Origin of the sequence: Actinoplanes sp. CA-015351 (assembly GCF_050955685.1) — a bacterium.
Lineage (GTDB): Bacteria > Actinomycetota > Actinomycetes > Mycobacteriales > Micromonosporaceae > Actinoplanes.
Window position 1 is genome coordinate 5,864,478 of sequence record NZ_CP192102.1, and the last position, 55,910, is coordinate 5,920,387.

Genomic DNA, 55,910 nt, shown 5'->3' on the forward strand with positions numbered 1-55,910 from the left:
CGACGCGCGTTACGCCACACACGGCGCCCGCGGCGAGAACCAGGCCGAGCTCGACGACATCATCGCGGCGTGGACCCGCACGGTCCCGTCGGCGAAGCTGCTGTCGATGCTGCACGACGCGGGTGTGCCGGCCGGCGGCATCTACACGGCCGAGGACATCATCGCCGACCCGCACGTCCAGGCCCGGGAGGCGGTCATCACTGTCGATCACCCCGAGCTGGGCCCGGTACCGATGCAGAACGTCGCCCCGCGCCTGTCGTCCACCCCCGGCCAGGTCAAGTGGGCCGGCCCCGCGCTCGGCTCGCACAACGAGGAGATCTACCAGGGCCTGCTCGGCCTCACCGAGCCTCAGCTCGCCGATCTCGCCGAGCGGGGCGTCATCTGATGAGCCTCGACGACGACTACGCCACCGCCGGTTTCGCCCGCCGTCTGGGCTGGGGCGAACGGCCCGCGATCCTGCTTGTCGACGCGGCTCTCGCGTACACCGCGCCGGACTCGCCGCTCTTCCTGGAAACCGGCCAGGCCGCCGCCGAGGCGATGGCTCTCCTCGCGGAGAATGCCCGCGCGTCCGACATTCCGGTCATCTGGACCACGGTCCGCTTCGCCGACGAGTCCTGCTCCGAGGCCCCCCTCTTCGCCGCCAAGGTCCCCGCCCTGAAGGTCTTCGCCGCAGGCAACAAACTGGGCGATTTCGCCCCGCCGCTGACACCGGCCCCGGGCGAATTCGTCGTGGTCAAGCACTACGCCAGCGCCTTCGCCGGCACCAGCCTCGCGGCCTGGCTCGCCTCCCACTCGATCGACACCCTGGTCATCGGCGGCTACTCGACAAGCGGCTGCATCCGCGCCTCAGCCCTCGACGCCCTCCAGCACGGCTTCCGCCCGATCGTCGTCCGCGACGCCTGCGCCGACCGCGCCCCGGCCCCCCACGAATCCAACCTCTTCGACCTCAACGCCAAATACGCCGACGTAATCACCCTCACCGAGGCGGTCCCGCTCCTCCTTTCCTACGCGTAACCGCCGAACGCCCGCAGTCCCGAGGCGACTGACGCCCCTCCCGCCGGCGCGACCCGCCGCCGGCCCCGGCGCCCCGCCGGGCCACCGAGCCGGGCCACCGAGCCGGGCCACCGAGCCGGGTCACCGAGCCGGGCCCGGCCACCGAGCCGGGCCGAGCCGCCGCAGCCGGGCCGAGCCGCCGAGCCGGGCCGGGCCGAGCCGCCGAGCCGGGCCGGGCCGCCGGGCCGGGCCGGGCCGCCGCAGCCCCGATGCGTGTTGATTTCGGGTGCAATTCGCACCTCACGTCCACACGCACGCCGCAGAACGGCTGTTCGTGGCGACTTCGGGTTCGTATCGCACCCCAAATCAACACACTGAGCCGAAAGTCGACACGCCTCATGCGGTTGCTCTGCGTATCGTGCTCGCGGGCGTTCCGGCAGATCTTGGTAACGGGCGGTGCCTGGGGGCCCCACCATGCTCCACACATCGACTACCGGCCGGCCCTGCCGTAGCAGCGAGTAACACTCAGCGGCCAGCGGCGGCGACCCGGGATTCAAGCAGCGGTGCGGGCCAGCCGGATGTGATCTAGGGGAGGGAACGGAGCAGGGTGCCGTACCAGGCGACGCCCTTGAGAAAGGCGGAGACGTGCAGGTGCTCGTCGTGGCTGTGGATCGCCTCGCGCTGGGCCTTGGTCATCTCGAACGGGGTGAAGCGGTACACCCGGCGGCTGATCGCGGTGAAATGCCGGGCGTCGGTGGCCGCCATCATCACGTACGGCGCTGTCACCGCCTCCGGGAAGTGCCTGGCCGTGGCTGCTGAGAGCAGGTCGAACGCCTCGTCCACCGGTGACGACGGGGACGGCTCGCCCGCGTCGATGATCCGGATCTGCACCTTGTCGTCGTTCACCGCGCGCCGCACGTGCTCGACCACGTCGGACACCGTGTCGCCGATCATCACGCGGATGTTGACGCCGGCCGTGGCGCTGGCCGCCACCACGTTCAGCGACGGCGAACCGCTCAGCGTGGTGACCGCGAACGTGCTGCGTACCATCGCGGCCGGTTCCGGGCCGGCGGCGAGCAGCAGCCTGGTCAGCAGCGCCGGGACCCGGGACGCCGCGGTCAGCACCGACCGCATCGGCTGCGCGGCCAGCGGGGCGGCCCGCCGGAACAGCGCGAGCGTGGCCTCCGGCATCGACGCCGGCATCGCGGACCGATCGAGCCGGGTGATCGCCCGCGCCAGCCGAGCCGTAGGCCCCAGTTTCGACGGGGTGGAAGCGTGCCCGCCGCGCCCCTCGACCCGCAGCTCCAGCGACGTGATGCCCTTCTCGGTCACCCCGACGACCGCGATCGGCTCGGTCACCCCGGGAAACGCGTCGTAGGCGACCGCGCCACCCTCGTCGAGCACGAACCACGGCTCCACGCCGCGCCGCCGCAGCTCCTCGACGGCCGCCGGCGCCGCCTGGCCGGCGACCTCCTCGTCACTGCCGAACGACAGCCAGACGTCCTGGGCCGGCACATGCCCCGCCGCCAGCAGATCTTCGACGGCCAGGCAGATCGCGACGAGGCTGGCCTTGTCGTCGAGGGTGCCGCGCCCCCAGATCACCCCGTCCTCGACGATCCCGGCGAACGGCGGGTGCGTCCACTGCCCGCCCTCGACCGGAACGACGTCCATGTGTGCCATCAGCACGACGGGACGGTCCGCGGAGGCGCCGGGCCAGCGGAAGAGCAGCCCGTACCGTCCAGCCCGGGTCAACTCCAGCTTCGTGTGCAGCAGCGGGAAGCGTTCGCTCAGCTCGGCGTGGAACGCTGCGAACGCCTCGTGGTCCCAGGCGTCGGCGTCCCGCGTGGAGACGGTGGGGATCCGCAGCAGGGCCTGCAGCGTCTCGACCTCGGAACTCATGCGCCGCCCCTCCCGCTGATGATCACTACAGCAGCCTAGGGGTGAGGGGCGTCCGGGGCCGGCGGCGGGTCGCGCCGGAGGAACGGACCGTCAGGGTCACTCCTCGTAACGGGGAACCGTCAGCGGGTGGCGTTCGTCGTCACGGGCGGCGAGACCCGCCATGGAGCGGACGTACTGCTGCTGGGTGATCTCGCCGTCGAGCAGCTGGACGCAGAGCACGCCCTCGAGACTCTGCGGGGCGAAGAACGCCTCCGGGAGGCTCAGCGGCTCCGCTTCCGCCTTGGCATCCGCGCGTACGCCTCGCACCGCCAGCACGCAGGCGCCGGCCAGAACGAGGATGAGCAGGGACAGGATCAGCATTGCCACCGCCTAAGTCAGGTCACCGCGGGGCCGTTCCGCCCCGCCCACGTCAGAGAGAACGGATCACAGCGCGTGATGGTTCGACGAAAACGACAGGTGCCACCGACGCATGCAAGAGGGTCCGGTATGTCCTAAGTTTACTATTTCTAGATATTGTTCCTATGTGACCGGTAGCCGTGCTAAATACCCTGCGCCGCATTTGATGCGTTATCCACCGGGGGCCTGATCCCCCGACAGGAGCTCGTCGATGCAGGGAGACCGATGACGTACGACTACGACGGCTTCAGCCGGCTCGCAGGCGACACCGACCCGGTGCCGGAGGCGGGGTATCGGGTCCGCCTCAAACCGCTCTCCCAGCGGCGGCCCGTCCGTACGCTGCTGATCGCCACCTTCGCCTTCGCTTTCGAGTCGACGTTCTTCGGCTGGCTGATCTCCTCGATGGAGCTACCGGAGAAGCAGAAGGCGATCACCGCCGTCATGATCGCGATGACCGCGCTGATCGAACTGTTCCGCCTGGTCAACGTCGTGACGTTGTGCCTCGCCACCCTTCGCGCGCGGGATCCGGTGCCGGTGCCGCCGGACGAGGACCTGCGCGTCGCGTTCCTCACCACCATCGTTCCCGGCAAGGAACCGCTGGAGATGGTGGCGCAGACGCTGCGGGCGGCGCGGGCGATCCGGCACCCGGGCCGGTACGACGTCTGGCTGCTGGACGAGGGCAACGACCCCGAGGTCAAGGCCATGTGCCGCGACGTCGGCGTCCGCCACTTCAGCCGCAAGGGCGTGGCCCGCTGGAACACCGAGGCCGGCGGTTTCAAGGCGAAGACCAAGCACGGCAACTACAACGCCTGGATCGACCAGCACGGCAGCCGGTACGACGCGTTCGTCTCGGTCGACCCGGACCACGTGCCGCTGCCGAACTTCTGCGAACGGCTGCTCGGGTACTTCCGCGACCCGGACGTCGCGTTCGTCATCGGCCCGCAGATCTACGGCAACTACGACAACGTGATCACCCGCTGGGCCGAGTCGCAGCAGTACCTGTTCCACTCGCTGCTGCAGCGCGCCGGCAACCGGCTGGGGATCCCGATGCTGGTCGGCACGAACAACGCGGTACGCATCGCCGCGCTGAATTCGATCGGCGGACTCCAGGACTCGATCACCGAGGACATGGCGACGAGCCTGGTGGTGCACAGCACTCGTAACGAAAAAACGGGGAATAGGTGGAAATCCATCTACACGCCGGACGTGCTCGCTGTCGGCGAGGGACCGTCCTCCTGGACCGACTATTTCAGCCAGCAGCACCGCTGGTCACGCGGCACCGACGAGGTCTGCGTGGCCCAGTTCGGCTCCATGATCCGCAAGCTCGGCCTGATGAGGTCGGTGCATTACGGCCTGCTGATGGCGTACTACCCGCTGACCGCTGTCGCCTGGTTGCTCGGCGCGGCCACCGCCGTGCTGCACATCGTGCTCGGCATCCAGGGTGTGCAGGTGCCGCAGCAGGTGTGGCTGATGCTCTATGTGGACGCCGCGATCTTCCAGGTCGGCCTCTACATCTGGAACCGGCGGCACAACATCAGCCCGCACGAGGAGGCCGGATCCTCAGGCCTGGCCGGGATGCTGCTCTCCACGCTGTGCGCGCCGATCTACGTCTCCTCGTTTCTGCAGGCGGTGCTGCGCCGGCGTGCCGGTTTCGTGGTGACGCCGAAGGGTGACTCGGCCAGCCCGGATCGGCTGCTCACGTTCCGTAGCCACCTGCAATGGGCCGCGTTCTATGCCGCGTTGCTGGTCATCGCCCTGGTCACTGGGCACGCGCACGGGTTCATGTGGCTGTGGCCGGCGCTCAACATGACGCTCTGCCTCACCCCGCCGGCAATCTGGCTGGCTCAGTCCCGGCGAGTCCCGCCCGCGACAGCTCCCGAACCAGAAGAAAAAGAAGAACACAAAGAACCCGTGGAGACGTACGCATGACCCCCCGAACCCGACCCACACCCGCCCGGCGATTACTGACCGCCCTGACCACGATCCTGGCCCTGGCCGCCGTGGCCGTGGTGAACCGCCCGATAGTGGTCCTCGCGACCGACCAGTACCACGAGTTCGCCATCAACCGGCAGTCCTACAAGGAGACCTTCGGCCACTGGTCGCTCCTGCCGGTACCGGCCGGATTCAAGATCAATGCGATTCACGGTGCCCTGCTGAAGACCGGCAAGGTGCTGATCATCGCGGGTTCCGGCAACAACCGGGAGAACTTCGAGGCCGGCACGTTCCGGACGATCCTCTGGGATCCGCGTACCGACAGGTTCTCCGACGTGCCGACGCCGACCGACCTGTTCTGCGCCGGGCACACGTTCCTGCCCGACGGCAAGCTGCTGGTCGCCGGCGGCACCAAGTCGTACGAGGTACTGGAAGCGAACATCAAGAACGCCGCCGGAGTCATGAAGATCAAGAACGAGTCGCCGGACTTCGGGGCGCGGACGTTCCCGAAGGGCACCCGTTTCGAGGCGGACAACGGCCGGATCTACGTGAGCCGCGCCGACGTGAGCGTGCCGGCCGCCACCAAGATGTGGCACGGCACGCAGACCATGGTGCACGCCGGCGAGGTCGAGGTCTGGGTGGACGCGGCCGAGCCCGGCGACGCCCCGGTGGTCGAGCAACCGGCGCAGTACAAGATCCTCGGGCTGGAGGGTGACGACACCCGCAACCTGTACGGCATCGCTGAGAAGATCACCCGTGAGAAGCAGGAGTACGGCGGCGACAAGACGACGTACGAGTTCGACCCGGAGACCGAACGCTACGTGCGCACCGGCGACCTGTCGAAGCCCCGCTGGTACCCGACCCTCGCGACCCTGGCCGGCGGTGACGTGCTGGCCGTGTCCGGCCTCGACCAGTTCGGCCGGATGATCCCCGGCACCAACGAGCGGTACCAGGTCAAGAAGAAGAAGTGGGTGCCCGCGCCGAGCCTGCGCCGGACCTTCCCGACGTACCCCGCGCTCTTCCTCACCCAGGACGAACGGCTCTTCTTCTCCGGATCCAACGCCGGGTACGGCTCGGCGACCGAGGGACGGACCCCCGGCCTCTGGGACGTCAAGAAGAACCGTTTCCAGCCGGTGCACGGCCTCGCCGACTCCACGATGACCGAGACCAGCGCGTCGGTGATGCTGCCGCCGGCACAGGACCAGAAGGTCATGATCCTCGGCGGCGGCGCGGTCGGTGACTCTCCCATCTCCACGGCACGGACCGCTATCGCCGACCTGGACGACCCGCGCCCGGCCTGGCGGGCCGGGCCACGGCTGCCGAACCCGACGCGGTACCTGAACACCGTGGTCCTGCCCGACGACACCGTCTTCACCAGCGGCGGCTCGTCCGGTTACCGGGGTGGTCCGTACCAGGGACGCAAGCGCAGCGACCTGCTCACCGCTCAGATCTATGACGTACGCAAGAACGCCTTCCGTAAAGCAGCGGAGCCGGCAGTCGGCCGCAACTACCACTCCGAGGCGCTGCTGCTGCCGGACGGCCGGGTCATCACGATGGGCAGCGACCCGATCTACGACAGGTCCGGCAAGAACCCGGGCGTGTTCGAGCAGCGGATCGAGATCTACAGCCCGCCGTACCTGTTCCAGGGCGCCCGCCCGGCCGCGCCCACCGGCCCGAGCCTGATCAAGCGTGGCGAGAAGGCGTCGTTCGCGACACCGGACGCGGCCCGGGTCCGCGAGGCCCGCCTGGTACGCCCCAGCGCGGTCACCCACGGCACCGATGTGGACCAGAGGTCGATCGCGCTCGGGGTGAAGCGGGCGCCGGGCGGTGTCACGCTGTCCGTCCCGGAGAAACGCGGCCTGGTGCCGGCCGGCTGGTACATGCTCTTCCTGGTCGACGGAGCGGGAACGCCATCACCCGCGAAATGGGTAAGAATCCGCTAATTGGTCGCCAGCTCAAGGGCGTATTCGGGCCACCACTGACCGGCCGGGGGAGCACCCGCGCGGCACTCGCCGTCGGACTCTCCCGGCCGTTTCACCCACAGGTACGCGTCCACGAGCGCCTCACCGGTCTGCGTGGTCGGCGACGGGCCGAGCGCCCGGCCCTCCGGGTTGCACCAGTGCCCCTCGGCGTCCCGGGCGTCGACAGCGGCCGGCCCGTTGCCGTTGCGGCTCGTGTCGATGACGAACCGGGCGCCGCCGAGCCGATCCGAGATCTGCGTGCCGTAGCTGACGTTCGCCTCGGTGGTCTCGAAGTTCGCCACGTTCAGGCTGAATCCGTCGGCCTTCTTCACCCCGGCCTTGACCAGGGCGGTCGCTACCCGGTCGACGTCGCGTACCCAACTGGGGTTGCCGCCGTCGAGGTAGACCCGCGCGCCCGGCGCGGCCTTGAGCGTGGTGATCGCCTCGCTGAGCAGGGTGTACCGCTCCTCGGCGGACGGGCCGCTCACGCAGCCCTGCAGGACGTGGGTCACGGCGTCCGGTTCCAGCACCACGATCGCGCGGGAGTCGCCCAGCGCCCCGGCCAGCCCGGCGATCCAGGTGCGGTAGGAGGCCGCATCCGGCGCTCCTCCCCCTGAGTACGCCCCGCAGTCCCGCTGCGGCACGTAATAGGCGACGAGCACCGGGGTACGTCCGGCCGCGGCGGCCGCGGTGACCAGGGCACGGGCGCGGTCGGCGTATCCGGGCTCGCCGTCGGCGAACCAGACGGCGGCCGGTGACTCGGCGATCCGGCGTACCGCGGCGGCGTCGGCGGCGCGCCCGGCGGCCGTCCAGGTCACGACCTGCCCGACGGCGGGAGCGTCCGGCTCCACATAGAACTCTTCGGCGGCCGAGGATGGTGCGGCCGAGGCGGTGGTGGTCGGCGACGGCTGCGGCGAAGGGTCGGCCGTGCAACCACCGAGAGCAACCAGAGCAGCGAGTCCACAGAGAGCAGGCAGAGTTCTCATCCGGACAAACGGTACCTTCTCCCTAAATGATCACTGCACCGAGCGCGCCAGCGCCGTCGCCTCGCCGAGTGTCCGGAGCCCCTCCAGCCGATAGGTGAGGTTGCGGGTCGACGACCAGATCAAAGACGGTCCGGCGAGACGCGCCGTCTCAGTGCGCGTCACGCCGTCACGACCGATATAGGTCAGTGGATGCGGTTCCGGGAGCCACGCCGCGAGGGGTGCGCCAGTACCAAGGTCTACCCATTCGGCGTCGGGTGTGGTCTTCAGGAACCCGCCGTCGAGGGTCCCGTCGAACTGATCGAACCGCACCGTCCCACCACGGAACGTCATGGTGATCACCCGCGGCTTGCCGTCCGGACCGGGATCGGCGAGCAGCACCTCCTCCGGCGGGCCCAGATCAACCGGCACCGTCACCGGGAACGCGGCCACCCGGCGAGCCTCGTCCAGATCGGACGAAACGGTCGACGGCAGAGGGCTCGGGTCCACCGGGAGATCGGTGGGCGGGTGCTCCGCGCGTACCGAAATCCCTGCCACACGCAGAAGATCACCGACCACCTGGACCACCGCGGCGCGTGCCGGAGCAACCAGAGCGAGCGTCGCGATCAAGGCCGCCACCAGGGAAATTGCCGCCAAGCGCACGCGACGCAGGCGCGGCGCCGGCGCAGTGAGGCGCGCACGCACCGCGTTCCTCTGATCAAGAGCCTGGGGTACGCGCAAAGCCCGCCCGATCTCACGCAACTCACCGATCAGCTCGTCGTCGTCACGCACCGGGCACCTCCCGCACGGGCATCCGATCGCGCAGCCGGGTCAGCGCCCGAGCGGTCCGCGACTTCACCGTTCCGCGGGGCAGGCCGAGCGTCGTCGCCGTCTCCGCCTCGGACAGGTCCAGCAGGTAACGGCAGGTGAGCACCTCACGATCCCGCATGTCGAGCGCCCGCAGCTGCTCGACGAGAAACCGCCGCCGCTCGGAAGCCTCGGCCGTCTCCGCCGGATCGATCTCCAGCGTCTCGGGTTCGGCGGCCCGTTTCAGCAGACCGGCCCGGCGTTGGCGGGATCTGATCAGGTTGCGGGTCTCGTTCGCGACGATCGCCAGCAGCCACGCCTTGAAGCCGTCACCGCGATAACGCCCCAGCCCTCGGTACGCCTTCACGAACGCCTCCTGCACCACGTCGTCCGCGTCGGCGCCCGCACCGAGCAGCACGGCGGCCCGATGAGCGGGCGCGGTGAAGCGAGCGACCAGAACCTCGTACGCGTCCAGATCGCCGCCGCGGGCCCTCGCCACGGCATCCGCCTCGTCGAAATCGATGGCCGCCCCCTTCACCACACCATAGAGACACCGCCGATCGGGAACCGGTTCCCGGCGAGCGGTGTCCTGCTTGCATGACGACTCGGCGGAACTTCCTTGTCCTGGCCGGAGCGGGGCTGGCTCTGACGGCGTGCCGTTCCCGCTCCTCGGCTGCGTTCTCCCTGCAAGACGTCCTGCTCGTGGAGACCGATCGCGGCCTGGTCCGGGCTTCCTCCTCCGGCCGGCAGGTGATCGGTCACGCCGCGACCCTCAGCCACGACGGCCGGTTCCTGTATTCCGCCCGCAGCGACGGCCTGGACCAGATCGACCCGGTTTCCGGGGCTGTCATCCGCAGTGACGGTTACGGGGGCGGGTGGCAGCCCCGGGCGATCTCGTCGGACGGCCGGTCGTGCGCGTTGACCCCTGCCCTGCCCGGAGCGATCCCGGCTGGTCGGGACTGGTCGCCGATCCTGATCGCCGCGCCCGGCGGCCCGCGCAAGTTCCGGCTGCCCGGTGTGATCGAACCGGATGCCTTCACCAGCGACGCATCCGGCCTGTTCGTCCTGGAATGGCTGCCCGCGACCGCACCCGACCACTACCGGGTCCGCCTGCTCGACTTGAACTCCGGCGAACTGCACCCGCTGAACACCCGCGACAAAACCCCGGTACCGCCCGGTGCCGAGGAGGAGATGCGCGGCGAAGGCCGCCAGGCGGTCCTCTCCGCGGACGGCGCGATGCTGTTCACGCTCTACACCCATCAGCCCGGCCACGCGCACACCCGCGACCTGCTCTCCGGCCGCCCCGGCAACGCCCACGCGTTCGTCCACGTCCTGCACCTGACCGACGGCTGGGCATATTGCCTGGACCTGCCTCACCCGTTCGGCACCAGCGCACCGCAGGCCCACGCCCTGGCCGCCGACGCCCGCCACATAGCGGTAGCCGACCTGGGCGCCGGCAAAATCGCCTACGCCGACCCGTCAACCCTGACGATCACCCGGGTGCTGGACGTCCCGCCCGCCGCGAGTGCGTTCTCGAAACCGCCCTCTGCCAGTGCGTTCTCGAGACCGCCCGCCGCGAGTGCGTTCTCGAAACCGCCCGCCGCGAGTGCGTTCCTGAAGCTCACCGCCACCCACGCGTTCGTCGGTGGCGGCGACACGGTCACGGCCCTCGACCGCTCGACCGACGCGGTAACGGCAAGCCGCTCGCTACCAGGCCCGCTGCGCGGCCTGGCCCTGACCCCGGACGGACTCAGGCTCCATGCCGCAACCGCCGACCAGGTGCATTGCCTGAAAACCCCATCGGGTACGCCCACCGGCACCACCCCGATCCCCAGCCTCCAAGCCCTGCACACGGCCCACTGACCAGAGCCCTGCCGCAGTGCCGTGCCGCAGTGCCGTGCCGCAGTGCCGTGCCGCAGTGCCGTGCCGCAGTGCCGTGCCGCAGTGCCGTGCCGCAGTGCCGTGCCGCAGTGCCGCGCCGCAGTGCCCTGCCGCAGTGCCGCGCCGCGCCGTGCGCAGTGGCGTGGCGTAGCGCCGACCTTTGCAGGTCCGGGCTGACATGTGGGCGCAGCTTGCCAAGATCAGCTAATGCCGGCTGCGACCGACCGCGCAGGGCGCCCTGACACGCCCGGGCGAGCACGATTCGCAGAGCAACCACATGAGGTAGCCGGCACTGTTTGCGGTGTGCGTGTCGACTTACGGCTCGGTGTGTTGATTTAGGGTGCGATACGAACCCGAAGTCACCACGAACAGCCGTTCTGCGGCGTGCGTGTGGACGTGAGGTGCGAATTGCACCCGAAATCAACACGCATCGGGGCTGCGGCGGAGCAACCCGGCGACCCCGCCGCCCGCGCGGAGCGGCGGCCCGGGCGGCCCAGCGGCCCGGGCGGCCCAGCGGCCCGGGCGGCCCAGCGGGGCGCCGGGGCCGGCGGCGGGTCGCGCCGGCGGGAGGGGCGTCAGTCGCCTCGGGGTGGCGGGCGTTCGGCGATTACGCGTAGGAAAGGAGAAGCGGGACCGCCTCGGTGAGGGTGAGCCCGGCTGCTGCGGCCGTCCTGCCGCAACCGGACCCCACGGCCCGGCGAACACCTGCTTCAAACCCGTCCGGCTCAGATCTTGTGAGCTTGCGGTTGCCGACCCGGCGAAACCTCACAAGGTCCGCGTCTGGATGGCGTGGGCCCGCGAGCTGTAGCTCGGACACGGAACGGCGGCGCCATGACATGCCGCAGCTACGGCTCGGCGCTCGGCGGTTCGGGCTGCCGGCTCGTAGGGCCTGGCATGGTTCGGGGGCTTTGGGGGCTTTGGTGCGTACCCTCAGGGGAGCCGGCGGAGGACGTCCAGGAGGAACCACTCGTCTTCGTGGTGGATGACGCGATCCAGGCCCGGCAGGGCCGCCAAGGTCTCGTGGACGTGGTGGCCGTCGTAATCGCCGTCGCCGTCGCGGTTGCGGAAGTGCAGGGAGACCAGGTCGCCGTCCGGTTCGAGCCGGTTGAGCATGCCGGTCAGGAACGCGTCCAGGTCGGCGGCCGACAGGTAGTAGAGCAGGTCGCCGATGACTACCAGGTCGAAGGTTCCGGACGGCATGTCGGCCGGGACCATGGCGCGTTCGACGGTGACGTTCGGCAGGTCGGCGGTGTTGTCGCGGGCCTGCTGGACGGCTTCCTCGACGCTGTCGGTGGCCAGGACCGCGTCGCAGCGGGGTGCCAGCATCCGGGTGAACAGGCCGATCGAGGCGCCCGGCTCGTAACAGCGTTTGTAGCGTTCACGGGGCAGGCTCGCCAGGGTGACCGCGTATTTACGCTGGTTGTGCCACTTGGTCGCCACGTCCCACGGATCGTCCTTCGCCATGTACAGCCCGGTGAAGTGGTCCAGTGAGACGGTGGTCTCCGGTGGTGCGGCGTCGCCCTCTGCTCGTGTCACGCCGGAATTGTGCCGAACCGGGCCAGGGCGCCGCCAACCAGGGTCAAAGATCAACCAGGGTCAAAGATCAACCAGGGCCACAGATCAACCAGGGTCAAACGATCAACCAGGGTCAAACGATCAACCGGGGTCACCGTGCTGTCACGGTCAGCGTCCCGATGCCGGCTTCCGCCGTGATCTCGACCGTGTCGTCGCCGTTGCCCGCGGTACGCGTGGTGCCGACAGCGATGCCGCGGTCACGTTTGCCGTACAGCGAGACGGTTCCGGCGCCCTTGCGGAACTCGGCGCGTACCGGAACCTCGCCGTCCGTGCTGATCCGCCAGGTGTTGACGCCGCCGCCCATCAGGATCGGGATCGCGGTGTCGGTGGCGGGCAGGGCGATGCTTGTGCGGGCGGTGCCGCCGAGCAGGTCGATCCGGTCGAGCTTGCCCCGGGTCAGGTCGAAGTTCGCGACCCGGGCTCCGCCGCGCATCCGCAGCGACCAGGTGACGTCCTCGCTGAGCAGCACGTCCACCCGGGCCGGGCCTTCCGGACCGGTCGGCTCCACGAAGACCTTCACCGTGTCGCCGTCGAGCTGGGCGCGGGCCTTGACGCCACTGCCGTCCGGGCTGGTGACCCGGAACCAGCCGCTCGGCACGGTTCCGATCGTCACGTTCACCTCGGTGGTGCCGTCGACGAACTCGAGGGTGGCCGCGTCCGGAACCACCGCGGCCTGGCTCGGTTCCGGTTCGCCGATCACCACGGGCGGGTTGTTGCCGGGCGCCAGCGCCGCCGGTTGCTCGAAGGCCGGTAGCCGGGTCTCCTGCTCACCGTCGCGCAACACCGCCCAGCCGGCGATCGCCACGAGGGCCAGCAACCCTGCGACCACCACGACGGTACGCCGGAACCCGCGCCGCGGCCGGGGATGCAGGTGAAGCTCCAGAGTGGGCCGGGCAGAGCCGGGATACGTGTCGTCGGCGAGTCCCCGGCCGGTCCGGGTCGCTTCGCTGCCGGGCAGCTCGTAGTGATCAGCAGGCGGCCCGAGGCGATGCGGCGGCTTGGCCAGATCAGGCTTGACCAGATCAGGCTTGACCAGATCGGGCTTGGCCGGATCAGGCTTGGCCGGGTCGGGCCAGTACTCGGAGATGTCAGGCAGGGTGGGCTTGGCCGGCGGCACGGGATCCGGCGTCGGTGGGGCGGGTGCGACAGGACTGTCCACGCGTACTCTCCTCGGTCGGCGCGCGGGTGGCTCCGGTGATGAGATACGGACGAGAGGTCTGATCAGTTCGACTGGGATCGCTCCCAGATGAATTCCCTGGCCCCAAACCCTTGCCCTGAACCGTCGGTAACCTGTAGATCATTATCGAACCATTAAGTGGTAATGCTCGACGTTCCTACGGAAAGCGAAATTGATGCCGGAAGATGAGAGCCAAAACCGGCTTCGCGTCGGCGGTTGGGTGCCGCCGTATTCCTCCTCCTCCGAGCCCGGCTACCAAGGCGGGCGTCCGGCACTTCCCCGAGTGCCCGAACGGCGTGCGCTCGGCCCCGGCGCGACCACACCGGTTCGCCCCACGCGGCACTTCCTGCTCCTGGCCGTCGTCGCCGCCCTGGGGTGTGCGGTGACCGCGATCGTCGCGCTCGACGACAGCGACGAGGAGGCGCCGGCGCCGGTGGCCGTGCGGAGTCAAGCACCGTGGCCGGACATGCCGGCCTTCCCGATCCTGCCTGAGGAGACGATTTCCCTGCGGCCGCCACCCAGCCGCACGACAGTCACTTCCCCAGCGGTCGCACCTGTCGCGACCAGGAGTTCGGCATCGAAGCGGCCGCCCTCGCCATCCAAGGCGGCAGCACCGTCGCCGTCGAGGACCACGACCCCACCGATCGCGCTGACGGTCGGCGCCACGGTCGGTCTCGAGCCGTCGTTCCGGACCGGGTACCGGGTGCGGCACCGGAACTACGTCGCGCGTATCGACGTGATCTCGTCGAGCAGCAGCGAGGGCGACCGGGCCGACTCACGGTTTGTGGTTCGTACCGGGCGGTCTGCTTCGGACTGCTTCTCGCTCGAATCAGTAAACTTTCCCGGATATTATCTGCGCCATCGGGACTACGGAATCCGTCTGGACCAGGCGGGCAGTTCGAAACTGTTCGACGCGGACAGCACCTTTTGCACCGCGTCGATTTCGTCCGGCACGGCGCTGACACTACGTTCATACAATTATCCGAGCCGATATGTAGCCCTGGATGGCGATCGTCTGATATTGAGCGAGTCAGCAGCGACGGCGTTCCGTCCCGTCCCACCCGCGTAAGCGTCACCCGGGTGCCCGGCATGGCGCCGGGCACCCGGGTACGGCTCAGAGGACGAGTACGCCTCGCGCCGCCAGGGTGCCCTCGGGCAGGTCGATCGGCTCGTCGGTCCGGTTGATGAAGAACCGGTGTGAACCACGGATCGCCAGCTCGACCCGGCCCCGCAGCTCGGCCGGCAACTCGCTCACCACACCGGCCGGTGCGAGCAGAGCCGGCAGCACCGTGGCCAGCCCGTCCGCGCCGAGCCGGGTCGACACGTACGCGGCCGACCCGCTGCCCACCGGCCGACGGGTGATGGCGGCACGTTCGGCCTGCTCACCGGTCTTGTACCGGGCGAGCACCTCGACCTCCGGGCTGGTCACGTCGATCCGGTCGGTCCACAGCGTCCCGGTCACACCGTTGTCGAGTTCCACGCTCTCGTGGTCGAGCAGCGGCGCGAACTCCTCGATCCGGATGCCGAGCAGGTCCCGCAGCGCACCCGGGTATCCGCCGAGCCAGACGTGGTCGTTCTCGTCGACGATGCCGGAGAAGTAGGTCGTCACGAAATGTCCACCATTGCCGACAAATCGTGAAATCCGATCGGCGAGCGCCGCCGGCACCACGTGCAGCACCGGCGCGATCAGCACCTGATAACGCTCCAGGTCCCCGCCGGTCGGCACCACGTCGGCGCGGATGCCGTTGTCCAGCAGCGCGGTGTACCAGTCGAGGGCTTCCTGCCGGTACCGCAGCCGGTCGGTCGGGTGCGAGTCCTGCTCGGAGACCCACCACGACTCCCAGTCGAAGACGATCCCGACCTGGGCGGCGGTCCGCGGTGTACCGGCGACCGGCGCCAGCTCACGAAGCTGCTGCCCGAGGCCGGCGACCGCCCGGAAGACCGCACTGTCGGTCCCGGCGTGCGGCAGCATCGACGAGTGGTACTTCTCCGCACCGGCCTTCGACTGCCGCCACTGGAAGAAGCAGACCGCGTCAGCCCCGTACGCCACATGCGTGAGCGAGTCCCGGGCGAGTTCGCCGGGCCGTTTCGCGACGTTGACCGGCTGCCAGTTGACCGCGCTGGTGGAGTGCTCCATCAGGAACCACGGCTGCCCACCGGCCAGCCAGCCGGTGAGGTTCGCCGAGAAGGAGAGCTCGTCGCCGGCCTGTGGTCCGGGCACCACGTAGTGGTCGTTGGAGACGAAGTCGACCTCGGCCGCCCAGTCCGCGTAGTTCATCGAACTCTGCGAGCCCATCACCATGAAGTTCGTGGTGACCGGCACGTCCGGGGTGATCTCGCGCAGGATCGCCTTCTCGGCGCGCAGGTGCTCCTTGAGCGCGTCCGAGGAGAAGCGCTTGAAGTCGAGCTGCTGCGTCGGGTTCGGGTGCGACGCGGCAAGGCGGGGCGGCAGAATCTCGTCGAAGCTGTCGTAGCGCTGCGACCAGAAAGCAGTCCCCCAGGCTTCATTGAGCACGTTTATCGTTTCATAACGGTTCAAAAGCCACTGCCGGAAGGCGTACGCCGCATCGTCGGAGAAGTCGTAGACGTTGTGGCAGCCCAGCTCGTTGTTCACATGCCACGCGACAAGAGCAGGGTGGGCCGCATAACGCGTGCCCAGCGCACGGACCAGACGCAGCGCGTGCTCCCGGAACACCGGCGACGTCGGCCGCCAGTGCTGACGCGCTCCCGGCCAGACGGTGTTGCCCTCCCGGTTCACCGGCAGGATCTCCGGGTGTTTCGTGGTCAGCCAGGGCGGCGGCGAAGCAGTGGCCGTGGCGAGGTCGACAGCGATCCCGTTCGCGTGGAGCAGGTCCATCGCGTCGTCGAGCCACTCGAAGTCGTACGTGTCCTCCCGCGGCTGGAGACGGGCCCACGAGAAGATCGCGAGCGAGACGATGGTGACGCCCGCTTCGCGCATCGCGCGTACGTCGTCGTCCCAGACCTCGCGCGGCCACTGCTCGGGGTTGTAATCGGTGCCGAATTCCATCCGGGCCTCCCCGGCGCGACGAAGCCAGCGCCGGGGAGTGTTGTCAGCTGAGCTCATTTAACTGTGAAACCCTGTTCCTGGCCGTACTTGACCGATGCGTCCTGCCAGGACTTCAAGCCGTCCTGGAGAGTGCCCTGCCCGAGGTACGCCTTACCGACGGTGTCGTTGAAGATGTTGTTGGCGTAAACCTGGAACGGCAGGTACGACCAGCCGGGGACGACCTGCCCGGCGGACGCGGCGAGAACCTCGTTGACCTTCTGACCGCCGAAGTACGGGAACTCCTTGTTCAGGAACTCCGGCGCGTTCAGCTGCTTCGTGGTGGCCGGGAAGGCGCCGTTGTCGACCCGGCTCTGCGCTCCCTCGTCGACCGTCGCGTACTTGAGGAACGCGTACGCAAGGGTCTTGTTCGTGGCCTTCTCCGGGATCGCGATGGAGCTGCCGCCGTTCTCGGCGGTGGCCTTGCCGCCGCTCTCCCACTGCGGCATCGGCGCGACCTTCCACTTGCCATTGCCCGCCTTGACACCGGACTCCAGGTTCGCCGGCATCCAGGCGCCGATCACCAGCGAGGCGATGGTGCCATCGGCGAGGCCCTGGTACCAGCCGTCCGACCAGCTCGGCACCGAGCTGAGCAGTTTGCCGTCGATCAGCTTCTGCCACTGCGTGGTGAACTTCTGGGTGCCCGGATCGGTGAAGTTGACGCCCACGTTCGTACCGTCGACGGTGTAGGGCTTGCCGCCCGCCTGCCAGATCAGGCTGGTGGTGAAGCCGGCCTCACCGCTGTCGCTGGTGATGTACGCCTTCGGGTCGGCCTTGTGCAGCTTCTCGGCCGCCGCCGCGTACTCCTCCCAGGTCGCCGGCACACCGAGCTGGTGCTTCTCGAAGACCTCGGCGTTGTAGAACAGCGCCATCGGGCCGGAATCCATCGGCAGGCCGTAGATCGCCTCGCCGGAGTGCACCGCGCCCCAGGTGCCCGGCGTGAACGTCCCGTCCAGCGACCTGGCGCCGAACGCGTTCAGGTCGGTGACCGCCTTGGAGAGGCTGAACTGCGGCAACGCGTAGAACTCGATCTGCGCGACGTCCGGGACACCGGCGCCGGCCTGGATCGCGTTCTGCAGGGCGGTGTACGCGTCGTTTCCCGTACCCGTGTTCTGGAGGTTGATCTTGACCTTGGGGTATTTCTTCTGGAAGTCGGCGACAACCTGGGTCAGGGTCGGTTCCCAGGCCCAGACCGTGATGTTGCCGCCGGCTTCGAGCGCGGCCTGCACATCGGCGTCCGAGACGGTGGTCGCGGCGGCGGTCTCCTCCCCCGTGTCGTCGGCGGAGGAACAGCCCGCGGCCAGCAGCGTTATCGACAGAGCGGCGCCGAGGATCGCACGCCGACGGGTGATCATCATGGACGGTTCCCTTCGGGATTCATTGCTTGACGCTTCCTGCGGCCAATCCCGACTGCCAATAGCGCTGGAGCAGCAGGAACGCCACGATTAGGGGAATGATCGTGAGCAGCGAACCGGTGATCACGAGGTTGAAGACGACGTCGCCGCCGGCCGTGGTGGCCTGCTCGCTCCAGGAGTAGAGGCCCACGGTGAGCGGATAGAGGTCGGCGTCCTTCAGCATGATCAGCGGGAGGAAGAAGTTGTTCCAGGTCATCACGGTGTTGAAGAGCAGGACCGTGACGATGCCGGGTGCCAGCAGCGGCAGCGCGAGCGAGAAGAAACTCGTGAACTCGCCGGCGCCGTCGACCCGGGCGGACTCAAGGATCTCGTCCGGCACCGAGTCCCGCGAGTACGTCCACATCAAGTAGAGGCCGAACGGCGAGACCAGCGTCGGAATGATCACGGCCCACGGGGTGTCGGTCAGCCCGAGCTTCGCGAACATCAGGAACGTCGGCACCGCCAGCGCCGTCGGCGGAACCGCCACACCCCCGAGGACCAGGGCGAACACGACTTTCCGGCCGGCGAAATCGAACTTCGCGAGACCGTACCCGGCAAGCGCCGCCAGCAGCGTCGCCCCGCCCGCGCCCACCAGCACGTAGAAGAAGGTGTTCAGCAACCAGCGGCCGTAGACGCCGTCCTGGTAGGTGAAGGTGTCGGAGATGTTGCCGAACAGCGAGAAGTCATCGGCGAACCACAGGCCGAACGAGCCGAACAGGCCCTCCTGGCTCTTGGTGGCGCTGATCGTCAGCCAGATCAGCGGCAGCAGGCTGTAGACCAGCGCGATGCCCATGATCAGCGTCAGGGCCAGGCTCCGTGGCTTCCGTTTCTCCACTGCAGGATCAGATGCCTTGCGTACGCCCGGACGAAGCTTCGGTGGAGCCAGGGCCATCACAGCGCCCCTTTCAGACTGCGGCGCTGGAACACATAGGCGACGACCATCGTCAGTACGCCCATGATCAGAGCAATGGTGGCCGAGTAGTTGATCTGCTGGCCGCCGAACGACAGCTGGTACGCGTACACGTTCGGGGTGAAGTACGTGGTGATCGAGTTCGGCGCGAGGGTGTCCAGGATCTGCGGCTCGTTGAAGAGCTGGAAACTGCCGATGATCGAGAAGATGGTCGCGACGACGATCGGCCCGCGCAGCGCCGGCAACTTGATCGCCCGGACGATCCGGAACTGGCCGGCCCCGTCGATCGCCGCCGCCTCGTACAGCGCGGTGTCGATCACCTTCAGGCCGGAGTACAGGATGATCATGTTGTAGCCGACGAACTCCCAGGTCACGATGTTGCCGATCGAGGTGAGGATCAGGCCGGGTGCGAGCGGGTCGGGCAGCGTGACGCCGAACGCGTCGTTGATGTTGCCGACCAGGCCGATCCGGGTGCCGTACATGAAGCCCCACATCAGGGCGGCCACGACGGCGGGCACCGCGTACGGCAGGAAGATCGAGATCCGGAAGAACGCGGCGCCGTACAGTCGTCCGCTGTCGATCGCGAGGGCGCACAGCAGCGCCAGGAACAGCATCACCGGGACCTGGACGACCAGGAAGATCCCGACGCGGGTCACCGCCTCCCAGAACTGCGGGTCGGTGAAGGCCTTGGTGTAGTTCTCCAGCCCCACGAAGACGGTGCCGCCGACGAGCCTGTTGCGAAAGAGGCTGAGGTACGCCGAGTAGCCGATCGGGGCCAGGAAGACCAAGGCGAAGACTGCCAGGAACGGACCGGTGAACTGCCAGCCGATCCACGTACGCCGGGTCAACACTGCCCTCCTTCCACGGATGTTTACGTTAACAATTTCGTGCGGGTGTCAGAATGTTTACGTAAACGGGTGGCCGTATAGTGGCATGGGTCACCAGCACGGTCAAGGAGTCACCATCGAAGCTCAGCGGCTCCGCGCCGGCTCGGACGTCCCCGGCGGGCGTCGCAAGCAGCGCGTCTCGATGGCCGACGTGGCCCGCCTCGCCGGCGTCTCCTCACAGACCGTCTCCCGCGTCGCCAACGGCCAGGCCGGCGTCGTCGAGTCCACCCGCGAGCAGGTGCTCGCCGCGATGCGCGAGCTGGGCTACCGGCCGAACAGCGCGGCCCGCTCCCTGCGATACGGCCGCTTCAACACCATCGGCGTGATCCTTTTCGGCCTGGCGTCCACCGGCAACAGCCGGACCGTCGAGGCCATCGCCACCCACGCCGCCGCCGAGGGTTACGCGATCACCCTGATCCCGGTCGGCATGCCCACCCAGGACAACGTGCTCGGCGCCTTCACCAGGATGGGCGAGCTGGCCGTCGACGGCGTCATCCTGATCATCGAGGTGCACCTGCTGGACGCGGCCGCGGTGACCCTGCCGCCCGGCGTGCACGTCGTGGTGGTCGACTCGGACGCCGGCGACCGGTACCCCGTCGTCGACACCGACCAGGCCGACGGCGCCCGCCAGGCCGTCCGCCACCTGCTCGACCTCGGCCACCACACCGTCCACCACGTGGCCGGCCCCGCCGAGTCGTACGCGGCCGAACGCCGTACCGGCGCCTGGCGCACGGCCCTGGAGGAGTCCGGCCGCCCGGTCCCCGTCGTGGAACGAGGCGACTGGTCCGCCGACTCCGGGTACCACGCCGGCCTGCGCCTGGCCGCCGACCCGTCCTGCACAGCGATCTTCGCGGCAAACGACCAGATGGCCCTGGGCGTGCTGCGAGCCCTGCACGAGTCAGGCCGCCAGGTCCCGGCCGAGGTCAGCGTCGTCGGCTTCGACGACATAGCCGACGCGTCGTCCTACCTTCCGCCGCTGACCACGGTTCACCAGGATTTCGCCGAGGTGGGCCGCCGCTGCGTCCACCTGCTCCTCGACCAGATCCATCAGGAACCCACCCCACCCGGCACCGACCTGGTGCCCACCACCCTGATCCCCCGGGCCAGCACAGCCCCACCACCCTGACCGGAGCCACCAACCGCGTGTTGATTTCAGGTGCGTATCGCGCCCGAACTCGACACGCGTGGGGGTGCGGGGCTGCGAGGGCTTGACCCTTGGGGGCAGGCTGGGTGGGTCGAAAAGGCTTTGCGGCGAAGGGGTACGTCAATGGCTCCCAGGACTGACAGCAGCGACATTCTTGCTCAGGCGCGGGAAGGCACCGGTGCGGCCGCGGCCGGGCGGGTCTTCGGTACGCCGGTCGAGCAGGACGGTGTCACCGTGATTCCGGTGGCGATCGTCTCCGGCGGTGGCGGGGGTGGTTCCGGCAGCGGGACCGCACCGGCCGGAGACGCGGAAAGCACCGCCGACGGTGCGGAACGGCCTCAGGGCGAGGGCTCCGGGGGCGGGTTCGGGTTCTCGGCCCGGCCGGCCGGCGTTTATGTGATCAAGGATGGCAGTGTCACGTGGCGTCCGGCCGTCAACGTGAACGCGATCGTCGCCGGTGGGCAGCTCGTGCTGCTGGCCGCGTTCCTGGTGGCCCGTTCCGTTCTTCGCGGCCGCCGCTGAGCCTCGGTCACGCGTACCGAAGAAAGTTTTTCTGTGAACGAGTGCACGGAACGGTCCCGTCGCGCGTCGATATAGGTGTGACCTTCGAGCAATTCGCGGTGGCCCGCCTTCCCAGCCTGCTGCGGTACGCGGTCGTCCTCACCGGCGACCGCGACCTCGCGCAGGATGTGGTGCAGGAAGTGCTGGCTCGTGCCCAGGTCAAGTGGCGGCGGATCAGTGGTTCGGACTCGCCGGACGCCTATGTGCGCCGGATGGTGCTCAACGAGTACCTGTCGTGGCGGCGCAGCTGGGCGTTCCGGAACGTGCATGCCGCCGGTGAGCGGCTCGCGGAGCTGGACGCTGCCCGGGGTGGCGTGGGCGATCACGCGAACACCGTGGTCGAGGCGGACGCGTTGTGGAACCGGCTGTCGCTGCTGGGCCGTAAGCAGAGGGCCGTGCTGGTGCTGCGCTACTACGAGCAGATCGACGATGAGACCATCGCTGACCTGCTCGGATGCACTCCCGCTACGGTTCGCAGCCAGGCTTCGAAAGCGCTGCGGACACTGCGTCTCGAACAGCAAGAAGAACAAGAACAGAGACAACGGATCCACGCCGAGGAGTGGTCGTGACCCTGCACGCTGACCGGCTGCGCGAAGCCTTCCAGACCCACGAGAACGAGACACCCGACCCGGCTTTGGTGTACGCCCGGGTCGAGGAACTCGCCCGCAAGCGGCGGTGGCGCCTCCGGGGCGCGCAGGCCGCCGGCGGCGCGGTGCTCAGCGCCGGCCTGATCGCGGGCGTCGCGAACCTGCCCGCCATCCTGCCGGCCGGACCGCAGAGCGTGCCGGTGGCCGGGCTGCCCGCCGGAGCACCGGCGTCACCTGAGCCGGACCCCTCCGCCTCGGAGAAAGAGCTGCTGGAGCGGTGGGAGGCCTTCTTCGGTGCCGGCTACAGCTACAACGAGGCCGTTGAGCTGGCCGGGCTGTGGCAGATGAGCCCGGAGAACATCGGCGCGGTCAAGGCCGAGGCCGGCCGGCGACTGCTGCTCGGCGAGACGCTGCCGGTCCAGCCGGTTCCGGGTGAGCCGTCGGCGGGGCCGTCGGGCGACCCGATGATCGACCCGACCGTCGACCCGGAGGTGCAGAAGCGGCTCGACGCCTACTTCGGCGCCGGGTACGACTGGGAGGACGCCGAGAAACTCGCGGAGCTGTGGAAACTCGACGACCCCTACGAGGCGAAGGTCGAGGGCGGCAAGCGCCTGCTCGCCGGCGAGAAGCTGCCGGGTGTGAAGGCCGACAAGAAGCAGGCAGCGGAGTTCCAGTCGGGCTTGCAGGCGACAGCGTTCTTCGAGGCCGGGTACGACCGTGAGGACGCGGTGAAGCTCGCGAAGCTGTGGAAACTCGACGACGTCTTCGCCGCCAAGGTCGCCGCCGGCAAGAAACTGCTGGCCGGCGAGACGCTGCCCTTCCAGCCGTGAGAGACAGCAACCCATGACCGAGCGTTTGCGCCGGCGGATCGGCTTCGAGATCGAGCTGATGGCGCCGCCCGGTGTCAGCCGGCGCACCCTCGCGTTCGACGTGGCCGGGCGCTGTGGGGGCAGCGTCCGGCCCATCTGGCACCACGACAGTGAGCCGTCGCTGGTCCCGGGCCTGGGCCGGTTCCTGCATCTGACCCAGGGCTTCGAGGTACGCCGGGACGACGGCTCACTGCTCTGCACACTCGTCGACGACGTGACGCTGCTGAACGGCCTGGATCAGCGGGCGCCGGCCGTTCCCGGCTGGTTCCGCCTCCTCACCGACGACGGGCGGCTGCTGCGGTTGCTGGCCGCCCAGTGTGATCCCGCGTCCCCGCTGCCGGTCGCCCTGGATTCCGTCGCGAAACTGTGGGGCACCGAGGTCAAGCAGCACGGGCAGGTCTTCCGCCTGAACGACGCGGCCGGGGCGACGATCGCGCTGGCCGCGCCGCTGCCGGGTGAGCGGGAACGGCCCTGCGAGGTGATCACTCCCCCGCTGGCGTCGGGCCATCGTGAGGCGCTCGCCGAATTGCTCGGGCCGGCCCGGGAGCTGGGGTTCACGATCCCGCACGAGGCAGCGGTGCATATGCATCTGGATGGCGGCCCGTTCCGCTCTGCCCCGGCGCTGTCGAATCTGGTGCGGCTGTTCGCGTTCTACCGCGAGGAGCTGCGAGCTTTACTGGGAACAAATCCGGCATGTCGCCGTCTGGCGCCGCTCCCGGAAGCACTGGTCTCCCTCACAAAAAATCCGGAAAACCCGACAATCGACGAACTGCGCCAGGCCGCGCACGCGGGCGGGCTCAGCAAGTTCTTCGACGTCAACCTCACCCAGCTTCTCAAGGACGATTTCGTACGCGACACCGTAGAGGTCCGCATCCTCCCCGGCATGATCGACGAGAACCAGATCGTCGACCGGGCGGCGCTGGTCGAGCTGCTCCTGGAGCGCTGCCTCGACCCAGCGCCGCTGCCGATCGGCGAGGACCTGCTGGAGTTGGCCGCCGATGCCCTGGCGGACCGGGATCAGTAGACGTACGGCCAGTTCGACGAGTCCCAGCCGAGCAGGTTGATGCCGAGCTTGGCGTCACCGCTCGCCTGGTAGTAGTGGTACGCCAGCACGGTCTGCGAGCCGTCCTGGAAAACCGCCGGGTGCCCGGGGCCGTAAACCGCGTCGTGCGAGGCCAGGATCTCGCTGCCGCCACCGGCGGTCATCGCGGTGCCGGCCTTGTCGGCGTACGGGCCGGTGATGCTCTTGGAGCGGCCGACCATGACGCGGTACGTGCTGGACGCGCCCTTGCAGCACAGGTCGAACGCCACGAACAGGTAGAAGTACCCGTTGCGCTCGAAGATGACCGGCGCCTCGATCGACTTGCTGTTCACGAACCGCTCAGCGATCGGGCGGATGGTGCTGTCGGCCAGCTTGCCGGTCGACGCGTTCAGCTTGACGAGCTTGATGCCGCTCCAGAACGAGCCGAAGCTCAGCCACCACTCACCCGAGGACGTGACGATCAGGTTCGGGTCGATCGCGTTGTATCCGCTGGTGGCGGTGGACTCGACGACCTTGCCGTAGTTGGTCCAGGTGCCGGCCGCGCCGGTCGTGCTGCCGGCCAGGAAGATCGCCGACTTGCTGGAGCCGAACGTGGAGGCCGAGTAGTACATCAGGTACTTGCCGCCGACGTAACTGATGTCCGGCGCCCACAGGTTCTTGTCGCTCGCGGTGTACGCGTCGGCCCACGGCGTGCCGCTGGGGAAGGCCTTGCCCGCGTCAACGAAGTTGGTGCGGTCCGAGGAGGTCTTGAGGCCGATGCCGGGCGAGGTGTACCCGAGCAGGTAACCGCCGGTCGGCCGCTTGATCATCGTCGGGTCGTGGGCGAACGTCGAACCGGTGATCGGGCCGGGATTGGGATAGGTGGCGGCGTCGGCCATCTTCAGGCCGTAGATGCTGGCCGACGCCGCGACGAGAGCGGTCACGGCGGTCAGCAGGAGCTTGCGCGCTTTCACGGGGGATCGCCTTTCGGTGGGGGATACCCCTCAGTGTCTTGCAGCGCTGAAAAGGTTGCTCAGTCTTTTCATCGATGAGATCGCCGAGCCAGTCGCGACTGGCCTCGGCGACCCGGGCCGGCACGCCCAGGTCGCCGAGGAGCTCAGCGGCCGCCGCCATCTCGTGGCGGCGGCGGACGGCGTGCTTGCGCGAGCCGTCGACCAGCCGATCCAGGGTGTCGGCGTTGCTGCGGATCAGCTCGGTGGTGATGTTGCCCCGGAGCCACTCCTCCAGGCCGGCCACCTTGGCGGCTTCCAGGGCCTCGACCACCGCGGCGGCCATCCCCTTGTAGAAGACGCTGCGCAGCAGCTTGCGGGTGGCGGCCGCGCCGGCCGGTCCGTCCAGCACGGTCACGTCGGCGCCGTATCCGCCCAGGATCTCGGCGAGCTCCCCCGCGGCCGGGCCGCTCATCGTCATCGGGGTGCGCAGGCCGCGGCCGGGCACCGGGGACATCAGGGCGACGTCGACCGCCCTCTCCCAGGACGCGGCGAGGCGTTCCTTCAGGGCCGGCGTCGCGGTGTTGAGGTCGGCCCAGATCGCGCCGGGCTTCAGCGACGGCAGCGCATCGCGCAGCGCCTGCTCCGCGTCGGCCGCGCTGTTCACGCTCAGCACGACGTCGGCGCCCTCGCAGGCCTCGGCATCAGTGGTTTTCAGCGTCACACCCACTGCGGATGTAGCGACTTTGGGGTCATACGCCTGGACCGACGCACCCGCGGCGACCAGGTCGGCGGCGATGAGACTGCCGGCCTCACCCAGGCCCAGCACAGCGATCACGGTCATGCCCAACCTCCACGGACGCCAGCTTCATGATCCCGAGTGTTCCCATGCGGCGACAGGATTGTCAACAATTGTTTCGCCGACCACGCTAGCCTACGCTGGCTGGCAACTCCCGCGTAACAGGAACGCCCCCAGCTCGGGGATTGTTGACAATCTTGTCAGAAATTCGGATGGGAACACGTGATGACCGAATCCACCCTGGTACTCACCGCACACCCCGGCGACTTCGTCTGGCGTGCCGGCGGCGCGATCGCCCTGGCCGCCTCCCGCGGACAGCGGGTGGTGATCGGCTGCATGAGCTTCGGTGAGCGCGGTGAGTCCGCCTCGCTGTGGCGCAAGGGTTACTCCCTCGACCAGGTCAAGGCCCACCGTCGTGACGAGGCCGAGCAGGCCGCCAAGGTGCTCGGCGCCGAGATCCGCTTCTTCGACGCGAACGACTATCCGCTGGTGGAGACGCCGGAACTGTTGCAGGGGCTGATCGACCTGTACCGCGAGGTGCAGCCGTCCGTCGTGCTGACCCATGCCGCCGCCGACCCGTACAACGGTGACCACGCCTTCGCGCACGCTCTCGCGCTCAAGGCCCGGATCCTCGCGCAGGCGCCCGGTGTCCAGGGGCCCGGCGAGGTGATCGGCGCTCCCCCGGTCTTCTGCTTCGAGCCGCACCAGCCCGAGCAGTGCGGCTTCATCCCGAACGTGCTGCTCGACATCACCCCGGTGTGGGAGCGCAAGCGTGAGGCCATGCAGATCCTCGCGGCGCAGAAGCACCTGCACACGTACTACACCGACCTGGGCTCGCGGCGCGGTCTGCAGGCGGCCCGCAACTCCGGGCCGAACCTGGGGCTGCCGAACGACACCTACGGCGAGGCGTACATGCGGCTCTACCCGCAGGTCACCCAGGAGCTGTCATGAGCCGCCACGTGGTCGTCCGCACGTCCAAGCGGGTCCCGTCCGAGATCCTGGAGGGTCTTGCCGAGGCCGGCTCCTCCACGGTCCACGAGGCGGACGGCCGGCGCGGCGCGATCGGCCCAGCGATCACGCCGATTCAATCCGGCGTCCGGCGAGCCGGCTCGGCGGTCACCGTCTCCTGCCACCCCGGCGACAACCTGATGATCCACGCCGCCGTCGAACAGGTCCGGCCCGGTGACATCGTGGTGATCACGACGACCTCGCCGTCGACCGACGGGATGCTCGGCGACCTGCTCGCCACCTCGCTGCGGGCGCGCGGCGCGATCGGCGTGATCCTCGACGCCGGCGTCCGGGACGTCGCCGAGCTGCGCGAGATGGGCTTCCCGGTCTGGTCCCGGGCGATCAGCACGCAGGGCACCGTGAAGGCCAGCCCCGGTTCGGTGAACGTGCCGATCGTGGTCGGCGGTCAGGTGATCAACCCGGGTGACGCGGTGATCGCCGACGACGACGGCGTGGTGGTGGTCGCGCACGAGCGCGCGGCCGAGGTTCTGGAGGCGGCCCGGAAACGGACCGCCAACGAGGAGTCCAAGCGGGAACGTCTCGCGGCCGGCGAACTCGGCCTGGACATGTACCAGCTACGGCCCCTGCTGGCCGAACTCGGCGTCGTCTACGTGGACGAGCCGTGAGCGTCCCCGTCCTGATCATGCGTGGCGGCACGTCCAAGGGCGCCTATTTCCTGAAGTCCGATCTGCCGGCTCAGGACGACGAGCGAGATGATCTCCTGCTGCGGATCATGGGCTCGCCCGACCCGCGCCAGATCGACGGCATCGGCGGCGGTCACCCGCTGACCAGCAAGGTCGCCGTGATCAGCGCCTCCGACGATCCGGACGCCGACGTCGATTACCTCTTCCTGCAGGTCCAGGTGGACCAGCCCCGGGTCAGCGCCGAACAGCCCTGCGGCAACATCCTCGCCGGGGTCGGGCCCTTCGCGATCGAGCGCGCGCTTGTCAGCGCCTCCGGCGAGACCACGAGGGTACGCGTCCGCATGGTCAACACCGGCGCGCTGGCGACCGTCCACGTGCCGACCCGGGACGGCCGGCCGGTCTACGCCGGGGACACCGCGATCAGTGGGGTTCCCGGGACGGCCGCCCGGCTGCTCGTCGAGTTCCAGGACACCGCCGGTTCGGTCGCCGGATCGCTGCTGCCGACCGGGAACGCCGTGGACGACCTGGACGGCACACCGGCCACCCTCATCGACAACGGGATGCCGGTGGTCGTGATGACCGCCCGCTCGCTCGGCGTCACCGGTTACGAGACTCCGGCCCAGCTGGAAGCCGACGGCCGCCTGCGCCGGCGGGTCGAGGAGCTGCGCATCGCGGCCGGCAAGCTGATGGGTCTCGGCGACGTCAGCTCTTCGACCGTACCCAAGATGTGTTTGATCTCGCCGCCCGCGAAGGGTGGCGCGCTGAGCACGCGGATGTTCATCCCGCATCGCGTCCATACGCAGATCGGGGTGCTCGCGGCGGTGACCGTCGGCACGGCGGTGGCGCTGCCGGGGAGCGTGGCCTCCGCTGAGTTCTCCTCCGACTCGCCGGGGAACACCCTCCGGATCGAGCATCCGACCGGGTTCACCGACGTGGTGATCGATCTCGATGCCGGCACGTCGGCCATCGTCAGCACCGCCCGTCTGATCATGGAGGGGCGGGTTCATCCCCGGCTCACTGAAGAAGGGGTCATCTCCCATGGCTGAAAAACTCCGCGACATCGCCCACGTCTCGGCGGTGGAGCTGCTCACGCCCACTCTCGACGACACGGTCCGGTTCTTCACCGACCAGATGGCGATGGAGGTCGTCGAGCGGCGCGGCAACAGCGCTTACCTGCACGCCTGGGACGACTACGAGAAGTTCAGCGTCAAGGTCACCGGCGGGAACACCTCCGGCATCGGGCGGACCTGGTTGCGGGCACGCAGCCCGGAGGCCCTGGCCCGGCGGGTGGAGGCCATCACGGCGGCCGGCTTCGGCGAGGGGTGGAGCACTGACGAATCGGCCTACGGTCCGGTCTTCCACTTCACCGACCCGGACGGGCATCCGTTCGGCGTCTACTACGACACCGAGCGGTACGTGGCCTCGGACGCGACCCGGCCGTCGCTGAAGAACCAGGCCGCGCGTTTCCCCGGGCGCGGCTCCAACGTGCGGCGGCTGGACCACGTCAACTTCCTGGCCCAGGACGTGCCGCTCAACGAGGATTTCGTCTCGGGCGCGCTGACCGGCCGGGCCAGCGAGCAGATCGTGCTGGACACCGGCGTGAAGGCCGCGGTCTGGTACACGTTCTCCGACAAGTCCTACGACGTCGTCTACACCCGTGACTGGACCGGCACCAAGGGCCGGCTGCATCACGTGGCGTTCGCGACCGACACCCGCGAGGACATTCTGCGCGCCGCCGACGTGTTCCTCGAGGCCGGCGTGCACATCGAGACCGGGCCGCACAAGCACGCCATCCAGCAGACGTTCTTCCTGTACGTCTGGGAGCCCGGCGGCAACCGGATCGAGCTGTGCAACGCCGGCGCCCGGCTGCTGCTCGCCCCGGACCACGAGGTGATCACCTGGACCGAGGCGGAGCGCGCGAAGGGTCAGGCGTGGGGCCTCAAGACCATCGAGACGTTCCACACGCACGGGACTCCGCCGATCGCCGAGGCGGAGTGGGCCTGACTGTTACTGCATCATTCCGGGGTCTTCGAGGGAGCGCAGCACCTCGATGACGCTGGCGATGTGGTCACGCATCGCCGACTCGGCGGCCTGCGGATCGCGGTCGCGGATGGCCGTGATGATGCGCTCGTGCTGCGGCAGCGAGGCGAGCGGCCGGCCGGGCAGCAGGGAGAGCATGAACTGGTGCCGGGCCAGCTGCGCGCGCAGCGTGTCGATCAGCCGGTCGGCCGTGGCGTGCCCGGCGATCGTGCGGACCAGGGCGTGCAGCCGCACGTTCAGATCGCTGTAACGGCGGAACTCGCCGGACTCGACGGCACGGCGCATCAGCAGCCCGATCTCGTCGAGCTCGCTGGCGTCGGAGTCGGTGACCCGTTCCGCGGCCTGCGCCGCCACGAGGCCTTCGAGCACCATCCGGACCTGGGTGATCTCGATGGTCTCGGCGAGGCTGATCTTGCGTACCTGAGCGCCGCGGTTGCGCTGGATCTCGACAAGGCCCTCGCCGGAGAGGTCCTGCAGGGCCAGCCGGATGTTGAACCGGCTCACGCCGAAGCGCTCGATCAGCTGAGCCTCGACGAGCCGCTCACCCGGCATGTACTCACCCGACAGGATCGCTGTGCGCAAGTCGTCGCGGGCGGTGGCCTTGTCCTTCCCGTCGTCCGTCCGGCGGGGCCGTCGCACCCCGGTGAGGTTCTTCTCCGCAGACATGTACTTCCCGTCGCTGGTGTGCCGACCCGCTAGTCCGGTGACCGGTAGATTACCGCGCCGCCCCGCTCGCCCGCCGTGACCGCTGGCCAGGCACCGCGACACATCGATCGCCATTGTCAACAATCACAGCTTCTTGATCTAGCCTCCGACATGAGCTGGCAAGACGTCGGAAACTGATTGTTGACAATAATGGTGACAACGAGCACGATCCCGGTGACGCGCACCACGTTCGCTCGCCCCCTTGAGAGGAACCACCGATGTCCGCTTCGCCACGGACCGGCCGCCTCGCCGGAATCGTCGTCGCCATCTGCTGGCTCGTCGTGCTCTTCGACGGCGTCGACCTGTTCATCTACGGCGCTGTGCTGCCCGGCATGCTCGACGATCCGGAGCTCGGCCTGACCCCCGCGGCGGCCGGCAGTCTCGGCAGTTACGCGACCTTCGGCATGCTGCTCGGTGCTCTCGCATCCGGGCCGCTGACCGACCGGATCGGCCGCAAGAAAATGATCATCGCGAGCACGGTGATCTTCTCGCTGGCCTCCGGCGCCTGCGCGGCGGCGCCCACGCTGGGCGTCTTCGGCCTCGGCCGCTTCGTCGCCGGCCTCGGCCTCGGCGGCCTGCTGCCGATCGCGCTCACCATGGTCGCCGAGTTCGCGCCGGCCGGCCGGCGCAACCTGATGATCGGCTCGTTGATGACCGCGCACCAGGCCGGCGGCATCCTCGCGGCGACACTCGGGCTGTGGCTGCTCGATTCGTTCGGGTGGCGGGCGGCGTACTGGATCGGCGTTCTTCCGCTGTTCATCGCGGTCCCGCTGGTGGCGCGCTTCCTCCCGGAGTCGCTGAGCTTCCTGGTCGCCCGGGGCCGGACCGGCGACGCCACGGCGATGGCCGTGCGGTACGGCGTCGAGGTGCCCGCCGCCGCGCCGGCTCACTCGTCGATGGGTCGTTCGTCGCTGTCGCTGTTGTTCGCCGCCGGCCGATGGAAGCAGACAGTGCTGTTCTGGTGCACCTCGTTCGGCGGCCTGCTGCTGGTCTACGGCGTCAACACCTGGCTGCCGACCATGATGCGCGCCGAGGGGTACGACCTCGGCTCGGCGCTGGCCTTCCTCATCGTGATCAACCTGGGTGGCATCGTCGGCATGCTCGTCGCCGGCCGGGTCGCCGACCGTTTCGGCGCGGTCCGGGTCGCGGCGGTGTGGTTCGCTCTCACGGCGGTCGGTGTCTACCTGCTCGGTGTGCGTACGCCGCTCGCCGTCACGTACCTGATCGTCTTCCTGGCCGGCGTCTTCCTCTTCAGCGCGCAGACCATGGTGTACGCCGCGGTGACCGCCCGGTACAGCACCGCGAACCGGGCCACGGCCGTCGGCTCGACCGCCGGCATCGGGCGCTTCGGCGCGGTGTTCGGCCCGTGGCTGGGCGGCCAGCTGGTCGCCAGCAACAACCAGGGGTGGGGTTTCACGGCCTTCGCCGTCACGGCGATGCTCGCCACGATCTTCGTGCTGCTGGCAGGCCTGGCCGGCCGCGGTGCCCCGGTGTCGCCTCCGCTCGCCGAGCCGGTCCCGGCGCGTTGATCGGATCGTGATCCGGCTGGCTGTCACTGCTGTCTCGCGCGCCCGGAGACAGCAGTGACAGCCAGCCGGCCGAATGAGCCGGCGCCCCGGCAAGCTGGCGTGCCGTAAGCCGGCGCCCCCGCAAACCGGCGCCTTCGCAAACCGGCGCCCCCTCAAACCGGCGCCTTCGCAAGCCGCCGCACGGGGTCCCGCTGTGTTGATTTGGGGTGCGATTCGGACCTGCCGTCGACACGAGCAGTCGTTCTGCGGCCTGCGTGTCGACATGGGGTGCGGATCGCACCCCAAATCAACACACTGGACCGTAAGTCGCCAGGAGCCGGTCGAATCGGTTTTCTGATTGTTGACAATATTGCTAGCCATCTTGTTTACAGGGACATCGAGTCTTATCGTTTGCGACACATCGCTGCAACAACTCACTGTGGAACAGGGAGATGTCGCATGTCCTCAGCAAGATTGCTAACAATCACCCTCCTCACCCTTCTCCTGGCCCCGGCACCGGCGGTTGCCAGTCCTCGACCGTCGCAACCCCTCAAACCGGTCATGGAGTGCTCCGAGGTCACCTCGATCACGCTGCCCGGCGTCACCTGGAAGTCCGCGACGGTGAGCAGTGAGGGCGCACCCGCGCCCTACTGCTCCGTCGAGGGCACGATCGCCCCGGCGAACACCATCGTCATGCGGTTGCCGGTCAACGGCTGGACGCGGCGTTACCTGCAGACCGGATGCGGCGGGCTCTGCGGGTCGGCGCGGATCAACTACACCCAGGCGGCGTCCTGCGCGCCGATCGCGGACGGCACCATCGCCAGCGCCACCACCGACATGGGGCACCAGGGACAGAACGACGGCTCGTGGGCCGCCGGCAATCCGCAGGCGCTCATCGACTTCGCGTATCGCGGGGTGCACGTCACGGCGCAGGTCGCCAAGGCGGTGATCCAGCGGTTCTACGGGCGGGCGCCGGCGTACAGCTACTTCAGCGGCTGCTCGGACGGCGGGCGCGAGGCGCTCATGGAGGCCCAGCGGTACCCGGACGACTTCGACGGAATCATCGCCGGGGCACCCGCGAACAACCTGGTCGTGCAGAACACCTTCCACCACGCGTGGAACGTGCTCGCCAACAAGGATGCCGACGGGAAGTACATCCTGCTCGCCGGAAAGCTGCCGCTGATCCACGCAGCGGTGATGGCTCGCTGCGACGGGATCGACGGCCTGGTCGACGGGGTGCTCGACGATCCGCGGAACTGCCGGTTCGACCCGGGGTCGCTGATCTGTGACGATGCCACGGCATGCCTGACCCGGGCCGAGGCCGCCGTCGTCCGCAAGCTGCACGACGGCGCGACCGACGGGCACGGCAACCGGCTTGAGCAGGAGATCTCCCACGAGTGGGGCTCCGAACTGGACTGGACGCTGTTCGTGCCGGCGGCACAGGGTCAGGTGACGTTCAGTGAGAACATCGCGCTGTCGTTCCTGCGCTATCTCGCGTACCGGAATGTCGCTGACCCGGACTATCAGCTCAGCGACCTGAAGTTCACCGTGGCGTCGTTCTGGAAGACGGTCCGGACCTCGGACTACCTGTCCGCCACCGACCCGGATCTGCGCCGGTTCCGCGCCTCCGGCGGGAAGCTGCTGCTCTGGCACGGCTGGTCGGACCAGCACATCTCGCCGCAGGCCACATTGCAGTACTACGACAGCATCAAGCCGTCCGGGTTCGCCCGGCTCTACCTGTTCCCCGGGCTGGCGCACTGCTCGGCCGGGCTCGGGCCGAACAGCTTCGACATCCTCACCCCGATGCTGAACTGGGTCGAGAAGGGCACCTCCCCCGGCGCGGTGATCGCCACGAACGGCAGCCGCTCCCGGCCGGTGTTCCCGTACCCGAAGGTGGCCCGCTACGACGGCACCGGCAGCACGGACGACGCCGCGAACTTCGTACCGGTGACGCCGCAACGGGAGTCGGCAGTGGGTTACCGGTGGGTGGGTGCGGGGTTGTACTCGCATGGCTACCAGGCAGGATGCCGCGTGGTCGACGGCAAGCTGGTGTGCACGCCGTTACGACCCTGACGAGCGGTCCGGGGCAGGGGCGGCGTTCAACCGCGCCGCTCCTGCTTGTCCGCTGGAGGCCGTACTTCACCGCCTCCGGGAGAACGGTGAGCGCACACGAACAGGTTGCGCGTGCGCTCACCGCCGTTGCGCGAGCGGCTGGTGTGCGCTGGCCGCCCGGGGCGAGCGGTTCGAGTGCGCTGGTTTGATCAAAGCCCTCGGGGTGCTGCGAAGTCCTGGGCAGCGGCGTGGACGGGGTCACACGGAACCGCTCGGTGCGGCTTCAACCACGCGATAGCCGAGACGCGAGCACACGCACCGACTACGTGAGCCCTCATCACCGCCGAGTGGCGCTTCCATGAGCCCTCGTCACCGCCGAGTGGCACTTCCGTGCGCCCCCGCCTCCGATCTTGTGGACTTCCCCGAAACGGTTCGGGGAAGTCCACAAGATCGAGAACCTCTCTCGAAACTCGTGAGCTTGTGCCGCCATGCCAGCCACAAACTCACAAGATCTCAACCGCCGCGCCCGACTCGATCAAGCCGATCAAGCCGAGCGCGGCGGGAAGAGCTGCGCGAGGCGAGACCGAGCGTGGCCAGTCCAAGCAGGCCAGACCAAGCAGGCCAGACCAAGCAGGCCAGACCAAGCAGGCCAGACCAAGCAGGCCAGACCAAGCGGGCGGGGCGGGCGAGGTGGGCGGGGCCGTGGTCAGGAGAGGAAGTCGACGACGGCTGGGGAGAAGGCCGGCTCTCGGACCGCGCCCAGGTGGTCGCCGTCGATGACGGTCAGCTGGGCGCCCGGGATCGCCTTCGCCAGCACCTCCGGCCGGGCCGCGAGCACGTCGTCGCGGCCGACCACCAGCAGCGTCGGCACGGTGATCGTGTCGAGCGGGATCGGGTCCGCGTGCATTCGGGCGGCCTGCGCGGTGAGGGCGGCCCGGTCGCCGCCGACCGCGTCGATGAAGGCGCGGAAGCCGGCCGCCGCCGGGTTGCTGATCGTCGCCGGATCCTCGGCGCCGAGGGCCTCACGCAGCGGTTCCGGGCCGATCACCCGGGTGTCGACACCACCGAGCTCCACCACCGCCGCGCCGACCCCGCCGATCACCAGGCGCCGGATCCGGGTGTCCCGGGTCGCGGTGATCAACGAGACGATCGCGCCCATCGAGTAGCCGACCAGGTCGACGGCCGGCTCGCCGAGCAGGTCCATCAGGGTGATCAGGTCGTCGGACATCCGTACCTCGCCGTAGAACGACGGGTCGTGCGGCTTCCCGGAGCGGCCGTGTCCTCGGGCGTCGATCGCCACGACGCGGCGGCCGGCGGCGGTCAGTGCGTCGACCACGCCGGGCAGGACCCAGTTGGTCACCCCGTTCGCGATGAAACCGTGGTGCAGCAGGACGGGCGGCTGTGACGAACTTCCCTCCCACGTCTGGTAGTAGATCTCGACACCGTCGGTGGCCTGGAAGCTGGGCATGTGTGCTCGTTCCCTTCTCGGCGAATACGGGCTGTGGACCGGCGAATACGGGCTGTGGACCGGCGAATACGGCTGTGGACCGGCGAATACGGGCTGTGGACCGGCGAATGCGGGGCACAGACTACGATCGCCGACCATGATCACGCATCGGTGAGATCGCCAGCATGTGCGACGTGTGCAGCCGACGCGGCGTGATCGCGATAGATTGCGAGTGAGCTTCCCATTACTCCATAGGGGGATTTCCGGGCCGTGACCCCCACCCAGTTGCGCGCTTATTCCGCCGTGGTCCGCTTCGGCTCGGTCAAGCTGGCCGCTGCCCAGCTGGAGGTCTCCGAGTCAGCGGTCTCCCTGCACATAGGCCAGTTGCGCAAGGAGCTCGGCGACCAGCTGTTCTCCCGTGCCGCCGGCGGCCTCACCTTCACCCCGGGTGGCCTGCGGCTGGCCAGCCGGGCCACCGAGATGCTCGGCCTGCAGGACATCACGGTTCTGGAGGTGAGTTCGGCCGGCCAGGGCCGCCGACTGCTGCGGGCAGGCGCGTCGAGCCTGTTCGCCGAGCACGCCGCGCCAGGCCTGATCGAGCTGTTCGCGAACCGTGCCGCCGACCTCGACCTGGAGCTCAGCGTCCGCAATCCGGGCTCGTTCGTCGAGGCCCTGGTGGAGCGGACCATCGACATCGCGCTGGGCCCGCCGCCGGCCACCGCCGATCCGGCGGTGGTGTGCCGCCCGGTCATGTACTACCGGGTCGTCACGGTCGCCTCGCCGGATCATCCGCTGGCCGGCACCCAGCCCACGCTGCGTCAGCTGCGCGAGCAGACCTGGCTGCTGGGCCCGTCCGCGGTGGCCGACAGCGGCGCGATTCGCACGCTGGTGCGCCGGCTCGGCATTCCCGACGACCGGCAGCAGATCTTCCAGAGCCACGCGGCCGCGGTGGAGGAGGCGAAACGGGGACGGGGCGTCGCGGCGGCGTTGTCGTTCACTGTCGCGCCGGAGGTCCGCAAGGGACACCTGGTGAGTTTCTGCGGATCGCACGCCAGCCTTGAGGAGGTCTGGCACTCGATCACCCTGGCCGAGCCGGGCACCCCGTCGGCCGCCGGTGAGCTGGCCCGGTTCGCCTCCACGCCGCGGGCGATCCAGGCGATGATGCGCGGCACCGGCATCAACAAGACCCGGTTCCGCCCGTCGGTGCACGTCACGCTCTGGAGCTGATCTCCGCGAGCCCGCCGGTGCACGTCACGCTCTGGAGCTGACCTCCGCGAGCCCGCCGGTGCACGTCACGCTCTGGAGCTGATCTCCGCGAGCGCGCCGGTCAGATCGGCGAAGGTCGCGGCCGGCATCAGCCGGTCGCAGAACGGCAAGGCGGCGGCCATGGCCGCCACGCGCGGGGTGAAGCCAGGCGCGCCGGCGCGAGGATTGAGCCAGACCATTTTGTACGCACGACGGCGCATCCGTGCCATCACCGCAGCCATCATCTCCGGCGGATCGCTGTCCCACCCGTCCGACGCGATGATCACGATGCCGCCGCGCAGGGCGTTACCGTGGTGCGAGTCGAGCACCGCCCGCAGGTTCGAGGCGATCCGGGTCCCGCCGAACCGGTCGGTGACCGCCGCGCTCGCCTGATCGACCGCGTCGGCCGCCGAGGCGTGCCGCAGCACCGGGGTGAGCCGGGTCAGCGTGGTGGCGAACGCGAACACCTCGGCATCGGCGACCAGCGCGAACGCTCGCATCATCTGCAGGTACGCGGCGGCCTGCGCCCGCATCGACTCGCTGACGTCGCAGATCAGCACGACCCGCCGGGGTTCGCGTACCTGCCGCTGGCGGACCACCGTGATCGCTTCCCAGCCGGTACGCCGGGCGCGGGCGATGGTCGGCCGCAACGCCACCCGGCGGCCGGCCCGATGCACGGCGTATTTGCGGGTGCGCCGCTGCGGCCAGCGCTGCAACGCGGCGCGCAGGTCGTCGCCGAGCGCCCGGATCTGGCCCTCGTCGAGCTCCTCGAAGGGCCGTTCGGCGAGCCCGGCCAGGTCGCTGGGGCGTAGTTCGGGCACGAGCAGGCCGGAGTCCTCCCCGGTGTCGCCGGCGGACACGGCCGGCGGCAGCGTCGCCCACGGCAACCCCTCACCAGCGGCGGTGCCGTCCCCACCGGCCGGAACCTTGACGTGCACACCGTCGTCGTGCCGGTTCGGCTGGCCGGCCGTCCGGTTCAGCGGCAGCGAAACGACGTCGTCGAACACGGCCGCGAAGACCTCGTCGAACACGGCAAGGTCGCTGTGCCGGCGGACCAGGGCGACCCGGGCGGTCCAGTACAGCGTGTGCCGTGCCGTCGGCGGGCTGGCGGCGAGGGCCCGGACCAGGTCGTCGGTCTCGGTGATCCCGCAGGCCAGCCCGGCACGGCGCAGCCGGGCCACGAACGCGACGGCGAACGCGGCCCGGTCGGCGCCGCGCAGCAGCACCGGGGAGTCAGCGGCGGACAACGGGATCAGGGCCGGGCGACAGCCCAGACGATCACGGCGGCGACCACAGCCACGCCGATGACGACCGGGATGGCCCGCTTGTAGATCGAGGTGCCCGCCACCTCCAGCAGGTCAAGGGCTTCCGGCTCCGCCGACTCGATCTTCCGCTCGGTACTCGCGGCAGGCTCGGTACTCACGGCAGGCTCGGTACTCACGGCAGGCTCGGTACTCACGGCAGGCTCGGTACTCACGGCAGGCTCGATCGTCCGCTCGCCGGTCGCGGTTTTCTCCAGGTTGGCCGGCGGGACGTTGAGCGGGGCGATCGGCTCCGGGGTGCCCTCGGCGGTCGTGGTGCGACCGGCGGCCGGTTCCACCTCACCGGCGGAGGGGTCCGGCACTGCCGGGGCGGTCACCGAGGTCTCGGACGCAGCAGTGCCGGGAGCGACCTCGCCGAGGGCGGCCGCGGTGGCCGGCGCGGTCTCCACGGCGGCGGCCGAGACAGCCGTTTCCGGCGCGACGGACTCCGCGGTCGCGGATGCCACCACGGGCTCAGGGGCAGGCTCGGCGGCGGGTGTCTCGTCGTTGGCGAGCTTCTTCTCCAGGTTCGTGACGAACTGGGTCAGCAGCTTGCCGGACACCTCTTTGATCATGCCGCTGCCGAACTGGGCCAGCTTGCCGCTGATCTTCAGGTCGGTCTCGACGTTGACCTGGGTGCTGTCGTCGCCCGCCGGGGTGAGCCAGGCGGTCACCACGGCCGCGGCGTTGCCGGCCGAGCGCGCGTCCCGGCCCTTCGCGTCGATCACTGCGCGGTAGGCGGCGTCGTCCTTGGAGGTGAACTGCGCCGTACCCGCGAAGTCGGAGATCACCGGACCGACCTTGACCTTCACCCGGCCCTTGTAGACCTCGCCGTCGACGCCGGTGAGCTGGGCGCCGGGCATGCACGGCGCGATGCCTTCCAGGTCGGTGAGCACCTGCCAGGCCCGGTCGATCGGGGTGTGCACGACGAACTCGTTGTTCAGCTTCATGAGCGGGTCTCCTGGTGAACGGCTCCGGCGACCAGGTCACGGTCGTCGGGGGTCTTGGCGATGGTGCCGATGGTTCGCAGGACGTCCGCGTCGGCCAGCTCGGTGACGCCGAGCGCGGCCAGGGCGGACACCCAGTCGATGGTTTCGGCGAGGCCGGGCGCCTTGTCCAAATCGAGCCGGCGGACCTTGCCGATGAACTCGGTCGCGTTGCGGATCAGCGGCGCCGACGCGCCCGGCACCGACCGGCGCACGATGGTGGCGGCGCGCTCGGCGGCCGGGAACTCGATCCAGTGGTACAGGCAGCGGCGGCGCAGCGCGTCGTGCAGGTCGCGGCTGCGGTTCGAGGTGAGCACCACGATCGGCGGCCGGGTCGCGGCGAACGTGCCCAGTTCCGGGATGGTGATCGCGGCTTCGCCGAGGAACTCGAAGAGCAGCGCCTCGAACTCGTCGTCGGCCCGGTCGATCTCGTCGATCAGCAGCACCGGCGGGGTGGGGCCGGCGTGGCGTACCGCGCGCAGGATCGGCCGTTCCTGGAGGAAGTCGGCGGTGAACAGGTCGGCGTCGGCAAGCGTGGCGCCCTGTGCCTCGGCGAGCCGGATGTGCAGCAGCTGACGCTGGTAGTTCCACTCGTAGAGTGCTTCGCCGGCGGTCAGTCCCTCGTAACACTGCAGGCGGATGAACGGGGTGTCCAGGGCCTGGGCGAGTGCCTTGGCGGCGGCCGTCTTGCCGACGCCGGGCTCGCCTTCGAGCAGCAGCGGCTTGCCGAGCCGGATGGACAGGAAGATCGCCATGGCGAGGCCGTCGTCGACCAGGTAGTTCACCGCGTCCAGCCGCTCGGCGACCTCTTCAGGATTGTTCACTGGACCTCAGCAGCCGCTCGTAGTCTTTCCGGGTATCCACATCGATCGGCACCGTACCCTCGGCGTCCACTTCGGTCACCGGGTAGCGACCGGAGTGCAGCAGTTTCCAGACCGCCTTGTCGCCGTGCAGGTTCGCCAGTTCGCCGAAGACCTCGCGGTGGAACAGGAACGGGTGGCCGAGACCGTCGGCATAGCGGCAGACGCCCAGGGGTGTCGGTGCCGCGCAGAGACGGCGTACGGCGGCGGGCTGGATGCCGGGCTGGTCGCCGAGGAGCAGGACGAGGCGATCGGTTTCGGTCAGGAACGGGACGGCCGAGCTGATCGATGAACCACAGCCCGATCCGAAATCAGGGTTGTCGATCACCCGTACCCCAGCGAAGTCGACCTGGGCACGGACGGCCTCGGCCGAACCGCCCAGGGTGACCAGAATTTCGTCAAAGCCGCAGGCACGGGCCATGTCGAGGGTGGCGTCGAGCAGAGTGCGGCCGCGGAACGGCAGCAGCTGCTTGGGCTCGCCGAGCCGCCGTGAGCCGCCGCCGGCCAGTACCAGCCCGGTGACCGTCATCGCGCCGCGGTGAACTTCTTCAGACAGCCGGGGCAGCAGAACCAGTAGTCCTCGCCGTCCACGACGCCGTGCGGCGTCTCTGGTCCGATCACCACGGTCATGCCACAGATGGGGTCGATCGCGGTGGCGGCCGGCGCCTCAAGGGTGATCGGCCCGACGGGCAACGTCGGGCCGGCCACGAGTTCCGGTTCGGCTTTGGCCAGGGCGGCGGACTCGCCGTGCATGGCCGGGTGGCCGCTCGTCGACCTCGACGAGGCGGCGAGGCCGCCGACCCGCAGCTCCCGGACGATCTCCCCCATGATCGCGAGCGCGATCTCCTTGGGGGTACGGGCACCGATGTCGAGCCCGGCGTGCGGGCGGATCCGCTCCCGCTCGTCCTCGCTCAGCTCCATGGCGTCGAGCACCACGGCCGCCCGCTTGTGGCTGGCGACCAGCGCGATCAGGCCGACACCGGCGTCCAGCGCACCGCGGATGGCGCGTTCCTCGTCGCGGCCGAGCCCGGCCACGACAGCCGCAGTCACGCCAGCATAGGCGCCGGACGGCGAGATATCGAAGTCGAGAAACGCGGCGAGTTCGGTGACGGCCGCACCGATCGGGGTGGAGCCGGCCACCGCGACGAGTGGTTTCGGCAGCACCGGGCGCAGAAAGATCTCGATCGCCCCGCCGGAGTGGCAGGGGTTGACTACGACGAGCGCGCCGGGCGTCTCCGGGAAGCCGGCCTCGTCCTCCGGCAGGACCCGCAGCAGCACGGTGTTGCCGTCACGCAGCGACTCCATGGCAGCGGCGCGCACCGACGTCTCCGCGCAGACCCCGCCGACGAAGCCCTCGATGGACCCGTCGGCCAGGATCACCGCGTCGTCGCCGGCCCGGGCCGAGGTCGGCTCCTGCGCACGGACCACTGTCGCGTGCACGAAAGGCCGGCGTGCCTCGGTCAGCTCGCGTGCTCGCTCGGCGGTGGTCGTCGTCATTTCCGTACCCCTCAATGTGCGGAAGGGTCGCGCCGGAGCGCGACCCACCACGGGTTAGATCGGCGGAGTGGCCTGGCCGCGCATCGCGTCCCAGACCCGGGACGGAGTGAGCGGCATGTCCGCGTGCCGGATGCCGAACGGCTTGAGTGCGTCGACGACCGCGTTGACGATCGCCGGCGGCGAGCCGACCGTGGCCGACTCCCCCACACCCTTCGCGCCGATCGGGTGGTGCGGCGACGGGGTGACCGTGAAGCCGGTCTCCCAGTCGGGCACCTCGAGAGCGGTCGGGATGAGGTAGTCCATCAGCGAGGCGCCGAGGCAGTTGCCGTCCTCGTCGAAGGAGATCATCTCCATCAGCGCCATCCCGACGCCGTCGGTGAGACCGCCGTGCACCTGGCCCTCGATGATCATCGGGTTGATCCGGGTGCCGCAGTCGTCGACCGCGATGAAGCGGCGGACCTTGACCTCGGCAGTGCCCGGGTCCACGTCGACGACGCAGATGTACGCACCGTGCGGGTACGTGAGGTTCGACGGGTTGTAGCAGATCTGCGCCTCGAGCCCGCCCTCCATCCCGTCCGGCAGATCGCCCGCGCCGTGTGCCCGCATCGCGATGTCCTGGATGGTGACCGACTTGCCCGGGTCGCCCTTGACCGAGAACGATCCCTTGATCCAGTCGATGTCGGCGACCGACACCTCCAGCATCGCGGACGCGATCAGTTTCGCCTTGTCCCGAACCTTGCGGGCCACCAGAGCCGCTGCCGCGCCGGAGACCGGGGTGGACCGGCTGCCGTACGTGCCGAGGCCGAACGGGGTGTTGTCGGTGTCGCCGTGCACCACGTCGATGTCGGCCGGCGGGATGCCCAGCTCCTCGGCGATGATCTGCGCGAACGTGGTCTCGTGCCCCTGGCCCTGTGTCTTCACCGAGAGCCGGACGACGGCCTTGCCGGTCGGGTGGACCCGCAGCTCACAGCCGTCGGCCATGCCGAGGCCGAGGATGTCCATGTTCTTGCGCGGGCCGGCGCCGACCGCCTCGGTGAAGAACGAGATGCCGATGCCCATCAGCTCGCCGCGGGCACGCTTCTCGGCCTGCTCCTTGCGCAGCTCGTCGTACCCGGCCATGTCCATGGCCAGGCGCATCGTCGGCTCGTAGTCGCCCGAGTCGTAGACCCAGCCGGTCTTGGTCGTGTACGGGAACTGGTCCTTCTGGATGAAGTTCTTCAGCCGCAGCTCGGCCGGGTCCATCTGCAGTTCGTACGCCAGCACGTCGACGATCCGCTCGACCAGGTAGACCGCCTCGGTGATGCGGAACGAGCAGGCGTACGCGACACCGCCGGGCGCCTTGTTCGTGTAGACCGCGGTCATCTTGCAGTGCGCGGCCTCGATGTCGTAACTGCCGGTGAAGACGCCGAAGAAGCCGGCCGGGTACTTCACCGGGGCGGCGGTTCCGTTGAACGCGCCGTGGTCGGCGAGCACGTTCGTCCGGATGCCGAGGATCTTGCCCTCGCGGGTGGCCGCGATCTCGGCCCGCATGATGTAGTCGCGGGCGAAACCGGTGCTGATCAGGTTCTCCGAGCGGTCCTCCATCCACTTCACCGGCTTGCCGGTGACGATGGAGCCGACGATCGAGTGCACGTAACCGGGGTAGATCGGCACCTTGTTGCCGAAACCGCCGCCGATGTCCGGCGCGATCACCTGGATCTTGTGCTCCGGGATGCCCGCGACGATCGCGTACAGGGTGCGGTGCGCGTGCGGGGCCTGGGTGGTCGACCAGAGCCGCAGCTTGCCCTCGACCGGGTCGAAGTCGGCGACCGAGCCGCACGTCTCCATCGGGGCCGGGTGGACCCGCGGGTAGACGATGTCCTCCTTGACGATCACGTCCGCCTCGGCGAAGACGCGGTTCGTCTCCTCCTCGTCGCCGGTCTCCCAGTCGAAGACGTGGTTGTCGCTCTTGCCCTCAAGATCGGTCCGGATGATCGGTGCGTCCGGCTCCAAGGCCTTGCGGACGTCGATCACCGGGTCGAGGACGTCGTACTCGACGTCGATCAGCTCGAGCGCGTCCCGGGCCTGGTACCGGTCCTCGGCGACGACGAACGCCACCTCCTGGCCCTGGAACCGCACCTTGTCGGTGGCGAGCACGGCCTGCACGTCGTTGGAGAGGGTCGGCATCCAGGCCAGGCCGAGACCTTTGAGCGTCTCACCGGTCACCACGGCCTTGACGCCGGGTGACGCCTCGGCCGCGCTGGTGTCGATGCTGACGATGTTCGCGTGGGCGAACGGTGAGCGCAGGATCGCCAGGTGCAGCATGCCGGGCAGCTGCACGTCGTCGACGAACCGGCCGCGGCCTCTCAGCAGGCGCGCGTCCTCCTTGCGCAGCATCCGGCCGAAACCGACGGGTTTCTGGTCGTTGTCCTCGAATTCGGTGAGACGCTTGTCCTGCAGATCGGTCATTTCGCCGCCGCCTCTGCCTCGTTCACCGCGGCCCAGCGGACCGACCGGACAATGGAGGAGTAACCCGTACAGCGGCAGATCTGGCCGGAGATGGCCTCGCGGATCTCGCCCTCGGTCGGGTCGGGGTTCTTGTCGAGCAGGTGCCGGCAGGTCATCAGCATGCCCGGCGTGCAGAAACCGCACTGCAGGCCGTGGCACTGCCGGAAGCCCTCCTGGATCGGGTCCAGCTCGGCGCCGTTGGCAAGACCTTCGACGGTACGCACCTCGCGCCCACCGGCCATCGCGGCCAGCACCGTGCAGGATTTGACGGGCTCGCCGTCCATCCACACCACGCAGGTGCCGCAGTTGCTGGTGTCGCAGCCCCAGTGGGTGCCGGTGAGGCCGAGCGTGTCGCGCAGGAAGTGCACGAGCAGGAGCCGGCCTTCGATGTCCTTGGTGTACTCGACACCATTCACGGTCACGGTGACCTGCATGCTCAGCTCCTCGCCCGGTCGGCGCTTGCTCGTTGAACGGCGCTGCGCAGCGTCCGCCGGGTCAGTTCGTCCGCCAGGTGGCGCTTGTAGTCGGCGCTGCCGCGGGTATCCGTCGCCGGGTCGCAGCTGCGGGCCGCGATGGCGCCGGCGAGTTCGAAGAGCGCCTCGGCCGGTTCCTGACCTCGTAGTGCCGCCGAGATCTCCGGGATGCCTGTGGTGTTCGGTCCGACGGCGGCGAGGCCGACGCGGGCGTCCTGGATGTGGCCCTGATCGTCGAGCCAGATGGCGGCACCCGCGGACACCACGGCCCAGTCACCCGCCCGGCGCTCGACCTTGGAGTAGGCGCTGCCAGTTTTTCCGGATTTAACCGGAATGCGGATCTCGGTGAGGATCTCGTTGTCCCCGACGGCCGTCTCGTACGGCCCGACGTGGAACTCCTCCATGGTGACCACCCGCTCGGTCCCGCCAGGGCCACGAATCACGCAGCTCGCGTCGAGCGTCGTGCACACCGCCGACAGGTCCTCCGAGGGGTCCGCCTGGCAGAGCGAGCCGCCCAGCGTGCCCCGGTTACGCACGATCGGGTCGGCGATCACCTTCTCGGCGTCCCGGAAGATCGGGAAAACCTCGGCCAGGGCGTCGGACTCCAGTAGCTCACGGTGCCGGGTCATCGCCCCGATCCGCACTTCGCTTTCTCCGAGGCGGATGTATCCCAACTCACCGTGGAGATCGTTGATGTCGATCAGATATTCGAAGTTCGCCAGCCGGAGCTTCATCATCGGCAGCAGGCTGTGGCCGCCGGCCACCAGCCTCGCTGAGTTACCGAGACGCTCCAGCAATCCAATGGCTTGGTCAACGCTCGTGGCACGTTCGTACTCGAACGGAGCCGGCACCTGCACCCTGCACCTCCCGCTAATCGCGGGAACCCTCGCGCGACGGGTGTCCAATGTCAACAGCGACCTAAGCCTTCACTTAACTCGCGTTTGACTCTCCCGTGAAGATCGCGGATCGTTCGGGAATGCGTGACATCGTTGACGGCCTGATCGCCTGGCGTGCTGCCGGTAAGGCGTTCGCCCTGGCCACGGTGGTCAACACCTGGCGTTCGGCACCCCGCCAGCCGGGTGCGGCGATGGCCGTGAACGCCGACGGCGAGGTCATCGGCAGCGTTTCCGGCGGATGTGTCGAGGGCGCCGTTTACACCGCCGCACAAGATGTGCTGGAGAGCGGAAAAGCACAAACCCATACGTACGGGGTGAGCGACGGCGACGCGTTCGAGGTCGGCCTGACCTGCGGCGGGACGATCGAGATCATGATCCAGCCGTCGACGGCGCTCAGCGTCCTCGACGACGTGCTGGCCGCCATCTCCGCAGGCCGGCCGGTCGCGACCGCCTCCGTGCCCGATGCCCAGCTGGTGATCTGGCCTTCGGGCGCCGCCGGCACCCTCGGTGACGACGAACTGGACCGGCAGGCCGCTCAGCAGGCCGCCGGGCTGCTCGCGCACGGCCGCTCGGCGATCGTGCAGGCTTGCGAGCGCGAGGTCTTCGTCCAGTCGTACGCCGCACCGGCCCGCATGATCGTTTTCGGTGCGATCGACTTCGCGGCGGCCGTGGCGCGGATCGGCAAGTTCCTCGGCTATCAGGTCACGGTCTGCGACGCCCGCAGCGTGTTCGCCACCCCGGCCCGCTTCCCCGACGCGGACGAGATCGTCGTCGAGTGGCCGCACCGGTACCTGGAGGCCACCGAGGTCGACGAGCGCACCGTGTTGTGCGTGCTCACCCACGACCCGAAGTTCGACATCCCGCTGCTGGAGGTCGCGCTGCATACCCCCGCCCGGTACATCGGGGCGATGGGCAGCCGGCGGACCTGCGAAGACCGGATGCAGCGCCTGCGCGAGGCCGGGGTGTCCGAGGCGGCGCTGTCCCGGCTGCGCGCGCCGATCGGGCTGGACCTGGGCGCCCGCACCCCCGAGGAGACGGCCGTGGCGATCGCCGCCGAGATCGTGGCCCTGTCCTGGGGCGGGTCAGGCGCGCCCTTGACGGATCTGATCGCCCCTATCCACGGTTTCTGATCGCGTTTTCCCCGGCTTCTAGCCGCGGTTCTGGTCGGCTTCCAGCCGCGTTTCTGGTCGGCTTCCAGCCGCGGTTCTGATCGGCTTCCAGCCGCGGTTCTGATCGGCTTCTAGCCGCGTTTCATCAGGCGGCCGACCGCTGCCATCAGTTCTGACGCCATCTCGTCGGCGCGGCCCTCCTGCGCCCCCTCGTGCATGCAGTGGCGGGCGTGGCCGTCCAGCAGGCCCAGCGCGACCTTGTCCAGCGCTGCCTGGATCGCGGAGATCTGAGTGAGGATGTCGATGCAGTAGCGGTCGTCGTCGACCATCCGATCGATGCCGCGGACCTGCCCCTCGATGCGGCGCAGCCGGGATTGCAGGTTGTCCTTGGTGGCCGTGTAGCCGCGCGTCGGAGCGGGGTTGGTCATGCCTTCATGTTACAACCCCCCAGGGGTATCCGGCGCGTCCTTGCGATACCCCTACCGGGTATGTGTACTCTGGGGTCATGCAGACGACGACCTACTCCGTGACCGGCATGACCTGCGCCCACTGCGTGAGCTCCGTCAGCAGCGAGGTGAGCCAGCTCGCGGGGGTGACCGACGTGCAGGTCGACCTCGCCACCGGCACCGTCTCGATCACCAGCGCCGAACCGCTGGACCGGGCGGCCGTCGCGGCCGCGGTCGACGAGGCGGGGTACGAGCTGGCGGTGACACCGTGAGGACCCCGGCGAAGCTGGCGGCGTACGCCACCGGGCTTCTCGCGATCTTCGGGGTGTCAGCGGGGGCCGGCGCGGTGATCGGCCCGGACAACGCCCCGCAGGCGGCAAAGCCAACACACACGGCGGCACACGGTGGGCCCACGTCCAACGGGTCCACGGCACACGGTGGGCCCGCGTCCAACGGATCCACGGCACACGGTGGGCCCGCGTCCAACGGATCCACGGCACACGGTGACCCCTCAGCATCGACTGATCATCAAGGCCACGAACCCGCCGGACTCCAGAGCATCCAGGACGGCTACCGCTTCGTCCCGCTCACCACCGAACTCCCCAGCGACGACTTCCGATTCCAGATCCTCGACCCCGGCGGCACCCCGGTGACCACCTACACCCGCGCCCACGACAAAGACCTGCACCTCATCGTGGTCCGAGGCGACCTGTCGAACTACCAGCACGTCCACCCGGCGCTGAGCCCCGACGGCACCTGGCACATCCCGCTGAGAACCAGGAACCCCGGCCAGTACCGCCTCTTCGCCGACTTCCAGACCGCCGGCCACGAGCTGACCCTCGGCGTCGACGTCCCGGCTCCCGGCGACTACCAGCCGACCGAGCTCCCCCACCCGGAGCGCACCGCTGAGGTGGCCGGTTACCAGGTCACGATGCAGGGCGACTTCCAGCAGGGTGACCTCACCTTCACGGTCACCAAGGACGGCAGAACCGTGACGACCGAGCCCTACCTCGGCGCCCGGGGCCATCTCATCGCCCTGCGCCAGGGCGACCTCGCCTACCTCCACGTGCACCCCACCGACCCGCAATCGCTCGCCTTCCACGCCGAGGTCCCGTCGGCCGGGGTCTACCGTCTGTACCTGGACTTCCAGCACGACGGAAAGGTGCACACCGCCGAGTTCACCGCCGACACCGGGCACACGCACAAATGAGGACCGCCGCCATGAACCGAGTAGAGCTGGCCATCGGCGGGATGACCTGTGCCTCGTGCGCGTCGCGTATCGAGAAGAAACTGAACCGGATGGACGGGGTGACCGCCACGGTCAACTACGCCACCGAGAAGGCCACGGTCACCGTCGACGGCCCCGTCACCACCGCCGACCTGATCGCGACCGTGGAGAAGACCGGCTACACCGCAGCTGAAAAAGCCGAGGAAGAGACAGAAAAGCAGGAAATATCCGACAGCTTCGCCACCCGCCTCTGGGTCTCCGCCGCGCTCAGCGTCCCGGTCATCCTGCTCGCCATGGTCCCCGCCTGGCAGTTCACGTACTGGCAGTGGGCGTCACTCACCCTGGCCGCACCCGTGGTCGTCTACGGCGGCTACCCCTTCCACAAAGCCGCCGCGATCAATCTCCGGCACGGCGCCGCGACCATGGACACCCTGATCAGCCTGGGCACCCTGGCCGCGTTCGGCTGGTCCCTCTGGGCGCTCTTCCTCGGCACCGCCGGCGAACCCGGCATGACGCACCCGTTCCGGATCGCGATCGAGCGCACCGACGGCGCCGGCAACATCTATCTCGAAGCGGCCGCCGGAGTGACCACGTTCCTGCTGGCCGGGCGCTATTTCGAGTCCCGGTCCAAGCGCCGGGCGGGCGCGGCGATGCGAGCGCTGCTGGAGCTCGGCGCCAAGGACGTGACGGTCCTCCGGCACGGTCAGGAGATCCGCGTCCCCGTCGACCAGCTGATCAGAAACGACCTCTTCGTCGTCCGCCCCGGCGAGAAGATCGCCACCGACGGCGTCGTCGAGGAAGGATCCTCGGCCGTCGACGTCAGCATGCTGACCGGCGAGAGCGTCCCGGTCGAGGTCGGCCCGGGCGCCGCGGTGACCGGCGCGACGGTGAACGCCGGCGGTCGCCTGATCATCCGCGCCACCCGGATCGGTGCCGACACCCAGCTCGCGCAGATGGCTCGTCTGGTCGAGGACGCGCAGGCCGGCAAGGCTCAGGTGCAGCGGCTCGCGGACCGGATCTCGGGTGTCTTCGTACCGATCGTCATCGGTCTGGCGATCGCCACGCTCGGCTGGTGGTTCGGCACCGGCGCCGGCTGGACCGCCGCGTTCACCGCCGCTGTCTCCGTACTCATCATCGCCTGCCCGTGCGCGCTCGGCCTTGCGACTCCTACCGCCCTGCTGGTCGGAACCGGTCGCGGCGCGCAACTCGGCATCCTGATCAAGGGTCCCGAGGTTCTGGAGTCGACCCGCCGTGCCGACACGATCGTCCTGGACAAGACCGGCACCGTCACGACCGGCCGGATGACCCTCGCCGCGGTGCTTCCGGCCGCCGGCCAGGACCGCGACGAGCTGCTGAGACTCGCGGCCTCTGCCGAGTCCGCCTCGGAACACCCGATCGCTGCCGCGATCGCCGCCGAGCTCACCGATCACCTCCCGGTGAGTGATTTCACCAGCTTCGAGGGCCTTGGGGTACGCGCAAAAGCAGGCGGGCGATCGATCGTCGTAGGCCGGCCCGCACTGCTCGAACGTGAGGGCCTGATCGTCCCGTCCTCGGTGACCGAGATCGCCGCCGCCGAGGAGGCCGCCGGCCGCACCGCGATCGTCGCCGGCTGGGACGGCGAGGCCCGAGGCGTCCTGTCGGTGGCCGACGCGGTGAAACCGACGAGCCGCTCCGCGGTCGAGAAACTGCGGGCCCTCGGCCTGCACCCGATCCTGCTGACCGGCGACAACGAGACCGTGGCCCGCGCCGTCGCCGCCGAGGTCGGCATCGACGAGGTCATCACCGGCGTGCTGCCGGCCGACAAGGTCGCGACGGTGAAACGCCTGCAATCCGAGGGCCGCGTCGTGGCGATGGCCGGCGACGGGGTGAACGACGCCGCCGCCCTGGCCCAGGCCGACCTGGGCCTGGCGATGGGTAGCGGCGCCGACGTGGCGATCGAGGCCTCCGACCTGACGCTGATCCGCGGCGACCTGACCGCCGCCGTGGACGCGATCCGGCTGTCCCGCCGCACGCTGCGCATCATCAAGAGCAACCTGTTCTGGGCGTTCGCCTACAACGTGGCCGCCCTGCCGCTGGCCGCGGCGGGCCTGCTCAACCCGATGATCGCCGGTGCCGCGATGGCCTTCAGCTCGGTCTTCGTGGTGGCCAACAGCCTGCGCCTGCGCCGCTTCTCCCCGACAACCTGAAAGGTGGCCCGGCCGCTCAGCCGGGCCACCCCGTTTCTCAGTCCAGCACCGCCGCGATGGTTCCGGCGGCGACCGTGCGGTTGCCCTCACGGACCGCGAACCCCATCCCCGGCTCCAGCGCCACCTGCTTGCCCAGCGTCACCGTCACCTCGTCGAGGGTGTCGCCCGGCATCACCAGGTCACGGTCACCCAGGTCGAGCCCACCGGACACGTCGGTCGTGTGCAGGTAGAACTGCGGCCGGTAGTCGGCGGCGAACGGCGTGTGCCGTCCTCCTTCGGCGGCTGTCAACGCGTACAGACGGGCCTTGAATGTGCGGTGCGGGCGCACCGAAGCCGGCGCCGCGACGACCTGGCCGCGCTGCACCTGCTCGCGCTTGATTCCCCGGAGCAGGATGGCGGCGTTGTCGCCGGCCTGCGCCGACTCGAGCACCTTGCCGAACGTCTCCAGGCCGGTAGCGACGCTGCTCACCGTCGGTCCGAGGCCGACAACCTCGACCGGCTCGCCGGCGCGCAGCGTGCCGCGCTCCACCTTGCCGGTCACGACGGTGCCGCGCCCGCTGATCGACAGCACGTTCTCGATCGGCATCAGGAACGGCTCGCCGAGTTCACGAGGCGGAATCGGCACGTAGGCGTCGACCGCGTCGAGCAGATCCTCGACGCTGCGGACCCACCGCGGGTCGCCTTCGAGCGCCTTGAGCGCGCTGACCCGCACGACCGGCACCTCGTCACCGGGGAAACCGTAGGCGGACAGCAGCTCACGAACCTCCAGCTCCACCAGGTCGAGCAGCTCCGGGTCGTCGACGGCGTCGCTCTTGTTGAGCGCCACCACCAGGTACGGAACACCGACCCGCTGGGCGAGCAGCACGTGCTCGCGGGTCTGCGGCATCGACCCGTCCTGCGCCGACACGACGAGAATCGCCCCGTCCACCTGCGCCGCCCCCGTGATCATGTTCTTCACGTAGTCGGCGTGGCCGGGCATGTCCACGTGCGCGTAGTGCCGGGACGCGGTCTCGTACTCGACGTGCGCGATCGTGATCGTGATCCCCCGAGCGGCCTCCTCCGGCGCCCGGTCGATCCCCTCGAACGCGACATACCGGTTGGAGGCCGGGTCGCGGTCGGCGAGAACCTTCGTGATCGCGGCGGTCAGCGTCGTCTTCCCGTGGTCGACGTGCCCCATCGTGCCGATGTTGAGGTGTGGCTTCGTGCGTACGAACTGGCTCTTGGCCATGGTCTTTCGTTCCTCACTGGATGCGAGGCGTGGGATGGTGCGCTCCCCGCTGCCAACCGGGTCGCGCCAGAACCGCGCAGCATGCGGACACCCTTCCCCTGGGCTCTGCTGCTGGTGGGGAAGGGTCAGCTTCGCGTATCAACGGTGCTCAGGCACACGGGAGCCACCACAAGAGGCAGCTGCAAACCGGGCGCGAACATGAAGAGCACGATAGGCGTGAACGCCCGACCACGCGACCGAATTCCCGTGCGTCTCTACACAGCTGTCATGCCGCTTTCTCCCGGGCGGCGATCTGTGAGATGCGCTGGGGGGAAAGCCCCAGCAGGGCGCCGGCATCCCGGACCGTATAGCCATCGTGCAGGAGCGCACACACAGCCGATTCGGTTGCCTGCTCGGCTTTCGCGTCAGCCTCCCGTGCCGCCTGCCGAGCACGCAGTGCCTCGGTGACAGTGCCGGGAAACTCGGGATGCTTAGTCAACTAGATAGATCAGTAAAGCTGACTAGACACCGGTGAAGGTCGGGGTCAGGGCCGACGGAAAGCGGTCGCCCGCCGCCGCGGGGCATCCGGACACGATGGCCTGGTGGGCGACCCAGCCGGAGGCCTGGGCGGCCTGCCGCGCCGATCAGGAGGACCCGAAATCAGCAATGGTTCGCTATCGGGCCTGGCTGGACGACCTGCCGGGCAACCCGGTCTTCGTCGGGTACCCGGCGGCGTTCGACTTCATGTTCGTCTACTGGTACCTGATCCGGTTCGCCGAGCGCAGCCCGTTCTCGCATTCGGCGCTGGACATCAAGAGCTTCGCGATGGCCCTGCTCGGCACCGATTACCGTGCCACCACGAAACGGTCGATGCCGCGCCGCTGGTTCAGCAACGCACCTCATACGCACGTCGCGCTGGACGACGCCATCGAACAGGGTGAGCTGTTCTGCGCGATGCTGGCGGAGCGGTCTACCGAACCGCTTCGATGATGCGACGCGCGTCCAGCGGGGTCTACCAGGTGGCGCGCACGTCGACGAAGCGCACCCGGCCCGAACGGTCGGCGACGACGACCGACGCGAACGGCAGCACCGATCGCCCGGTGCCGAGCGGGACGTCCGCACCCGGGCTCGCAAACCCGATGTTGAGGGCGTCGATGAGTACGTGCCGCGGGTCGGACGCCACCAGGAAGCCCAGCTCCTCGCGGTGCTTCAGGTCCGCCAGACGTGACGGCGCCTGCGGGCTGACCGCGACGAGGTGGGCATCCAGGCTGTTCAGTTCCGGCCACAGCGAGGTTTGGTACGCGCGCAGAAGCGCCTCGCACTCGGCCGAGCCGGCGTACCGGATGAAGACCAGCACGACCGGCCCGGTGTCGAGCAGGCGGTTCAAGTGGATCGGGCCGAAGTCGGTCTCGTAGATGGGCAGGGCGGGCAGCCGGTCGCCGACAGCGACCATCCGCTTCCAGATCGAGTTGCGTTCCAAAAGATGCTGGAACGCCTCACCCTCGACGCGTCGCAGGTCATGCAGTGTCGTCATGCATCGATAATACCCACAATGCACATAGGAATTCGAGGTTCACCCTCGGTAAGCGCGGAGGTAGTCGAACGTTCCGGTGGCTCCTGACGCATTCATCGAGATCATCCCGATCCGGTACGTGCCGGTGTGCGGCAGCGTCCACACCCCACCCCAGGTCCAGTTCACGCCGTCGACGCTGGTCGCGGCACGGACCTCGTCCTCATCGGCGATCGCGTCGTACGCGTACCGAAGGCGCAGCCAGGTCGTCGGCGCGGCCGGCCCGACGAACATCGGCGCGTTCGCCACGGCCGTCGGCGGTGCCGTGGTGGGCCGCTCTCCTTCCTTGCCGAATTCGGTCACGTGCAACACCTCGCTGGTCCCGGCCAGCGGCAGCACCGAATGCGCGAGCTTGAACCAGCGATCGTCGTTCTGATACAGCAGCAGCCCGGCCTGCTGGTTGCCGCGCGTACCGTCGAAGGTCAGTTTGGTCTCCACCGTGAAGTCGCCGGACGGCGCGTCGCGCAGCAGGACCGACGCGGTGTTGGTGCTGAGGTACAGCTCGGCGTTCTGCGTCGGCCAGACCAGGTTTCCGCTGTTCACGACCGCATTCGCCGACCCGCCGCGCACCCAGCTCCAGGCCGGGTCGGCACCGTCGAACTCATCCGAGTGCTGCGGCAGCACCACGCCCGGCACCGGGTCCACGACCCGCGCGGTGACCGGCCGGTACAGCCGCGCCGCACCCACCCCGACCGCGTCGCCCTCGGCGCCAATCTTGCCGCTGAACAGGGCCGATGCGGGCAGGGTGATCGCGACGGTCCCGACCGCGTCGCGCAGCCGGTCGGCCGAGACCTCGACGGTCAGCGCACGCCCGCGCCTCTCGGCCGCGACATTGTGCCGGCTCCCATGATCAAAACCTTGCGGAAGATCAACCCCTGCTTGGGTACGCACACCGCGCACCGTCACCTCCAGGACCAGGCGGTTCGTACCCTTGTCGAGCCGGGCGACGACAGTGTTGTTCCGGTCGGCGTAAGCGATCACCAGCCCGGCGCCGTCGCGGAGCTCACCCTCCACGCGGACGTCCCCGCTCACCGTCTGCCGGCTCAGCGCGGAGCCGGCCGGAACGGTCACGGCGGGCGTCGTCACCGGCGCGACCTGCGGCGAGTTGGACGGTCCCGCCCCGGCACGGACCACCGGCCAACCGTTGATCCAGTCCAGCCGGTCGATCATCAACGGTCGTTTGGTGAGCCGCAGCGTGGCGCCGTTCGCGCCGGTGACCGGCGGGAAGTCCGGGTCATCGGCGGCGATCGCGTGGTAGACCAGCCAGTCCTGCCCGGCCAGGTCGGTGACCAGCGAGTTGTGGCCTGGCCCGATCCAGCGGTCGCCGTTCGCGGTCAGGACGATGCCGTCCTTGCTGGTCAGGTCCATCAGGCCGGCGCCGCTCGGTGCGCTGAACGGTCCGAGCGGGCTGGCCGAGCGGCCCACCTTCACGGTGTAACCGCTGTACGCCCCGTCGCAGCAGCCGGCGTCCGAATAGAGCAGGTAGTACCAGCCGCCGCGATGCACCACGAACGCGCCTTCGGCCCGGCGGCCCCGGGCCACCTGGGTCACGTCGCCGACCAGTGCGGTGGCGTCCGCGTTCAGTCGCTGCACGCAGATCGTGTCGTAACTGCCCCAGTACAGATAATGGGAGCCGTCGCTGTCGGTGAACAACGCCTGGTCGATCGTGCCGCTCGGGCAGCCGTTGCCGGACGCCGGCACGAGCAGCCCGTGGTCGGTCCACGGCCCGAGCGGGTTCGCGCTGGTCAGCAGGGCGATGCCGCCGTTGGAGAGCGAATACGTCAGGTAGTACTCGCCATTGACGTAACGGATGTCCGGCGCCCAGGCTCGCGTGGTCCCCGCCCAGTACCCGGGCTTGGCGTCCAGCGCGATCACATCATCCCGGTACGTCCACGTGACCAGGTCGGCCGAGGAGATCACCGGCAGGATGTGCTCGCCCGTCTCGCCGGCGCTGTTGAGGATCGGGTTCGTGGTGCCGTACGCGTACCAAAGACCGTCCTTGCCGCGGATGACCGCCGGGTCGGGGAAGGTGTCGACGGTGCCGGCACTGACCGGATTGGAATAGGCCGGATTGGGATAGGCCGGATTGGAATAGGTGGGCTCGGCAGCGTGCGCGGCCACCGGCGCCGGCGCGAGGCCGCCGGTGGCGAGCAGAGCCAGCACGAGAAGACCGCGAAGCCTCATGTCACTCCTGAGTCATGTCCGGGTTGGTGCCCCGAACGTAGGAGTGACCGAATTTTTCCCGCTAGAGGCCGACAGAAGCGGTTACAGGTGTCACGGCAGTGTTGGCGCGGTCAAGATCTCGGTCACCGACCAGTGCTCGACGATGAGGCCGGCCTCGAACCGCCAGATGTCGACGACCGACTCACGCACCTCGCCGGCGGTCAATGCATAGTGCGCCACGACGAACTGGGCGTCCGCCACCACGTGTTCGATCTCGATCTCAGCGGTGGCGATCGGCGAGGCCTTGATGAACTCGATCCAGGCATCGCGGCCGGCCGGCGCGCCGGGCGTGTGGGAGAGGAAGTCCTCCCGCAGAATCTCGGACAGGACGCTGGTGTCGCCTTCCGCGAACCGGCCGAACGCGTCCAGGAACTTCGCTTTGTTGATCTCCGCCTCATCGATGTCAGTCATGACACCACATTGGCACCGGCGGGCCACCCCTGTCGACCGTGATCATGTGCCTACCATCGATCCGCCGACCATGTCCGGCGTTTCCGGAATATCTGTCCGGATGACCGGGCGCGATGCGCCCGGACGGTCAATAAAACAGCTGAGCGGCCCACCGTCAAGCGGGTTGGTTGCGCTATTCGCTGCGCCTTCTCACCCCTTGATCGTACGTTTTGAAGCGCCTTTTAATCGTTTTGAGGAGGAGTTTCGAATGCTCAGCGCTCTCGCCGCAGGAGCCATCGCCATGTCGTCGCTGACCGGGCCTGTCACCCCGCCGCCCACCACCGAAATGGTGATCGACGTGGTGCAGGCGAACGGCTCCGGCTGTCCCAAGGGCAGCGCCGAAGTGACCGTGTCGCCGGACAACAAGGCGTTCACCGTGTCGTACAGCAAATTCATCGCGCAGATCGGGCCCGAGGCCAAAGCGACCGATTTCCGAAAGAACTGTCAGCTGGCGCTGGACGTACTGGTGCCGTCCGGTTACACGTACGCGGTGGCCGGCGCCGACTATCGCGGTTACGCCAGCCTTCAGGAAGGGGTCACCGCGTCGGAGACCGCGTTCTACTACTTCCAGGG

General features: G+C 69.0%; 54 protein-coding genes (2 of these 54 cut by a window edge). 24 read left to right on the forward strand and 30 right to left on the reverse strand.

What is annotated here, in order from left to right; genetic code table 11:
- Window positions 1-385 carry the end of a CaiB/BaiF CoA transferase family protein gene (locus tag ACQP2E_RS26715; RefSeq protein ID WP_433825695.1) on the forward strand. Its footprint begins 809 nt before the window's first position, so 385 of the gene's 1,194 nt are visible here — the last part of the coding sequence; its start codon lies off the left edge, out of view; the stop codon is at window positions 383-385.
- Window positions 385-1,014 carry an isochorismatase family protein gene (locus tag ACQP2E_RS26720; RefSeq protein ID WP_433825696.1) on the forward strand — a complete coding sequence of 210 codons (630 nt, stop codon included), beginning with the start codon at window positions 385-387 and terminating at the stop codon, window positions 1,012-1,014. The genes ACQP2E_RS26715 and ACQP2E_RS26720 overlap by 1 nt, the downstream gene beginning before the upstream one ends.
- Here the strand turns inward: ACQP2E_RS26720 and ACQP2E_RS26725 are convergent.
- The 3 genes from ACQP2E_RS26725 to ACQP2E_RS26735 all read right to left on the reverse strand — a co-directional run bounded on the left by ACQP2E_RS26725 (window position 1,005) and on the right by ACQP2E_RS26735 (window position 3,252).
- Entirely contained in the window at window positions 1,005-1,292 is a 288-nt protein-coding gene (locus ACQP2E_RS26725) for a hypothetical protein (protein ID WP_433825697.1), read from the reverse strand. The two genes, ACQP2E_RS26720 and ACQP2E_RS26725, sit on opposite strands and share 10 nt — an antisense overlap.
- A gap of 286 nt (window positions 1,293-1,578) precedes the next feature.
- A complete protein-coding gene (locus ACQP2E_RS26730; RefSeq protein WP_433825698.1) occupies window positions 1,579-2,892 on the reverse strand; it encodes a M20/M25/M40 family metallo-hydrolase in 1,314 nt (437 codons plus the stop codon).
- Between the two features lie 96 nt (window positions 2,893-2,988).
- Window positions 2,989-3,252, reverse strand: a complete 264-nt coding sequence (locus tag ACQP2E_RS26735) for a hypothetical protein (protein WP_433825699.1) — start codon at window positions 3,250-3,252, stop codon at window positions 2,989-2,991.
- Between the two features lie 261 nt (window positions 3,253-3,513).
- Between ACQP2E_RS26735 and ACQP2E_RS26740 the strand changes: the two genes are divergently transcribed.
- Complete coding sequence (locus ACQP2E_RS26740) at window positions 3,514-5,217, forward strand: glycosyltransferase family 2 protein (protein ID WP_433825700.1); 1,704 nt, start codon at window positions 3,514-3,516, stop codon at window positions 5,215-5,217.
- Window positions 5,214-7,163 carry a galactose oxidase-like domain-containing protein gene (locus ACQP2E_RS26745; protein WP_433825701.1) on the forward strand — a complete coding sequence of 650 codons (1,950 nt, stop codon included), beginning with the start codon at window positions 5,214-5,216 and terminating at the stop codon, window positions 7,161-7,163. The genes ACQP2E_RS26740 and ACQP2E_RS26745 overlap by 4 nt, the downstream gene beginning before the upstream one ends.
- On the opposite strand, the gene ACQP2E_RS26750 is transcribed toward ACQP2E_RS26745, so the two are convergent.
- The 3 genes from ACQP2E_RS26750 to ACQP2E_RS26760 are packed head-to-tail and all read right to left on the reverse strand — an operon-like array spanning window position 7,160 to window position 9,488.
- Entirely contained in the window at window positions 7,160-8,167 is a 1,008-nt protein-coding gene (locus ACQP2E_RS26750; RefSeq protein WP_433825702.1) for a glycoside hydrolase family 6 protein, read from the reverse strand. The two genes, ACQP2E_RS26745 and ACQP2E_RS26750, sit on opposite strands and share 4 nt — an antisense overlap.
- 30 nt (window positions 8,168-8,197) lie before the next feature.
- Window positions 8,198-8,935, reverse strand: coding sequence for a hypothetical protein (locus tag ACQP2E_RS26755; RefSeq protein ID WP_433825703.1), 738 nt, complete (start codon window positions 8,933-8,935; stop codon window positions 8,198-8,200).
- Entirely contained in the window at window positions 8,928-9,488 is a 561-nt protein-coding gene (locus ACQP2E_RS26760; RefSeq protein WP_433825704.1) for an RNA polymerase sigma factor, read from the reverse strand. Before ACQP2E_RS26760 ends, ACQP2E_RS26755 begins: the two co-directional genes overlap by 8 nt.
- A gap of 59 nt (window positions 9,489-9,547) precedes the next feature.
- On the opposite strand from ACQP2E_RS26760, the gene ACQP2E_RS26765 reads away from it, so the two are divergent.
- On the forward strand, window positions 9,548-10,813 hold the full coding sequence (locus ACQP2E_RS26765; RefSeq protein ID WP_433825705.1) for a YncE family protein: 1,266 nt from the start codon (window positions 9,548-9,550) through the stop codon (window positions 10,811-10,813).
- Between the two features lie 948 nt (window positions 10,814-11,761).
- Here ACQP2E_RS26765 and ACQP2E_RS26770 read toward each other — a convergent pair.
- Both ACQP2E_RS26770 and ACQP2E_RS26775 read right to left on the reverse strand, forming a co-directional pair.
- Window positions 11,762-12,367, reverse strand: a complete 606-nt coding sequence (locus ACQP2E_RS26770; RefSeq protein ID WP_433825706.1) for an SAM-dependent methyltransferase — start codon at window positions 12,365-12,367, stop codon at window positions 11,762-11,764.
- A 130-nt stretch (window positions 12,368-12,497) separates the two neighbouring features.
- Window positions 12,498-13,565 carry a hypothetical protein gene (locus ACQP2E_RS26775; RefSeq protein ID WP_433825707.1) on the reverse strand — a complete coding sequence of 356 codons (1,068 nt, stop codon included), beginning with the start codon at window positions 13,563-13,565 and terminating at the stop codon, window positions 12,498-12,500.
- A gap of 301 nt (window positions 13,566-13,866) precedes the next feature.
- Here ACQP2E_RS26775 and ACQP2E_RS26780 point away from each other — a divergent pair, with 301 nt between their 5' ends.
- Window positions 13,867-14,652: an AbfB domain-containing protein gene (locus ACQP2E_RS26780; protein WP_433825708.1), complete on the forward strand. Its 786-nt coding sequence runs from the start codon at window positions 13,867-13,869 to the stop codon at window positions 14,650-14,652.
- A 45-nt stretch (window positions 14,653-14,697) separates the two neighbouring features.
- On the opposite strand, the gene ACQP2E_RS26785 is transcribed toward ACQP2E_RS26780, so the two are convergent.
- The 4 genes from ACQP2E_RS26785 to ACQP2E_RS26800 all read right to left on the reverse strand — a co-directional run bounded on the left by ACQP2E_RS26785 (window position 14,698) and on the right by ACQP2E_RS26800 (window position 19,802).
- The gene (locus tag ACQP2E_RS26785) at window positions 14,698-16,611 is read right to left on the reverse strand and encodes a beta-galactosidase (protein WP_433825709.1); all 1,914 of its coding nucleotides are present in this window, start codon (window positions 16,609-16,611) and stop codon (window positions 14,698-14,700) included.
- A 53-nt stretch (window positions 16,612-16,664) separates the two neighbouring features.
- Window positions 16,665-18,005: an ABC transporter substrate-binding protein gene (locus ACQP2E_RS26790; RefSeq protein ID WP_433825710.1), complete on the reverse strand. Its 1,341-nt coding sequence runs from the start codon at window positions 18,003-18,005 to the stop codon at window positions 16,665-16,667.
- Window positions 18,006-18,024: 19 nt separating this feature from the next.
- Window positions 18,025-18,834: a carbohydrate ABC transporter permease gene (locus ACQP2E_RS26795; RefSeq protein ID WP_433834062.1), complete on the reverse strand. Its 810-nt coding sequence runs from the start codon at window positions 18,832-18,834 to the stop codon at window positions 18,025-18,027.
- Between the two features lie 98 nt (window positions 18,835-18,932).
- Window positions 18,933-19,802, reverse strand: a complete 870-nt coding sequence (locus ACQP2E_RS26800) for a carbohydrate ABC transporter permease (RefSeq protein WP_433825711.1) — start codon at window positions 19,800-19,802, stop codon at window positions 18,933-18,935.
- Between the two features lie 178 nt (window positions 19,803-19,980).
- Here ACQP2E_RS26800 and ACQP2E_RS26805 point away from each other — a divergent pair, with 178 nt between their 5' ends.
- The 5 genes from ACQP2E_RS26805 (at window position 19,981) to ACQP2E_RS26825 (ending at window position 24,023) form a co-directional block, all read left to right on the forward strand.
- Window positions 19,981-20,964, forward strand: a complete 984-nt coding sequence (locus ACQP2E_RS26805) for a LacI family DNA-binding transcriptional regulator (RefSeq protein ID WP_433834064.1) — start codon at window positions 19,981-19,983, stop codon at window positions 20,962-20,964.
- Between the two features lie 141 nt (window positions 20,965-21,105).
- Complete coding sequence (locus ACQP2E_RS26810) at window positions 21,106-21,504, forward strand: spore germination protein GerW family protein (RefSeq protein WP_433825712.1); 399 nt, start codon at window positions 21,106-21,108, stop codon at window positions 21,502-21,504.
- 77 nt (window positions 21,505-21,581) lie between these two features.
- Complete coding sequence (locus ACQP2E_RS26815; RefSeq protein ID WP_433825713.1) at window positions 21,582-22,112, forward strand: SigE family RNA polymerase sigma factor; 531 nt, start codon at window positions 21,582-21,584, stop codon at window positions 22,110-22,112.
- Complete coding sequence (locus tag ACQP2E_RS26820; RefSeq protein ID WP_433825714.1) at window positions 22,109-22,960, forward strand: hypothetical protein; 852 nt, start codon at window positions 22,109-22,111, stop codon at window positions 22,958-22,960. The genes ACQP2E_RS26815 and ACQP2E_RS26820 overlap by 4 nt, the downstream gene beginning before the upstream one ends.
- A gap of 13 nt (window positions 22,961-22,973) precedes the next feature.
- Window positions 22,974-24,023, forward strand: coding sequence for an amidoligase family protein (locus ACQP2E_RS26825; RefSeq protein ID WP_433825715.1), 1,050 nt, complete (start codon window positions 22,974-22,976; stop codon window positions 24,021-24,023).
- On the opposite strand, the gene ACQP2E_RS26830 is transcribed toward ACQP2E_RS26825, so the two are convergent.
- Window positions 24,017-24,850: an arabinan endo-1,5-alpha-L-arabinosidase gene (locus ACQP2E_RS26830; protein WP_433825716.1), complete on the reverse strand. Its 834-nt coding sequence runs from the start codon at window positions 24,848-24,850 to the stop codon at window positions 24,017-24,019. The two genes, ACQP2E_RS26825 and ACQP2E_RS26830, sit on opposite strands and share 7 nt — an antisense overlap.
- Window positions 24,759-25,814: a DUF1932 domain-containing protein gene (locus tag ACQP2E_RS26835; protein WP_433825717.1), complete on the reverse strand. Its 1,056-nt coding sequence runs from the start codon at window positions 25,812-25,814 to the stop codon at window positions 24,759-24,761. Before ACQP2E_RS26835 ends, ACQP2E_RS26830 begins: the two co-directional genes overlap by 92 nt.
- 180 nt (window positions 25,815-25,994) lie before the next feature.
- Here ACQP2E_RS26835 and ACQP2E_RS26840 point away from each other — a divergent pair, with 180 nt between their 5' ends.
- From ACQP2E_RS26840 to ACQP2E_RS26855, 4 genes are read left to right on the forward strand one after another with little or no spacing between them, the layout of a single operon-like run.
- A complete protein-coding gene (locus ACQP2E_RS26840; protein ID WP_433825718.1) occupies window positions 25,995-26,720 on the forward strand; it encodes a PIG-L deacetylase family protein in 726 nt (241 codons plus the stop codon).
- Entirely contained in the window at window positions 26,717-27,403 is a 687-nt protein-coding gene (locus tag ACQP2E_RS26845; RefSeq protein WP_433825719.1) for a 4-carboxy-4-hydroxy-2-oxoadipate aldolase/oxaloacetate decarboxylase, read from the forward strand. The genes ACQP2E_RS26840 and ACQP2E_RS26845 overlap by 4 nt, the downstream gene beginning before the upstream one ends.
- Window positions 27,400-28,467, forward strand: a complete 1,068-nt coding sequence (locus ACQP2E_RS26850) for a 4-oxalomesaconate tautomerase (RefSeq protein WP_433825720.1) — start codon at window positions 27,400-27,402, stop codon at window positions 28,465-28,467. Before ACQP2E_RS26845 ends, ACQP2E_RS26850 begins: the two co-directional genes overlap by 4 nt.
- The gene (locus ACQP2E_RS26855) at window positions 28,460-29,425 is read left to right on the forward strand and encodes a VOC family protein (RefSeq protein WP_433825721.1); all 966 of its coding nucleotides are present in this window, start codon (window positions 28,460-28,462) and stop codon (window positions 29,423-29,425) included. Before ACQP2E_RS26850 ends, ACQP2E_RS26855 begins: the two co-directional genes overlap by 8 nt.
- 3 nt (window positions 29,426-29,428) lie before the next feature.
- Here the strand turns inward: ACQP2E_RS26855 and ACQP2E_RS26860 are convergent, their stop codons facing one another.
- Entirely contained in the window at window positions 29,429-30,127 is a 699-nt protein-coding gene (locus tag ACQP2E_RS26860) for a GntR family transcriptional regulator (RefSeq protein WP_433825722.1), read from the reverse strand.
- Between the two features lie 257 nt (window positions 30,128-30,384).
- Here ACQP2E_RS26860 and ACQP2E_RS26865 point away from each other — a divergent pair, with 257 nt between their 5' ends.
- Window positions 30,385-31,695: an MFS transporter gene (locus ACQP2E_RS26865; RefSeq protein WP_433825723.1), complete on the forward strand. Its 1,311-nt coding sequence runs from the start codon at window positions 30,385-30,387 to the stop codon at window positions 31,693-31,695.
- A gap of 540 nt (window positions 31,696-32,235) precedes the next feature.
- Complete coding sequence (locus ACQP2E_RS26870) at window positions 32,236-33,747, forward strand: tannase/feruloyl esterase family alpha/beta hydrolase (RefSeq protein WP_433825724.1); 1,512 nt, start codon at window positions 32,236-32,238, stop codon at window positions 33,745-33,747.
- A gap of 685 nt (window positions 33,748-34,432) precedes the next feature.
- Here ACQP2E_RS26870 and ACQP2E_RS26875 read toward each other — a convergent pair.
- Window positions 34,433-35,194, reverse strand: a complete 762-nt coding sequence (locus ACQP2E_RS26875) for an alpha/beta fold hydrolase (RefSeq protein ID WP_433825725.1) — start codon at window positions 35,192-35,194, stop codon at window positions 34,433-34,435.
- A 249-nt stretch (window positions 35,195-35,443) separates the two neighbouring features.
- Between ACQP2E_RS26875 and ACQP2E_RS26880 the strand changes: the two genes are divergently transcribed.
- Complete coding sequence (locus tag ACQP2E_RS26880) at window positions 35,444-36,400, forward strand: LysR family transcriptional regulator (protein WP_433825726.1); 957 nt, start codon at window positions 35,444-35,446, stop codon at window positions 36,398-36,400.
- A gap of 65 nt (window positions 36,401-36,465) precedes the next feature.
- Here the strand turns inward: ACQP2E_RS26880 and ACQP2E_RS26885 are convergent, their stop codons facing one another.
- From ACQP2E_RS26885 to ACQP2E_RS26920, 8 genes are read right to left on the reverse strand one after another with little or no spacing between them, the layout of a single operon-like run.
- Window positions 36,466-37,665, reverse strand: coding sequence for a vWA domain-containing protein (locus ACQP2E_RS26885; protein WP_433825727.1), 1,200 nt, complete (start codon window positions 37,663-37,665; stop codon window positions 36,466-36,468).
- Window positions 37,666-37,670: 5 nt separating this feature from the next.
- The gene (locus ACQP2E_RS26890; protein WP_433825728.1) at window positions 37,671-38,669 is read right to left on the reverse strand and encodes an SRPBCC domain-containing protein; all 999 of its coding nucleotides are present in this window, start codon (window positions 38,667-38,669) and stop codon (window positions 37,671-37,673) included.
- Window positions 38,666-39,529, reverse strand: coding sequence for an AAA family ATPase (locus tag ACQP2E_RS26895; RefSeq protein WP_433825729.1), 864 nt, complete (start codon window positions 39,527-39,529; stop codon window positions 38,666-38,668). The genes ACQP2E_RS26890 and ACQP2E_RS26895 overlap by 4 nt, the downstream gene beginning before the upstream one ends.
- Window positions 39,516-40,094, reverse strand: a complete 579-nt coding sequence (locus tag ACQP2E_RS26900) for a nucleotidyltransferase family protein (protein ID WP_433825730.1) — start codon at window positions 40,092-40,094, stop codon at window positions 39,516-39,518. Before ACQP2E_RS26900 ends, ACQP2E_RS26895 begins: the two co-directional genes overlap by 14 nt.
- On the reverse strand, window positions 40,091-41,062 hold the full coding sequence (locus ACQP2E_RS26905; protein ID WP_433825731.1) for an XdhC family protein: 972 nt from the start codon (window positions 41,060-41,062) through the stop codon (window positions 40,091-40,093). Before ACQP2E_RS26905 ends, ACQP2E_RS26900 begins: the two co-directional genes overlap by 4 nt.
- Window positions 41,063-41,116: 54 nt before the next feature.
- On the reverse strand, window positions 41,117-43,510 hold the full coding sequence (locus ACQP2E_RS26910; RefSeq protein ID WP_433825732.1) for an aerobic carbon-monoxide dehydrogenase large subunit: 2,394 nt from the start codon (window positions 43,508-43,510) through the stop codon (window positions 41,117-41,119).
- Window positions 43,507-43,983, reverse strand: coding sequence for a (2Fe-2S)-binding protein (locus tag ACQP2E_RS26915; protein ID WP_433825733.1), 477 nt, complete (start codon window positions 43,981-43,983; stop codon window positions 43,507-43,509). The genes ACQP2E_RS26910 and ACQP2E_RS26915 overlap by 4 nt, the downstream gene beginning before the upstream one ends.
- Window positions 43,984-43,985: 2 nt before the next feature.
- Window positions 43,986-44,879, reverse strand: a complete 894-nt coding sequence (locus ACQP2E_RS26920) for an FAD binding domain-containing protein (RefSeq protein WP_433825734.1) — start codon at window positions 44,877-44,879, stop codon at window positions 43,986-43,988.
- Between the two features lie 119 nt (window positions 44,880-44,998).
- Between ACQP2E_RS26920 and ACQP2E_RS26925 the strand changes: the two genes are divergently transcribed.
- Window positions 44,999-46,048: an XdhC family protein gene (locus ACQP2E_RS26925; protein WP_433825735.1), complete on the forward strand. Its 1,050-nt coding sequence runs from the start codon at window positions 44,999-45,001 to the stop codon at window positions 46,046-46,048.
- Between the two features lie 110 nt (window positions 46,049-46,158).
- Here the strand turns inward: ACQP2E_RS26925 and ACQP2E_RS26930 are convergent, their stop codons facing one another.
- The gene (locus ACQP2E_RS26930; protein WP_433825736.1) at window positions 46,159-46,455 is read right to left on the reverse strand and encodes a metal-sensitive transcriptional regulator; all 297 of its coding nucleotides are present in this window, start codon (window positions 46,453-46,455) and stop codon (window positions 46,159-46,161) included.
- Between the two features lie 77 nt (window positions 46,456-46,532).
- Between ACQP2E_RS26930 and ACQP2E_RS26935 the strand changes: the two genes are divergently transcribed.
- The 3 genes from ACQP2E_RS26935 to ACQP2E_RS26945 are packed head-to-tail and all read left to right on the forward strand — an operon-like array spanning window position 46,533 to window position 49,887.
- On the forward strand, window positions 46,533-46,745 hold the full coding sequence (locus ACQP2E_RS26935; protein WP_433825737.1) for a heavy-metal-associated domain-containing protein: 213 nt from the start codon (window positions 46,533-46,535) through the stop codon (window positions 46,743-46,745).
- On the forward strand, window positions 46,742-47,683 hold the full coding sequence (locus ACQP2E_RS26940) for a hypothetical protein (RefSeq protein WP_433825738.1): 942 nt from the start codon (window positions 46,742-46,744) through the stop codon (window positions 47,681-47,683). Before ACQP2E_RS26935 ends, ACQP2E_RS26940 begins: the two co-directional genes overlap by 4 nt.
- A complete protein-coding gene (locus tag ACQP2E_RS26945) occupies window positions 47,680-49,887 on the forward strand; it encodes a heavy metal translocating P-type ATPase (RefSeq protein WP_433825739.1) in 2,208 nt (735 codons plus the stop codon). The genes ACQP2E_RS26940 and ACQP2E_RS26945 overlap by 4 nt, the downstream gene beginning before the upstream one ends.
- 37 nt (window positions 49,888-49,924) lie before the next feature.
- On the opposite strand, the gene tuf is transcribed toward ACQP2E_RS26945, so the two are convergent.
- Both tuf and ACQP2E_RS26955 read right to left on the reverse strand, forming a co-directional pair.
- Window positions 49,925-51,115 carry an elongation factor Tu gene (gene tuf / locus ACQP2E_RS26950; RefSeq protein ID WP_433825740.1) on the reverse strand — a complete coding sequence of 397 codons (1,191 nt, stop codon included), beginning with the start codon at window positions 51,113-51,115 and terminating at the stop codon, window positions 49,925-49,927.
- Window positions 51,116-51,380: 265 nt separating this feature from the next.
- Window positions 51,381-51,593: a hypothetical protein gene (locus tag ACQP2E_RS26955; RefSeq protein WP_433825741.1), complete on the reverse strand. Its 213-nt coding sequence runs from the start codon at window positions 51,591-51,593 to the stop codon at window positions 51,381-51,383.
- Window positions 51,594-51,625: 32 nt separating this feature from the next.
- On the opposite strand from ACQP2E_RS26955, the gene ACQP2E_RS26960 reads away from it, so the two are divergent.
- Window positions 51,626-52,084, forward strand: a complete 459-nt coding sequence (locus ACQP2E_RS26960; RefSeq protein ID WP_433825742.1) for an exonuclease — start codon at window positions 51,626-51,628, stop codon at window positions 52,082-52,084.
- A gap of 22 nt (window positions 52,085-52,106) precedes the next feature.
- On the opposite strand, the gene ACQP2E_RS26965 is transcribed toward ACQP2E_RS26960, so the two are convergent.
- From ACQP2E_RS26965 to ACQP2E_RS26975, 3 genes are all read right to left on the reverse strand, one after another.
- The gene (locus ACQP2E_RS26965; RefSeq protein WP_433825743.1) at window positions 52,107-52,628 is read right to left on the reverse strand and encodes a redoxin domain-containing protein; all 522 of its coding nucleotides are present in this window, start codon (window positions 52,626-52,628) and stop codon (window positions 52,107-52,109) included.
- Between the two features lie 39 nt (window positions 52,629-52,667).
- Entirely contained in the window at window positions 52,668-54,848 is a 2,181-nt protein-coding gene (locus ACQP2E_RS26970) for a family 43 glycosylhydrolase (protein WP_433825744.1), read from the reverse strand.
- Window positions 54,849-54,938: 90 nt separating this feature from the next.
- Window positions 54,939-55,298 (reverse strand): nuclear transport factor 2 family protein, encoded by a 360-nt coding sequence (locus tag ACQP2E_RS26975; RefSeq protein WP_433825745.1) that lies wholly within the window; start codon window positions 55,296-55,298, stop codon window positions 54,939-54,941.
- A gap of 247 nt (window positions 55,299-55,545) precedes the next feature.
- Between ACQP2E_RS26975 and ACQP2E_RS26980 the strand changes: the two genes are divergently transcribed.
- Window positions 55,546-55,910, forward strand: partial view of a DUF4360 domain-containing protein gene (locus ACQP2E_RS26980; RefSeq protein WP_433825746.1) — the 5' portion only. 250 nt of this gene lie beyond the right edge of the window; only the first 365 of its 615 coding nucleotides appear in the window; the start codon lies at window positions 55,546-55,548; its stop codon lies off the right edge, out of view.

Excerpts from the sequence above, each read along its gene's own strand:
- ACQP2E_RS26730 (WP_433825698.1), bottom strand. The coding sequence starts at position 2,892 with ATGAGTTCCGAGGTCGAGACGCTGCAGGCCCTGCTGCGGATCCCCACC.
- ACQP2E_RS26915 (WP_433825733.1), bottom strand. The coding sequence starts at position 43,983 with ATGCAGGTCACCGTGACCGTGAATGGTGTCGAGTACACCAAGGACATC.
- ACQP2E_RS26965 (WP_433825743.1), bottom strand. The coding sequence starts at position 52,628 with ATGACGACACTGCATGACCTGCGACGCGTCGAGGGTGAGGCGTTCCAG.
- ACQP2E_RS26930 (WP_433825736.1), bottom strand. The coding sequence starts at position 46,455 with ATGACCAACCCCGCTCCGACGCGCGGCTACACGGCCACCAAGGACAAC.
- ACQP2E_RS26740 (WP_433825700.1), top strand. The coding sequence starts at position 3,514 with ATGACGTACGACTACGACGGCTTCAGCCGGCTCGCAGGCGACACCGAC.
- ACQP2E_RS26830 (WP_433825716.1), bottom strand. The coding sequence starts at position 24,850 with ATGATCAAGCGGCCGACCGGCGGTTACCTGCTCGGGTACACCTCGCCC.
- ACQP2E_RS26905 (WP_433825731.1), bottom strand. The coding sequence starts at position 41,062 with ATGACGACGACCACCGCCGAGCGAGCACGCGAGCTGACCGAGGCACGC.
- ACQP2E_RS26975 (WP_433825745.1), bottom strand. The coding sequence starts at position 55,298 with ATGACTGACATCGATGAGGCGGAGATCAACAAAGCGAAGTTCCTGGAC.
- tuf (WP_433825740.1), bottom strand. The coding sequence starts at position 51,115 with ATGGCCAAGAGCCAGTTCGTACGCACGAAGCCACACCTCAACATCGGC.
- ACQP2E_RS26870 (WP_433825724.1), top strand. The coding sequence starts at position 32,236 with ATGGAGTGCTCCGAGGTCACCTCGATCACGCTGCCCGGCGTCACCTGG.
- ACQP2E_RS26810 (WP_433825712.1), top strand. The coding sequence starts at position 21,106 with ATGGCTCCCAGGACTGACAGCAGCGACATTCTTGCTCAGGCGCGGGAA.
- ACQP2E_RS26925 (WP_433825735.1), top strand. The coding sequence starts at position 44,999 with ATGCGTGACATCGTTGACGGCCTGATCGCCTGGCGTGCTGCCGGTAAG.
- ACQP2E_RS26875 (WP_433825725.1), bottom strand. The coding sequence starts at position 35,194 with ATGCCCAGCTTCCAGGCCACCGACGGTGTCGAGATCTACTACCAGACG.
- ACQP2E_RS26795 (WP_433834062.1), bottom strand. The coding sequence starts at position 18,834 with ATGGGCATCGCGCTGGTCTACAGCCTGCTGCCGCTGATCTGGCTGACG.
- ACQP2E_RS26745 (WP_433825701.1), top strand. The coding sequence starts at position 5,214 with ATGACCCCCCGAACCCGACCCACACCCGCCCGGCGATTACTGACCGCC.
- ACQP2E_RS26720 (WP_433825696.1), top strand. The coding sequence starts at position 385 with ATGAGCCTCGACGACGACTACGCCACCGCCGGTTTCGCCCGCCGTCTG.
- ACQP2E_RS26865 (WP_433825723.1), top strand. The coding sequence starts at position 30,385 with ATGTCCGCTTCGCCACGGACCGGCCGCCTCGCCGGAATCGTCGTCGCC.
- ACQP2E_RS26855 (WP_433825721.1), top strand. The coding sequence starts at position 28,460 with ATGGCTGAAAAACTCCGCGACATCGCCCACGTCTCGGCGGTGGAGCTG.
- ACQP2E_RS26945 (WP_433825739.1), top strand. The coding sequence starts at position 47,680 with ATGAGGACCGCCGCCATGAACCGAGTAGAGCTGGCCATCGGCGGGATG.
- ACQP2E_RS26935 (WP_433825737.1), top strand. The coding sequence starts at position 46,533 with ATGCAGACGACGACCTACTCCGTGACCGGCATGACCTGCGCCCACTGC.
- ACQP2E_RS26860 (WP_433825722.1), bottom strand. The coding sequence starts at position 30,127 with ATGTCTGCGGAGAAGAACCTCACCGGGGTGCGACGGCCCCGCCGGACG.
- ACQP2E_RS26765 (WP_433825705.1), top strand. The coding sequence starts at position 9,548 with ATGACGACTCGGCGGAACTTCCTTGTCCTGGCCGGAGCGGGGCTGGCT.
- ACQP2E_RS26845 (WP_433825719.1), top strand. The coding sequence starts at position 26,717 with ATGAGCCGCCACGTGGTCGTCCGCACGTCCAAGCGGGTCCCGTCCGAG.
- ACQP2E_RS26890 (WP_433825728.1), bottom strand. The coding sequence starts at position 38,669 with ATGAAGCTGAACAACGAGTTCGTCGTGCACACCCCGATCGACCGGGCC.
- ACQP2E_RS26900 (WP_433825730.1), bottom strand. The coding sequence starts at position 40,094 with ATGACGGTCACCGGGCTGGTACTGGCCGGCGGCGGCTCACGGCGGCTC.
- ACQP2E_RS26805 (WP_433834064.1), top strand. The coding sequence starts at position 19,981 with ATGGCCGACGTGGCCCGCCTCGCCGGCGTCTCCTCACAGACCGTCTCC.
- ACQP2E_RS26750 (WP_433825702.1), bottom strand. The coding sequence starts at position 8,167 with ATGAGAACTCTGCCTGCTCTCTGTGGACTCGCTGCTCTGGTTGCTCTC.
- ACQP2E_RS26840 (WP_433825718.1), top strand. The coding sequence starts at position 25,995 with ATGACCGAATCCACCCTGGTACTCACCGCACACCCCGGCGACTTCGTC.
- ACQP2E_RS26970 (WP_433825744.1), bottom strand. The coding sequence starts at position 54,848 with ATGAGGCTTCGCGGTCTTCTCGTGCTGGCTCTGCTCGCCACCGGCGGC.
- ACQP2E_RS26910 (WP_433825732.1), bottom strand. The coding sequence starts at position 43,510 with ATGACCGATCTGCAGGACAAGCGTCTCACCGAATTCGAGGACAACGAC.
- ACQP2E_RS26835 (WP_433825717.1), bottom strand. The coding sequence starts at position 25,814 with ATGACCGTGATCGCTGTGCTGGGCCTGGGTGAGGCCGGCAGTCTCATC.
- ACQP2E_RS26790 (WP_433825710.1), bottom strand. The coding sequence starts at position 18,005 with ATGATGATCACCCGTCGGCGTGCGATCCTCGGCGCCGCTCTGTCGATA.
- ACQP2E_RS26785 (WP_433825709.1), bottom strand. The coding sequence starts at position 16,611 with ATGGAATTCGGCACCGATTACAACCCCGAGCAGTGGCCGCGCGAGGTC.
- ACQP2E_RS26825 (WP_433825715.1), top strand. The coding sequence starts at position 22,974 with ATGACCGAGCGTTTGCGCCGGCGGATCGGCTTCGAGATCGAGCTGATG.
- ACQP2E_RS26735 (WP_433825699.1), bottom strand. The coding sequence starts at position 3,252 with ATGCTGATCCTGTCCCTGCTCATCCTCGTTCTGGCCGGCGCCTGCGTG.